This is a genomic window from Neoroseomonas eburnea, assembly GCF_018129005.1.
In the GTDB taxonomy this organism is placed as follows: domain Bacteria; phylum Pseudomonadota; class Alphaproteobacteria; order Acetobacterales; family Acetobacteraceae; genus Neoroseomonas; species Neoroseomonas eburnea.
Window position 1 is genome coordinate 1 of sequence record NZ_JAAEDL010000001.1, and the last position, 56,131, is coordinate 56,131.

At 70.7% G+C, this 56,131-nt stretch carries 54 protein-coding genes and 1 pseudogene (1 of these 55 cut by a window edge); 37 read left to right on the forward strand and 18 right to left on the reverse strand.

Annotated features, from left to right (window positions below):
• Positions 1–13 precede the first annotated feature (13 nt).
• Both GXW74_RS00005 and GXW74_RS00010 read right to left on the reverse strand, forming a co-directional pair.
• Positions 14–253, reverse strand: a complete 240-nt coding sequence (locus GXW74_RS00005; protein ID WP_211844225.1) for a hypothetical protein — start codon at positions 251–253, stop codon at positions 14–16.
• Positions 254–272: 19 nt separating this feature from the next.
• On the reverse strand, positions 273–1,061 hold the full coding sequence (locus tag GXW74_RS00010; RefSeq protein ID WP_211844226.1) for an SDR family NAD(P)-dependent oxidoreductase: 789 nt from the start codon (positions 1,059–1,061) through the stop codon (positions 273–275).
• A 155-nt stretch (positions 1,062–1,216) separates the two neighbouring features.
• Here GXW74_RS00010 and GXW74_RS00015 point away from each other — a divergent pair, with 155 nt between their 5' ends.
• From GXW74_RS00015 to GXW74_RS00025, 3 genes are read left to right on the forward strand one after another with little or no spacing between them, the layout of a single operon-like run.
• Complete coding sequence (locus GXW74_RS00015) at positions 1,217–3,304, forward strand: 3-hydroxyacyl-CoA dehydrogenase NAD-binding domain-containing protein (protein ID WP_338148093.1); 2,088 nt, start codon at positions 1,217–1,219, stop codon at positions 3,302–3,304.
• 24 nt (positions 3,305–3,328) lie between these two features.
• Positions 3,329–4,537 (forward strand): acyl-CoA dehydrogenase family protein, encoded by a 1,209-nt coding sequence (locus GXW74_RS00020; RefSeq protein WP_211844228.1) that lies wholly within the window; start codon positions 3,329–3,331, stop codon positions 4,535–4,537.
• A gap of 5 nt (positions 4,538–4,542) precedes the next feature.
• The gene (locus GXW74_RS00025) at positions 4,543–5,694 is read left to right on the forward strand and encodes an acyl-CoA dehydrogenase family protein (RefSeq protein WP_211844229.1); all 1,152 of its coding nucleotides are present in this window, start codon (positions 4,543–4,545) and stop codon (positions 5,692–5,694) included.
• A gap of 140 nt (positions 5,695–5,834) precedes the next feature.
• Here the strand turns inward: GXW74_RS00025 and GXW74_RS00030 are convergent, their stop codons facing one another.
• Together GXW74_RS00030 and trxC are read right to left on the reverse strand one after the other, a co-directional pair.
• Positions 5,835–8,171, reverse strand: coding sequence for a xanthine dehydrogenase family protein molybdopterin-binding subunit (locus GXW74_RS00030; RefSeq protein ID WP_211844230.1), 2,337 nt, complete (start codon positions 8,169–8,171; stop codon positions 5,835–5,837).
• 74 nt (positions 8,172–8,245) lie between these two features.
• The gene (gene trxC / locus GXW74_RS00035) at positions 8,246–8,683 is read right to left on the reverse strand and encodes a thioredoxin TrxC (protein ID WP_211844231.1); all 438 of its coding nucleotides are present in this window, start codon (positions 8,681–8,683) and stop codon (positions 8,246–8,248) included.
• A 133-nt stretch (positions 8,684–8,816) separates the two neighbouring features.
• Between trxC and GXW74_RS00040 the strand changes: the two genes are divergently transcribed.
• A complete protein-coding gene (locus GXW74_RS00040; RefSeq protein WP_211844232.1) occupies positions 8,817–9,713 on the forward strand; it encodes a ribokinase in 897 nt (298 codons plus the stop codon).
• A gap of 9 nt (positions 9,714–9,722) precedes the next feature.
• Here the strand turns inward: GXW74_RS00040 and GXW74_RS27785 are convergent, their stop codons facing one another.
• From GXW74_RS27785 to GXW74_RS00060, 4 genes are all read right to left on the reverse strand, one after another.
• Positions 9,723–10,193 carry a YMGG-like glycine zipper-containing protein gene (locus GXW74_RS27785; RefSeq protein ID WP_246522697.1) on the reverse strand — a complete coding sequence of 157 codons (471 nt, stop codon included), beginning with the start codon at positions 10,191–10,193 and terminating at the stop codon, positions 9,723–9,725.
• Between the two features lie 94 nt (positions 10,194–10,287).
• Positions 10,288–10,731 (reverse strand): hypothetical protein, encoded by a 444-nt coding sequence (locus GXW74_RS00050; RefSeq protein WP_211844233.1) that lies wholly within the window; start codon positions 10,729–10,731, stop codon positions 10,288–10,290.
• A 280-nt stretch (positions 10,732–11,011) separates the two neighbouring features.
• Positions 11,012–12,760: a thiamine pyrophosphate-binding protein gene (locus GXW74_RS00055; RefSeq protein ID WP_338148095.1), complete on the reverse strand. Its 1,749-nt coding sequence runs from the start codon at positions 12,758–12,760 to the stop codon at positions 11,012–11,014.
• Positions 12,757–13,584 (reverse strand): hypothetical protein, encoded by an 828-nt coding sequence (locus tag GXW74_RS00060; RefSeq protein WP_211844235.1) that lies wholly within the window; start codon positions 13,582–13,584, stop codon positions 12,757–12,759. The genes GXW74_RS00055 and GXW74_RS00060 overlap by 4 nt, the downstream gene beginning before the upstream one ends.
• 68 nt (positions 13,585–13,652) lie before the next feature.
• Here GXW74_RS00060 and GXW74_RS00065 point away from each other — a divergent pair, with 68 nt between their 5' ends.
• From GXW74_RS00065 to GXW74_RS00075, 3 genes are all read left to right on the forward strand, one after another.
• A complete protein-coding gene (locus GXW74_RS00065; RefSeq protein WP_246522698.1) occupies positions 13,653–14,786 on the forward strand; it encodes a thiamine pyrophosphate-dependent dehydrogenase E1 component subunit alpha in 1,134 nt (377 codons plus the stop codon).
• Positions 14,783–15,754 carry an alpha-ketoacid dehydrogenase subunit beta gene (locus GXW74_RS00070; protein ID WP_211844236.1) on the forward strand — a complete coding sequence of 324 codons (972 nt, stop codon included), beginning with the start codon at positions 14,783–14,785 and terminating at the stop codon, positions 15,752–15,754. The genes GXW74_RS00065 and GXW74_RS00070 overlap by 4 nt, the downstream gene beginning before the upstream one ends.
• 142 nt (positions 15,755–15,896) lie before the next feature.
• Entirely contained in the window at positions 15,897–16,559 is a 663-nt protein-coding gene (locus GXW74_RS00075; RefSeq protein WP_211844237.1) for a peroxiredoxin, read from the forward strand.
• A gap of 306 nt (positions 16,560–16,865) precedes the next feature.
• Here GXW74_RS00075 and GXW74_RS00080 read toward each other — a convergent pair whose 3' ends face one another.
• From GXW74_RS00080 to dctP, 3 genes are read right to left on the reverse strand one after another with little or no spacing between them, the layout of a single operon-like run.
• Complete coding sequence (locus GXW74_RS00080) at positions 16,866–18,152, reverse strand: TRAP transporter large permease (RefSeq protein WP_211844238.1); 1,287 nt, start codon at positions 18,150–18,152, stop codon at positions 16,866–16,868.
• Positions 18,153–18,156: 4 nt separating this feature from the next.
• Complete coding sequence (locus GXW74_RS00085) at positions 18,157–18,666, reverse strand: TRAP transporter small permease (RefSeq protein WP_338148096.1); 510 nt, start codon at positions 18,664–18,666, stop codon at positions 18,157–18,159.
• Positions 18,667–18,668: 2 nt separating this feature from the next.
• Entirely contained in the window at positions 18,669–19,724 is a 1,056-nt protein-coding gene (dctP, locus tag GXW74_RS00090; RefSeq protein ID WP_246522699.1) for a TRAP transporter substrate-binding protein DctP, read from the reverse strand.
• Positions 19,725–19,878: 154 nt separating this feature from the next.
• On the opposite strand from dctP, the gene GXW74_RS00095 reads away from it, so the two are divergent.
• Positions 19,879–21,441 (forward strand): acyl-CoA synthetase, encoded by a 1,563-nt coding sequence (locus GXW74_RS00095; protein ID WP_211844239.1) that lies wholly within the window; start codon positions 19,879–19,881, stop codon positions 21,439–21,441.
• Positions 21,442–21,583: 142 nt separating this feature from the next.
• Here GXW74_RS00095 and GXW74_RS00100 read toward each other — a convergent pair whose 3' ends face one another.
• Positions 21,584–22,342, reverse strand: coding sequence for an SDR family oxidoreductase (locus GXW74_RS00100; protein WP_211844240.1), 759 nt, complete (start codon positions 22,340–22,342; stop codon positions 21,584–21,586).
• 69 nt (positions 22,343–22,411) lie between these two features.
• Positions 22,412–23,155, reverse strand: coding sequence for an SDR family NAD(P)-dependent oxidoreductase (locus tag GXW74_RS00105; RefSeq protein WP_211844241.1), 744 nt, complete (start codon positions 23,153–23,155; stop codon positions 22,412–22,414).
• A 152-nt stretch (positions 23,156–23,307) separates the two neighbouring features.
• Here GXW74_RS00105 and GXW74_RS00110 point away from each other — a divergent pair, with 152 nt between their 5' ends.
• The 7 genes from GXW74_RS00110 (at position 23,308) to GXW74_RS00140 (ending at position 31,273) form a co-directional block, all read left to right on the forward strand.
• Positions 23,308–24,312 carry a TRAP transporter substrate-binding protein gene (locus GXW74_RS00110; protein ID WP_211844242.1) on the forward strand — a complete coding sequence of 335 codons (1,005 nt, stop codon included), beginning with the start codon at positions 23,308–23,310 and terminating at the stop codon, positions 24,310–24,312.
• A 64-nt stretch (positions 24,313–24,376) separates the two neighbouring features.
• Positions 24,377–24,886, forward strand: a complete 510-nt coding sequence (locus GXW74_RS00115) for a TRAP transporter small permease (RefSeq protein ID WP_211844243.1) — start codon at positions 24,377–24,379, stop codon at positions 24,884–24,886.
• Complete coding sequence (locus tag GXW74_RS00120) at positions 24,886–26,205, forward strand: TRAP transporter large permease (protein WP_211844244.1); 1,320 nt, start codon at positions 24,886–24,888, stop codon at positions 26,203–26,205. Before GXW74_RS00115 ends, GXW74_RS00120 begins: the two co-directional genes overlap by 1 nt.
• A gap of 152 nt (positions 26,206–26,357) precedes the next feature.
• Positions 26,358–27,704, forward strand: a complete 1,347-nt coding sequence (locus tag GXW74_RS00125) for a glycosyltransferase family 4 protein (protein ID WP_211844245.1) — start codon at positions 26,358–26,360, stop codon at positions 27,702–27,704.
• Positions 27,705–27,752: 48 nt separating this feature from the next.
• Positions 27,753–29,963: a glycosyltransferase family 4 protein gene (locus GXW74_RS00130; protein WP_211844246.1), complete on the forward strand. Its 2,211-nt coding sequence runs from the start codon at positions 27,753–27,755 to the stop codon at positions 29,961–29,963.
• A gap of 156 nt (positions 29,964–30,119) precedes the next feature.
• Positions 30,120–30,827, forward strand: a complete 708-nt coding sequence (locus GXW74_RS00135) for an RraA family protein (protein WP_211844247.1) — start codon at positions 30,120–30,122, stop codon at positions 30,825–30,827.
• Between the two features lie 5 nt (positions 30,828–30,832).
• The gene (locus GXW74_RS00140) at positions 30,833–31,273 is read left to right on the forward strand and encodes a thioesterase family protein (protein ID WP_211844248.1); all 441 of its coding nucleotides are present in this window, start codon (positions 30,833–30,835) and stop codon (positions 31,271–31,273) included.
• A gap of 136 nt (positions 31,274–31,409) precedes the next feature.
• Here the strand turns inward: GXW74_RS00140 and GXW74_RS00145 are convergent, their stop codons facing one another.
• From GXW74_RS00145 to GXW74_RS00155, 3 genes are all read right to left on the reverse strand, one after another.
• Entirely contained in the window at positions 31,410–31,895 is a 486-nt protein-coding gene (locus GXW74_RS00145) for a GlcG/HbpS family heme-binding protein (protein WP_211844249.1), read from the reverse strand.
• 143 nt (positions 31,896–32,038) lie between these two features.
• Positions 32,039–33,658, reverse strand: coding sequence for an amidohydrolase (locus GXW74_RS00150; RefSeq protein WP_211844250.1), 1,620 nt, complete (start codon positions 33,656–33,658; stop codon positions 32,039–32,041).
• Positions 33,655–34,983, reverse strand: coding sequence for an NAD(P)/FAD-dependent oxidoreductase (locus GXW74_RS00155; RefSeq protein WP_211844251.1), 1,329 nt, complete (start codon positions 34,981–34,983; stop codon positions 33,655–33,657). Before GXW74_RS00155 ends, GXW74_RS00150 begins: the two co-directional genes overlap by 4 nt.
• Before the next feature lie 138 nt (positions 34,984–35,121).
• Between GXW74_RS00155 and GXW74_RS00160 the strand changes: the two genes are divergently transcribed.
• Genes GXW74_RS00160 through GXW74_RS00190 form a run of 7 tightly spaced genes read left to right on the forward strand, consistent with a single transcriptional unit; the run spans position 35,122 to position 41,726 of the window.
• Entirely contained in the window at positions 35,122–36,234 is a 1,113-nt protein-coding gene (locus tag GXW74_RS00160) for an extracellular solute-binding protein (protein ID WP_211844252.1), read from the forward strand.
• 9 nt (positions 36,235–36,243) lie between these two features.
• Positions 36,244–37,182: a 2-hydroxyacid dehydrogenase gene (locus GXW74_RS00165; RefSeq protein ID WP_338148097.1), complete on the forward strand. Its 939-nt coding sequence runs from the start codon at positions 36,244–36,246 to the stop codon at positions 37,180–37,182.
• The gene (locus GXW74_RS00170) at positions 37,182–37,952 is read left to right on the forward strand and encodes a class II aldolase/adducin family protein (RefSeq protein ID WP_211844253.1); all 771 of its coding nucleotides are present in this window, start codon (positions 37,182–37,184) and stop codon (positions 37,950–37,952) included. Before GXW74_RS00165 ends, GXW74_RS00170 begins: the two co-directional genes overlap by 1 nt.
• Positions 37,949–39,052, forward strand: a complete 1,104-nt coding sequence (locus GXW74_RS00175) for an ABC transporter ATP-binding protein (RefSeq protein ID WP_211844254.1) — start codon at positions 37,949–37,951, stop codon at positions 39,050–39,052. Before GXW74_RS00170 ends, GXW74_RS00175 begins: the two co-directional genes overlap by 4 nt.
• A complete protein-coding gene (locus tag GXW74_RS00180) occupies positions 39,049–39,894 on the forward strand; it encodes an ABC transporter permease (RefSeq protein ID WP_211844255.1) in 846 nt (281 codons plus the stop codon). Before GXW74_RS00175 ends, GXW74_RS00180 begins: the two co-directional genes overlap by 4 nt.
• Before the next feature lie 4 nt (positions 39,895–39,898).
• On the forward strand, positions 39,899–40,687 hold the full coding sequence (locus tag GXW74_RS00185) for an ABC transporter permease (protein ID WP_211844256.1): 789 nt from the start codon (positions 39,899–39,901) through the stop codon (positions 40,685–40,687).
• Between the two features lie 28 nt (positions 40,688–40,715).
• Positions 40,716–41,726, forward strand: a complete 1,011-nt coding sequence (locus tag GXW74_RS00190; RefSeq protein ID WP_338148098.1) for a dimethylarginine dimethylaminohydrolase family protein — start codon at positions 40,716–40,718, stop codon at positions 41,724–41,726.
• Positions 41,727–41,881: 155 nt separating this feature from the next.
• On the opposite strand, the gene cnbZ is transcribed toward GXW74_RS00190, so the two are convergent.
• Positions 41,882–42,634, reverse strand: a complete 753-nt coding sequence (cnbZ, locus tag GXW74_RS00195; RefSeq protein WP_211844257.1) for a 2-amino-5-chloromuconate deaminase CnbZ — start codon at positions 42,632–42,634, stop codon at positions 41,882–41,884.
• The gene (locus GXW74_RS00200) at positions 42,634–44,226 is read right to left on the reverse strand and encodes an ABC transporter substrate-binding protein (RefSeq protein WP_246522700.1); all 1,593 of its coding nucleotides are present in this window, start codon (positions 44,224–44,226) and stop codon (positions 42,634–42,636) included. The genes cnbZ and GXW74_RS00200 overlap by 1 nt, the downstream gene beginning before the upstream one ends.
• Positions 44,227–44,347: 121 nt before the next feature.
• On the opposite strand from GXW74_RS00200, the gene GXW74_RS00205 reads away from it, so the two are divergent.
• The 15 genes and pseudogenes from GXW74_RS00205 to GXW74_RS00275 all read left to right on the forward strand — a co-directional run.
• Positions 44,348–45,004, forward strand: coding sequence for a DUF1028 domain-containing protein (locus GXW74_RS00205; protein ID WP_211844258.1), 657 nt, complete (start codon positions 44,348–44,350; stop codon positions 45,002–45,004).
• A 9-nt stretch (positions 45,005–45,013) separates the two neighbouring features.
• Complete coding sequence (locus GXW74_RS00210; RefSeq protein ID WP_211844259.1) at positions 45,014–46,144, forward strand: aminotransferase class V-fold PLP-dependent enzyme; 1,131 nt, start codon at positions 45,014–45,016, stop codon at positions 46,142–46,144.
• A gap of 13 nt (positions 46,145–46,157) precedes the next feature.
• On the forward strand, positions 46,158–47,291 hold the full coding sequence (locus tag GXW74_RS00215) for a zinc-dependent alcohol dehydrogenase family protein (RefSeq protein ID WP_211844260.1): 1,134 nt from the start codon (positions 46,158–46,160) through the stop codon (positions 47,289–47,291).
• 95 nt (positions 47,292–47,386) lie between these two features.
• Complete coding sequence (locus GXW74_RS00220; protein ID WP_211844261.1) at positions 47,387–48,220, forward strand: urease accessory protein UreD; 834 nt, start codon at positions 47,387–47,389, stop codon at positions 48,218–48,220.
• Positions 48,221–48,289: 69 nt separating this feature from the next.
• A pseudogene (locus GXW74_RS00225) lies at positions 48,290–48,589 on the forward strand (urease subunit gamma); the annotation flags it as partial.
• A 194-nt stretch (positions 48,590–48,783) separates the two neighbouring features.
• The gene (locus GXW74_RS00230; protein ID WP_211844262.1) at positions 48,784–49,089 is read left to right on the forward strand and encodes an urease subunit beta; all 306 of its coding nucleotides are present in this window, start codon (positions 48,784–48,786) and stop codon (positions 49,087–49,089) included.
• A gap of 2 nt (positions 49,090–49,091) precedes the next feature.
• Entirely contained in the window at positions 49,092–50,807 is a 1,716-nt protein-coding gene (ureC, locus tag GXW74_RS00235; protein WP_211844263.1) for an urease subunit alpha, read from the forward strand.
• A 10-nt stretch (positions 50,808–50,817) separates the two neighbouring features.
• Positions 50,818–51,165, forward strand: coding sequence for a hypothetical protein (locus GXW74_RS00240; protein ID WP_211844264.1), 348 nt, complete (start codon positions 50,818–50,820; stop codon positions 51,163–51,165).
• On the forward strand, positions 51,162–51,704 hold the full coding sequence (locus tag GXW74_RS00245; protein WP_211844265.1) for an urease accessory protein UreE: 543 nt from the start codon (positions 51,162–51,164) through the stop codon (positions 51,702–51,704). The genes GXW74_RS00240 and GXW74_RS00245 overlap by 4 nt, the downstream gene beginning before the upstream one ends.
• Complete coding sequence (locus tag GXW74_RS00250; protein ID WP_211844266.1) at positions 51,598–52,374, forward strand: urease accessory protein UreF; 777 nt, start codon at positions 51,598–51,600, stop codon at positions 52,372–52,374. The genes GXW74_RS00245 and GXW74_RS00250 overlap by 107 nt, the downstream gene beginning before the upstream one ends.
• Positions 52,371–53,042: an urease accessory protein UreG gene (gene ureG, locus GXW74_RS00255; protein WP_211844267.1), complete on the forward strand. Its 672-nt coding sequence runs from the start codon at positions 52,371–52,373 to the stop codon at positions 53,040–53,042. The genes GXW74_RS00250 and ureG overlap by 4 nt, the downstream gene beginning before the upstream one ends.
• Positions 53,039–53,968 carry a 3-hydroxyacyl-CoA dehydrogenase family protein gene (locus GXW74_RS00260; protein ID WP_211844268.1) on the forward strand — a complete coding sequence of 310 codons (930 nt, stop codon included), beginning with the start codon at positions 53,039–53,041 and terminating at the stop codon, positions 53,966–53,968. Before ureG ends, GXW74_RS00260 begins: the two co-directional genes overlap by 4 nt.
• A gap of 65 nt (positions 53,969–54,033) precedes the next feature.
• Entirely contained in the window at positions 54,034–54,738 is a 705-nt protein-coding gene (gene pcaH / locus GXW74_RS00265; protein WP_211844269.1) for a protocatechuate 3,4-dioxygenase subunit beta, read from the forward strand.
• A gap of 1 nt (position 54,739) precedes the next feature.
• Positions 54,740–55,279, forward strand: coding sequence for a protocatechuate 3,4-dioxygenase subunit alpha (pcaG, locus tag GXW74_RS00270; protein WP_246522701.1), 540 nt, complete (start codon positions 54,740–54,742; stop codon positions 55,277–55,279).
• Between the two features lie 171 nt (positions 55,280–55,450).
• On the forward strand, positions 55,451–56,131 hold the beginning of the coding sequence (locus tag GXW74_RS00275; protein ID WP_338148099.1) for an FAD-dependent oxidoreductase. 1,155 nt of this gene lie beyond the right edge of the window; only the first 681 of its 1,836 coding nucleotides appear in the window; the start codon lies at positions 55,451–55,453; its stop codon lies off the right edge, out of view.

Here is a 56,131-nt window from a genome sequence, read left to right on the forward strand (position 1 = left end):
CGGCACCGACCGCTCAGCCGCCCGCTGCCCCGCCCGTGGCGGTCCTGCCGCCGCCACCGCCGCCGGCCCCGCCGCCGGTCACGGCGGACCCCGAGCCGCCGGCAGCGTCACGCCCATCCCAGGCGGCGCAGTCGCCGCGCCCGCCGGTCACGCCGCCGCGCCAGCCTGCGCCGCCGCGGGAAGGCCCCGGGATCAGCGTGAAGCCGCCGATCCAGCGCGGCACGCCGGCGCCGGGATGGGACCCGAGCGGCAAGCCGCCCGGCTTCCGCTGATCACTCCTCGTCGTCGGAGCGCGAGGGCGGGCCAGCCAGCACGCCGCCATCGATCACGATGGTCTGCCCGGTCATGAAGGACCCGGCCGCGGAGGCGAGGAAGACCGCCGCGCCGGCGATCTCGTCGGGCTCGCCGATGCGCTTCAGCGGCGTGTCCTTGGTGCGCTTCTTGTAGATGCCCGGGTCCTCCCACAGCGCGCGGGCGAAGTCGGTGCGGATCAGGCCCGGGGCGATGGCGTTGGCGCGCACGTTCTTCGGGCCCCATTCGACCGCGAGGTTGCGCACGAGCTGCATGTCGGCCGCCTTGGAGATCGCGTAGGCGCCGAGCACCGGCGAACCGCGGAAGCCGCCGATCGAGGAGACGATGACGATGGAACCGCCGCCGCGCTCGGCCATGCCCGGCGCGGTCATGTGCGCGAGCCACAGGTTCGACTTGATGTTGGACGCCATGATCTTGTCGAAGATCTCGTCGGGCATGGTCATCGCCGGCCCGAAATGCGGGTTGATCGCGGCGTTGCAGACCATGATGTCGACCTGGCCCCAGGCGGCGACGGCGGCATCGATCAGCGCCTGGCATTCGCTCTTGCGGCCGATGTTGCAGGCGACGGCCATGGCGGTGCCGCCCTTGGCCGTGATGGCGTCCACCACTTCCTGGCAGGCCTCGACCTTGCGGGAGGAGACGACGACCTTGGCGCCGTGCTCGGCCAGGCGCTCGCAGATGGCGCGGCCGATGCCGCGGCTGCCGCCGGTGACGACGGCGACCTTGCCGGTGAGGTCGAAGAGGGACATGCGTTTCGCTCCCGTGACTGAGGATGCTGCAAGCGCAGCATGCGCGGCGCGGTTGGGCAACAGGGCGCGGCCCGCTTGCCGTCCGGGCGGTTCTGCCGGACACTTGCGCCAAGAGGGGCCGAAGTGGCCCGCATGCTTGCGAGGGAGTGACGCCCGTGTCCGGCTCTGCCGAATTCGTCCAGCACGTCCAGAATGGGGACGTGCATGTGCTGCGCCTTGCCAATCCGCCGGTGAACACGCTGCGGACGGAGATCCGGGCCGGGCTTCTCGCCGGCGTGAACGCGGCGAAGGCGGCGGGCGCCAAGGCAGTGGTGCTGATCGGCAGCGGCCGGATGTTCTGCGCCGGTGCCGAGATGACCGAGTTCGGCAAGCCGCGGCAGCCTCCCTCGCTGACCGAGGTGTTCGACGCCATCGAGGGCTATCCGGGCATCGTGGTGGCGGCGATCCATGGCTCCGCCCTCGGTGGCGGGCTGGAGCTCGCGCTTGCCTGCCATGCGCGCCTTGCCCTGGCGAATGCTCAGCTCGGCCTGCCCGAGGTGAAGCGCGGCTTCGTGCCCGGCGCCGGCGGCACGCAGCGCCTGCCGCGCATGATCGGTCCCGAGGAAGCGGCGAAGATCATCGTCTCCGGCGATCCCATCCCGGCGACCAAGGCGCAGAAGCTCGGCTTCGTCGATGCGATCATCGACGGCGACCTCGAAGAAGGTGCCGTCGCCTGGGCGCGCGCGAACATCGGCAAGACCTTCACCCTTGCGCGCAACCGCACGGACAGGATCGGCGGGCAGGACCCCGCGGCCTATGATGCGGTGGTCGCCGGGCTGCTGAAGCGCAGCCGCGGGCAGGAAAGCCCGAAGGGCTGCGCGGAGGCGGTGCGCGCCTCCTTCACCATGCCCTTCGAGAAGGGGCTGGAGAAGGAGCGCGAGCTGTTCCAGGCGCTGGTCTCCGGCGAGCAGTCCAAGGCGCTGCGCCACATCTTCTTCGGCGAGCGCGAGGTGCTGCGCATCCCCGGCCAGCCGGCCGATGCGAAGCCCCTGCCGGTCGAGCGCCTGGTGGTGATCGGCGGCGGCACCATGGGCGGCGGCATCGCCATGAGCGCGGCCAACCACGGCGTGCCCGTGACCATCGTCGAGATGACCGAGGAGGCGCTGCAGAAGGGCCTCGCGCGCTGCGACGCGAACTGGCAGCGCACCGTCTCGACCGGACGCCTGTCGCAGGCGGACTACGAGAAGCGCCGCGCGCTGCTGACCGGCAGCACGGATTTCGAGGGCACCGTCGCGAAGGCCGACCTGGTGATCGAGGCGGTCTTCGAGAACATGGAGGTGAAGAAGCAGGTCTTCGCGCGCCTCGACAAGGCGGCGCGGCCGGGGATCGTGCTCGCCACCAACACCTCGACGCTGGATGTGGACCAGATCGCGGGCGCGACCAGCCGGCCGGAACTCGTGGTCGGCATGCACTTCTTCTCGCCGGCGAACGTGATGCGCCTGCTTGAGAATGTGCGTGGGTCGAAGTCCTCCTGGGTGGCGATCGCGACGGCGACGGAATTCGGCAAGCGCATCGGCAAGCTGCCGGTCCTCGTCGGCAATTGCGACGGTTTCGTCGGCAACCGCATGACCGGCAAGCGCGGCCCGCAGGTGGAGAAGCTGCTGCTGGAAGGCTGCCTGCCGCAGGACATCGACCGCGTGATGGAAGGCTACGGCATGGCGATGGGGCCGCTGGCGGTGGGTGATCTCGCCGGGCTCGACATCGGTGCGGCGGTGCGCAAGGCGCGCGGCACTGTCGCTCCGGTGGCGGATGCGATCGTCGCCCTCGGGCGGTTCGGCCAGAAGACCGGCAAGGGCTGGTACATGTACGATGAGAAGCGCACCCGCATGCCGGACCCGGAGGTGGAGCGCATCATCCTCGAGGTCGCGGAGAAGATGCAGGTACGGCGCCGGAAGATCGAGGACCAGGAGATCCTCGAACGGCTGATGCTGCCGATGGTCAACGAGGGCGCGCGCATCCTCGAGGAAGGCGTCGCCTATCGCCCGGTGGATATCGACGTGATCTTCGCCAACGGCTTTGGCTGGCCGGCCTGGCGCGGCGGGCCGATGTTCTGGGCCGACACGCAGGGACTGAAGAACGTCCGCGACAAGCTGGCGCACTACGCCGCGGCGACGGGCGATGCGAACCTGAAGCCCGCGGCGCTGATCGAGAAACTGGCCGCCGAAGGCGGGTCCTTCGCCGGCATGGGCAGCAAGGCGGCCTGACGGAATCCAACGGGAGCAACGAGCATGGACCTCCGCTTCACCGACGAGGAACGCGCCTTCCGCGAGGAAGTGCGCGCCTGGATCGACGCGAACCTGCCCGCGGACACGCGGGAGCGCATGGCCTCCGGCCGCACGCCGACCAAGGCGATGCAGGTCGACTGGCAGCGGCGCCTGTACGACAAGGGCTGGGCGGTGCCGCATTGGCCCGTCGAGTGGGGCGGCCAGCCCTGGAGCGCGATCAAGCGCTTCATCCTGAGCGAGGAGATCCAGTCGACGCCCGCGCCCTCGCCGCTCGGCTTCAACTGCAACATGCTCGGGCCGGTGCTCGTCGCCTTCGGGACGGAGGAGCAGAAGAAGCATTTCCTGCCGAAGCTCGCCAGCCTCGACCTGTGGTTCTGCCAGGGCTTCTCGGAACCCGGCGCGGGGTCGGACCTCGCCAGCCTGAAATGCGCGGCGAAGAGGGACGGCGACCACTACATCGTCAACGGCCAGAAGACCTGGACGACGCTGGCGCAGCACGCCGACTGGATCTTCCTGCTGGTGCGGACCGACCCGGGTGCGGCGAAGCAGCAGGAGGGCATCTCCTTCCTGCTGGTGGACATGAAGACGCCGGGCATCACCGTGCGGCCGATCATCACCATCGACGGCGCGCATGAGGTGAACGAGGTCTTCTTCGACGATGTGAAGGTGCCCGTCGCCAACCTGGTCGGCACCGAGAATCGCGGCTGGGACTGCGCGAAGTTCCTGCTGTCCAACGAGCGCACCGGCCAGGCGCGCGTCGGGGCCTCGAAGGAGCGCATCCGCCGGCTGAAGCTGATCGCCAAGGAAGCCCCGGGTGGCGCGCGGCCGGTGATGGAAGACCCGCGCTTCCGGTCCCGCCTGACGGATGTGGAAGTCCAGCTCAAGGCGCTGGAGATGACGACGCTGCGCGTGCTGGCGGATGAGAACCGGCAGCTCAGCCGCGGCAAGCCGAACCCGGCATCGTCGGTGCTGAAGATCCGCGGGACGGAGCTGCAGCAGGCGATTTCCGAACTCTATGTCATGGCGGCGGGGCCGTATGGCCTCGCGGCGCCGAACGATCCCGAAGCGGATGGGCGGAACGAGCCGGACATCGCGCAGGATTGGCAGACGCTCGCCCAGGCGACCTACTTCAACTGGCGCAAGCAGAGCATCTACGGCGGATCCACCGAGATCCAGAAGAACATCATGGCCAAAGCATTCCTGGGGCTCTGAGACACATGGATTTCGATCTTTCCGAAGACCAGCGCCTGCTGCAGGACAGCCTGTCCAAGCTGCTGAAGGACAAGTACGGCTTCGAGCAGCGCAAGGGCTACATGGCCTCCGAGACCGGCTGGTCGCGCGAGGTCTGGGCCGCCTATGCCGAACTCGGCCTGCTCGGCATGCCCTTCGCCGAGGAGGATGGCGGCCTCGGCTACGGCGCCGTCGAGACCATGATCGTGACCGAGCAGATGGGACGCTCCCTGACGCTCGAACCCTTCATGTCCACGGTGGTGATGGGCGGCGGCTTCCTGCGCCATGGCGCGACGGCCGAGCAGCGCGCGGCGATGGTGCCGGAGATCGCGGCCGGCACCCTGCTGCTCGCCTTCGCGCATACCGAACCGCAGTCGCGCTTCGACCTGCACGACGTCGCGACGACGGCGAAGAAGGACGGTGCAGGCTGGGTGATCGATGGGCGCAAGGGTGTCGTCGTGCATGGCGACACGGCGGACCGGCTCATCGTCACGGCGCGCATCTCAGGCGCGCGTCGGGATCGCGATGGCATCGGCGTGTTCCTGGTGCCGGCGGATGCGCAGGGCGTGACGCGGCGGGGCTTCGGCACCGCGGACGGGCAGCGCGCGGCCGACATCACCTTCGACGGTGTGAAGGTCGGGGCCGAGGCGCTGCTGACCGGATCCGGCGGCGGCATCGCGCTGGTCGAGCGCGTGGCGGACGAGACCATCGCGGCGATGGCGGCCGAGGCCGTCGGCTGCATGGAAGCGGCGAAGGACCTGACGGTCGACTACCTGAAGACGCGCAAGCAGTTCGGGCGGCCGATCGGGTCCTTCCAGGCGCTGCAGCACCGCGCGGCGGAGATGATGGTCTGCCTCGAACAGGCGCGCTCGATGGCGATGCTCGCCGCGATGATGGCGAGCGAACCGGATGCCGCGGAGCGCCGCCGCCAGATGCGGGCCGTGAAGGTGGAGGTGGGCCGCAACGCCCGCTTCGTCGGCCAGCAGACGGTGCAGATGCATGGCGGCATCGCCATGACGATGGAGTATGCGGGCGGGCACTACCTGAAGCGGCTGACCGTCATCGAGAACATGTTCGGCGACATGGACCACCATCTCGCCGCGCTGAGCGAGGAAGGCGGCGTCTTCCTCGCGGCGTAGTCAAGGCCGGGGGAGAAGAACCTCCCCCGAACCCCCTCCCTTCTTTGTCACTTGGAGACTGACCTCCGAAGAAAGGTTCCCAAGTGCCAAAGAAGGTTGAGGGGGGCCCGGGGGGAGAAGTTCGCTTCTCCCCCCGTTCTTCACTTCATTCGCTGCACGGCTTCCCACACGCGTTCCGGCGTCGCCGGCATGTCGATGTGCATCCCGCCCAGCGCGTCCGACACTGCGTTCATCACCGCCGGCAGCGATCCGGCGCAGCCGGCCTCGCCGCACCCCTTGGCGCCGAGCGGGTTGGTCCTGCACGGGCTGGGCTGGCTCTCGAACCCGAAGGAGGGCAGGTCGTCCGCCCGCGGCAGCCCGTAATCCATGTAGGACCCGGTCAGGAGCTGCCCGTCCTCGGAATAGGCCACACGCTCGATCAGCGCCTGGCCGATGCCCTGCACGATGCCGCCATGCGCCTGGCCTTCGACCAGCAGCGGATTCACGATGACGCCGAAATCGTTCACTGACACATAGCGGTCAATCTTCACCGTGCCGATCTCCGGGTCGATCTCGACCTCGCAGATGTGGCAGCCGTTCGGGTAGGCCATCGGCGCCTGGTCGAAGACCGTGCGGCTGTCGAGCGCGTTCGGCACGTCCTGCGGCAGCGGGCCGATCTCCCGCAGCTTCGCGGCGAGCTCCATGATGCCGATGCCGCGGTCGGTGCCCATGATGGTGAAGCGGCCGGCGGCGAACTCGATGTCCTCGGCGGCTGCTTCCAGCACGTAGCCGGCGGCCTTGCGGCCCTTCTCGATGACCAGCTCGGCGGCTTCGAGGATGGCGGCGCCGGAGGCCATCAGCGACTTCGACCCGCCGGTGCCGCCGCCGGCGATCAGCCGGTCGGAATCACCCTGCACCAGCCTGATACTGTCGAAGGGCACGCCGAGCTTCTGGTGCAACACCTGGGCGAAGGGAGTCCAGTGACCCTGGCCGTAGTCGAGCGTGCCGGTGACGATGGTAACGGTGCCGTCCGGCTCGAAGACCAGCTCGCCCTGTTCCTTCATCGGCGGCGCGGTGCATTCGAGGAAATTGCCGACGCCACGCCCGCGCAGCATGCCGCGCGCCTCGCTTGCTGCCTTGCGCGCCGCGTAGCCGTCCCAGTCGGCGGCTTCCAGCGCCTTGTCGAGCAGCGCCGTGAAATCTCCCGAGTCGTAGACCGAGCCGTTGGTGGAGGTGAAGGGGAACTGCTCCGGCCTGATGTGGTTCAGCCTGCGCAGGGCGATCGGGTCCTTGCCCATCTCGCGCGCTGCCGTCTCGATCAGGCGCTCCATGAAGTAGTTGCCTTCCGGGCGGCCGGCGCCGCGGTAGGCGGAGATGGGCGTGGTGTTGGTCACCACGCAGCGCGTGTCCACCTGGAGCAGTGGCGTCTGGTAGTTCGTCTGGATGTTGCGGACGAAGTTGCCGGTGCCCATCAGCGGCGCGACGGTGGCGAGGTAGCCGCCCATGTTGCCGAAGGCGGTCAGGCGCACCGCGAGGAACCTGCCCTCGGCGTCCAGCGCCAGTTCCGCATCCACCTCGTGGTCGCGGCCGTGGCAGTCGGACAGGAAGGACCCGGTGCGCTCATCCGTCCACTTCACCGGCCGGCCGAGCACCTTCGCCGCGTGCAGCACGCAGGCATATTCCGGATAGGCGCTGGCCTTCATGCCGAAGGACCCGCCGACATTGCCGGTCAGGATGCGGACCTTCTCGACCGGAACCTTGAGGATGTCGTTCGCCATCTGGTTGCGCAGGCCGAAGACGCCCTGGCTGCCGACGCGCAGCACGTAGCGACCCTTGGCGGTATCCCATTCGCCGATCGCGGAACGCGGCTCCATGGCGCAGACGACGATGCGGCTGTTGCGGATGGACAGCCTGGTGACATGGGCGGCGCCGGCGAAGGCTTCCGCCACCTTGTCGGCGTCACCGAAATGGAAGTCGAGCACCACGTTCCCGGGAATGTGGTCGTAGAGCTGCGGCGCGCCGGGCGCGGCGGCGGCGGAGGCATCGGTCACCGCGTCGAGCGCGTCGATGTCCATCTCCACCGCCTCGGCGGCGTCCTTGGCCTGCGCCTTGGTCTCGGCGACCACGAAGGCGACCGGGTCGCCGACGAAGCGCACCTTGTCGGCGGCGAGCGGCCCGCGCTCGATGTTGATCAGCGGGCTGCCGTCGCGGTTCTTGAGCGGCAGCAGGCAACGCATCGGCCCGTATTCGGCCATGTCGGCCGCGGTGAAGACGCCGAGCACGCCCGGCATGGCCTTCGCCGCCTCGGTGCCGATGGCGTTGATGACGCCGTGCGCATAGGGGCTGCGCACCATGACGCACCAGACCTGGCCTTCGACGGCCAGGTCGTCCGTGTAGCGGCCCTGGCCGCGGAGAAGCGTGGGATCCTCCTGCCGCGGCACGGGCTGGCCGATCCCGAATTTGAGCATGGTGGGATCAGCCAGGATCGTATCGGGCATAGGGGCCTCGGGGCGCTGTGTCGGGATGCCCTACAGGTTAGGTCGAGTTTGCTGCAGCGCAACCCGGGGCCGCATCACGTGGCGGATTGGCGCGCCCAGGCGACGATCTGCTTCGCCGGCATGGCGCCGGCGCGCCGCGCCACTTCCCGCCCGCCGCGGAACAGGGCCAGGGTCGGGATGCTGCGGATCGCGAGTTCCTGCGCCAGCGCCGGCGCTTCCTCGGTCGACACCTTCACCAGGCGGACCATGGGTTCGAGAGTCGTGGCCGCGGCCTCGAATTCCGGCGCCATGGCGCGACACGGGCCGCACCAGGAGGCCCAGAAATCCACCAGCAGGGGCAGGGAGGAAGCCTGGAGGTGCCGCCGGAAGCGGGCCTCGTCCAAGGCGAGGGGGCGGCCTTCGAACAGCGGACGGCGGCAGGCACCGCAGACCGGGCGGTCGCCGAGCCGCGCCGCGGGCACGCGGTTCACCGCATCGCAATGGGGGCAGACGACCTGAAGAGGGTCGGACATGGCGCAACTCCGGATCGGATCGATAAGATCTTCGCCGGCCGCCGCCGGGCCTGCCTTGCGGCTGCGCAAGCGGCGGCTTGACCCGCGGGGCGGCCCCGCCCCAGCGTCCGCGGCCACCAGCGGGGGGAGTGCCATGGGCCGGGTTCTCGTCATCGGTTCCTACAATCGGGACACGGTGCTGCGCGTGGCGCGCTTTCCGCAACCTGGCGAAACCTTGGCGGCGTCGGGCATCGACCGCTTCCACGGCGGCAAGGGCAGCAACCAGGCGGTCGCCGCCGCGCGCGCCGGGGCCCAGGTCGCCATGGTCGCCGCCCTGGGGCAGGACGCTGCCGGCGATGCGGCAATGGAGCTCTGGGTTGCCGAGGGCGTCGATGCCGGGGCTGTCGCCCGCCTGGTCGGCCTGCCGACCGGGGAGGCGCTGATCCTCGTCGACGCCGAGGGCGAGAACGAGATCGTCGTCGTCGCCGGCGCCAATGCCATGCTCGATCCGGCGACGGCAGCCAGGGCGGCGGGCGGCGGGCCGATGCTGGTGGTGGCGCAACTCGAGACACCCCTGCCTGCGACCGAGGCTGCCTTTCGCGCGGCCCGCGCCGCCGGGGCGGTGACGCTGCTCAATGCCGCCCCGGCCCGGCCGCTGCCGGACTCGCTGCTGGCCGCGACCGACATCCTGGTGGTGAACGAGACGGAGGCCGCAATTCTGCTCGGCGGTGACGGCCCACGGGCCGAAGCGGCCGCCGCGCTGGCCTGGCGCAGCGGGCGGGGCGTGGTCCTGACGGCCGGCGCTGCCGGCGCCTACTGGGCGCCGCGCGGCGCGGGGCCGCTGCACCTGCCGGCTCCGGCGGTGACGGTGGTGGACAGCACCGGCGCCGGCGACGCCTTCATCGGGGCCTTCGCCGCCGCCCTTGCCGGCGGCCTGCCGGAGGCGGCGGCGCTGCGCCGCGGCGTGGTCGCCGGCGCCCTGGCCTGCGGCCGGCCGGGCGCGGTGCCGTCCCTGCCGCGACTCGAGGAGATCCTCGCGGCCGGCGGCTGATCCCTCGCGTCAGTAGCCGTAATATCCGTGGGGGTCGGGCTGCGCGTAATAGGGCTGCGGCTGCCAATAGGACCCCGGCGGCGGCTGGTAGGCCTGCGGCGGCGGGGGCGGCGGCTGGTAGTAGGGTGCGCTCACGTAGCCCGGCCCCGGCGAGGGGTAGTAGGTGGTCGCGCCAACCGGCGCCGGCGTGGCCATGTAGCTGGACTGCTGCTGCGGATAGCCCTGCCCGTAGCCGCCCTGGTAGGGCGCGGGCTGCTGGGGGGTGGTCGCGGCGCCGATCGCGGCTCCGCCGAGCCCGCCCGCCAGCGCGCCGATCGCCGCACCGCGGCCGCCGCCGGCCATGCCGCCGATCGCCGCGCCGGTGCCGGCGCCGATCAGCCCGCCGCCGACCGCGCGCTGGGTCGGATCGTAGGGGTTGGTGCAGGCTGCGGCGACCAGCGCCAGCAGCCCCAACGGGACAAGTCCTGGAATTCTCTTCATGGCTGCATCCTTGGCGAGCGCCGTGCCCTTGCGCCTGCAATCTGCGGTGGCGACATGGCGGGGATATGGCGACGCGGCGTGCCTCATGGCGCGTTCAGCGCCGCGGCCTCTCGAAGCCCCAGCGAGGCTCCGGCGGCGCGGAGGGCGGCCGGCCGACATAGCTGCCGGGCGGCTGCGGCGGCTCGTAGTAGCCGCCGCGTGCCGGGGGAACCGAAACCTCGGGGCGAGGACGGATCGGTCGCGGCGGCCGGTCCCAGTGTGGCGGCGGGGCCCAGTAGCCCAGGGGTGGCACGTAGGCGGGGCCCCAGCCATAGGTGAGGCTGCCCTGGGGTGCTGGTGCGGGCGGCGTGGCCGGGCGGGCGACGGGGGGCGCGGCGGGGGGCGCGCGTTCGGGCTCCGCCGAGGACGGACCGTAGATGACGTTCGGCTCGGGCGCTCCGTAGATCACGCGGGGCAGTGGCAGCGGCGCGTTGGGCTCCTGCGCTCCGGCCCCGGCCGCGAGGAGAAGCATCGGCAGCAAGGGGGACGCGCGTCGCATGGCAAAGGGTCCGTGGCGGTTCAGAACCGTCAGGGCGGAGGATAGCGCGGATCCGCACGATTCCGCAGCTTTGCCTACGCCGCTGTCCTACGGGCTATCGAGCACCCTCGCCATCGGCCCGGCGACCCTCCCGTGCGCGCCCCGCGCATCCGCTCCGCCGGACAGTCCAGGCCCGGAGAGCCGGAGCCGACGGGAGGGAGGTCCAGGGGGCCCGGCCCCCTGGCGGGGGTCTCGGGGGCGGCGCCCCCGAGCGGAGCGCGAGGCGGAGCCTCGCTGTCGCCTAGACCGGCCGGTCGCCCTTCTCGACGCGCAGGGTGCGGTTGTCGACGCCCGGCAACATGCGCGACGGGTCGCGGGTGACGATGACGTCGAGGATGGTCGGCGTGTCGGTGTTCGCCAACCCTTCGCGGATCGCCGCGCCCAGCCTGCCGGGGTCTTCCACGCGGATGCCGCGGCAGCCGAAGGCGCGGGCGGCGGCGGCGTAGTCGGTCTCGGCGAGTTCCGAGGACTGGTACTTTCCGGGCCCGTAGACGGCGTGCTGCAACGCCTTCACGTAGCCCGAGGCGCCATTGTTGAAGACGCAGAGGATGAAGTTGGCGCCGACGCGGCGCGCGGTCTCGATCTCGCCGATCGTCATGTTGAAGCCGCCGTCGCCGGTCAGGCCCACCACGCGCCGCCCAGGCCCGGCGGCAAGCTGCGCGCCGAGCGCCCCCGGCGCACCGTAGCCGATGGAGGCGAAGCCGCGATCGGCGATGAAGTGCCGCCCGGCCTTCCTGGTGTCGAACAGCAGTCCGCCCCAGTGGCCGGCGAAGCCGCCATCGGCGACGAGGATGTCCTCCTCCCCCATGGCCGCGTTCAGCTCGTTGATCAGGCGGCCGACATTGATCGGCGTCTCGTTCGATTCCAGCCGGTCGGCGGCGCCGACGCGCCAGGCGGCCATGCGCGGCGCGACGGCGCCGGCGAACTCCGCGCGGCCGTCGGGCAGCGGGCCGGAGGGCAGCGCCGCGAGCAGGTCTTCCAGCGCCAGCCGCGCATCGGCCGCCAGCGCGACATCGGCGCGGGTGGTGCGGCCGATCTCCTCCGGCACGATCTCGATGTGCACCACCGGCACGCCGGCCGGCATCAGCGAGAAGCGCTTCGTCGCGATCTCGCCGAGCTTGCAGCCGACGACGATGAGCAGGTCGGCTTCCGCGACGAAGTCGTTGGCGATGCGGCTGTAGCGCCCGAAGACACCGAGCGAGAGCGGGTGCGTGCAGGCGATCGCGCCCTTGCCCGACATGGTGTGCGCGACCGGGATGCGCCCGGCCTCGGCAAGCGCGAGCAGCGCGTCGTAGGCGGCGCTGACATGGATGCCGCCGCCGACCAGCAGCAGCGGGCGCTTCGCCCTGGCGAGCAGCGCGGCCGCACGGTTCAGCTCGTGCGGGTCGGGCCGCGTGCGGCGCGCCTGGGCCTGCAGCGTGCCGGGATCGGCCCAGATCTCGTCAGCGCCGAATTCGTGTTCGCCGTGGCAGACATCCTCCGGCACGTCGAGCACCACCGGGCCGGGGCGGCCGGAGGTGGCGACGGCGAAGGCGCGGCGCACCATCTCCGGGATGCGCTTCGTGCTCTCGACGCGGATGAGTTCCTTGCAGGCGGGGCGCAGGATCTCCACCTGCCGCGCCTCCTGCGTCATGTTCTTCCAGGCGTGGTCGCGATTGGCGTCGCCGGTGATGGCCACCAGCGGAATGCCGGCGTTGAGGCTTTCCACCAGGCCGGTCACGAGGTTCGTCGCCCCCGGCCCGAGCGTCGCGTCGACCACCCCGGGGCGGTTCGTCACCCGTGCCCAGGCGTCGGCGGCGAAGGTGCCGCAGCGTTCGTCGTTGATGAGGTAGTGCTTCAGGCCGAGCGCGCGCACCGCCTCGTAGAAGGGCAGCAACTGGAAGCCACCCATGCCGAACATCGGGCCCACATGATGGGCCTGGAGCATGCGCGCCAGCGCCTCCCCGCCCGTGATGGTCAGCGTCGCATTGGAGGGCGGGGCGTCGGTCACGCGCGGTGGTCCTTCTCGATCGCTTCGGCAAGCAGTGTGACGGCGTCGCGCACCCGCATGCCGGGCTTCAACCCAAGCGAGGCCGCGCATGCATTGACGCAGGAGATGATGCCGGTTTCGACGGCGGAGCGGCCATCGCCGATGCGCGCCGTCCAGGCGGAGTAGGTCGCGGCCGCGATGCCGCGCGCATCGAGCGCCGGCAGGCGCGTGAATCCCGCACCGTCGATGCCGCCATCGGCATCGTTGTAGAGCGCGGCGAAGACGGCGGCGCGGGCGGCGCTTTCGGGGCGACCGCCGAGCAGCCCGCCATGGCTGCCGGTGACGACGACCGTGCCGTCATCATCCGCCGTCATCAGCGAATTGGAGTCCATCGCGCAGGCGCGCGCGCGGTGCAGCCCGGGCAGGTCCACGGGAAAGCGGGACTCGACGCTGTCCGGGGCATCCATCACCGGCACCGGTGCGGCGGCGAGGCGGCGGGCGGCTTCCCGGCACCACATGCCGGGCTCGACGCCGAGTGCCGCGGCGGCGCGGTTCACATGGCTGACGACGCCGCGGCCGAGCAGATCGAAGCCGTCCCCGATGCGCGCGCTGCGGTGGGAACAGCAGGCGGCGGGAATGCCGAGCGGATCGAGATAGGCGAGCCCCGCGATGCCGGCGCCGTCGAGGCCGAGCCCCGCATCGTTCAGCACCACCCCGGCGGTGCGGGCCTTCGCCGCCAGGTAGGCGGCGTAGATCCCGCCATGGGAGCCGCCGACGATGACGCGCCCTTGCGCCTCCGGCCCCAGCCGGGTGACGCTGTCCACGACAATGAGCCGCTCCAGCATGGCGCTTGTCCTCCCTGCCCGGGAGTAGAGCGCGTTGCTTGCCGCGGCAAAAGGGGGAGGGGGTTCGCATGGTGGGGTCCGATGACCGGAGTGCGCAGGCGGCTGCGCCGCCGGGCGGCGGAGATCCGAGCCGGTCCCCGCATCGTCAGGGCTCCGCCTCCAACGAGACGGCACGGCGGCTCGCGATGCTGCGCGACATGGCGCGCATCCGCGCCTTCGAGCACGAGGCGGTTGCCGCGATGCGCAGCGGCCAGGCGCCGGGCGTGGTGCATCCCTCCATCGGGCAGGAGGGCGTGGCGGTCGGCGTCTGCGCCAACCTGCGCCGCGCGGACCGCATCACCAGCACTCATCGCGGCCACGGCCACGCCATCGCCAAGGGCGCGGACGCACGGGCGATGATGCTGGAACTGCATGGCCGCGCCGGCGGGTCGTGCGGCGGCAAGGGCGGGTCGATGCACATCGCCGATTTCGCGGTCGGCATGCTCGGCGCGAACGGCGTGGTCGGCGCCGGCATCCCGATCGCCTGCGGCGCGGCACAGGCCATCCGGCTGCGGCGCGCCGTCCGGTCGGCGGAAGCCGCAGCCCGCTTGGCCGGCGGGCAGCGGAACCGCGAACCGGCAGGCGCGGAGGAAGACGACGCGATCGTCGCCTGCTTCTTCGGCGATGGCGCGGTCAACCGCGGTCCCTTCCTGGAAGGGATGAACTGGGCGGCATTGTACCGCCTGCCGGTGCTCTTCGTCTGCGAGGACAATGGCTTCGCCGCCTTCACCCGCAACAGCGCGGTGACGGCGGGCGGCGGGCCGGCTGTCCGCGCCGAGGCCTGCGGCGTGCCGGCGATCGCCGTGGACGGGGAGGACGCGCTGGCGGTGGACGCGGTGGCGGCGGAACTCGTCGCGCGCATCCGCGGCGGCGCGGGGCCGCAGTTCCTGCACGCCAGGTGCTACCGTTGGGAGGGCCACACCGGCACCGACGCCGCCGCCTATCGCCCGGCGGAGGAAGCCGCCGCGGCGCGCGACCGCGACTGCATCCGGCGGCTCGCCGCGGCGCTGGCGACGGCGGGCGTCGCGGCGGAGGAGATCGCCGCCATCGAGGCCGAGGCAGCCGAGGAGATGGCCAGCCACCGTGCGGCCGCCATGGCCGCCCCCTGGCCCGACCCTGGCGCCGCCTTCAGCGACGTGCAGGATGCGGGGGCGCCGGCATGACCCGCATGAGCTTCGCCGAGGCCGCGCGCACCGCACTCGCCGAGGAGATGCGCCGCGACCCGTTGGTCTGGGCGCTGGGCGAGGACCTCGCGCAAGGCGGCATCTTCGGCCAGTACAAGGGCCTCGCGGAGGAGTTCGGCCCCGACCGCATCGTCTCCACCCCGATCAGCGAGAGCGCCATCATGGGCGCGGGCCTCGGCGCCGCGCTGTGCGGCACGCGTCCGGTGATCGAGATGCGCATCGCCGACTTCACCCTCTGCGCGATGGACGAGCTGGTCAGCCAGATCGCCAAGGTGCGCTACATGTTCGGCGGGCAGGGGCGCGCCGCGCTCGTGGTGCGCATGCCGCAGGGCATGTGGCGCAATTCGGCGGCGCAGCACAGCCAATGCCTGGAGGCCTGGCTGACGCATATCCCGGGCCTGGTCGTTGCCGCGCCCGGCACGCCGGCGGATGCCGCGGGGCTGTTGAAGGCCGCGATCCGCAGCGACGATCCGGTGGTGCTGATGGAGCCGAAGAACCTGTGGACCGCGGAAGGCGAGGTGCCCGAGGCGGTCGAGCCCGTCGCCCTCGGCGTCGCCCGCCAGGTGGCGCAGGGCGACGCTGCGACCGTCGTCACCTGGTCCGCCTGCGTGCCCGTGGTGGAGCAGGGCGCGCGCGACAGCGGCGTCGCCTGCGACGTCTTCGACCTGCGCAGCCTCTGGCCGTGGGACGAGGCGGCGGTGATCGCCTCGGCGCGCCGCACGGGCCGCTTGCTGGTGGTGCATGAGGCGGTGACCGTCTCCGGCTTCGGGGCGGAGGTGGTCGCGCGGGTGGTGGAAGCACTCGGGCCGGGCGGCCTGCGCGCGGTGGAACGGCTCGGTGCCCCGCGTGCGCCGGTGCCATTCAGCCCGCCGCTCGAGGACGCGATGCGCATGACGCCGGCGCGCGTCGTGCAGGCGATCCGGCGCGTCGCGTCGGCGAGGCATTGAAGAGTAAGCTTGCACGCACCGCGCGCGGGAGAGAAGGACGATCTCCCGCGCGCGTGCGCTGCGAAACAGGAACATTTCACTTGAGCGATGCGCTGCTGCGTGGTGCCTTCCGCGCCCACACGCGCAGCAGAGGGAGTGCGCCATGAGCATTGCCATTGGCCAGACGGCCCCGGATTTCGAAGCCGACACGACACAGGGACGCATCCGCTTCCACGAGTGGATCGGCGATTCCTGGGCCATCCTGTTCAGCCATCCTAAGGACTTCACGCCGGTCTGCACGACCGAGCTCGGCACCATGGCCGGGCTGAAGCCGGAGTTCGACAAGCGCAACACCAAGATCATCGGCCTCAGCGTCGATCCGGTGGGCGAGCACAGCCGCTGGGCCGACGACATCCGCGAGGTGACGGGCCATGCCGTGACCTATCCGATGATCGGCGACCCGACGCTGCATGTCTCCAAGCTCTACGGCATGCTGCCGGCGGATGCAGGGACCACATCGGAAGGGCGCACGGCCGCCAACAACCAGACCGTGCGCGTCGTCGTTATCATCGGGCCGGACAAGCAGGTGAAGTCCTACCTGGCCTATCCGATGACGGCCGGCCGCAACTTCGACGAGATCCTGCGGCTGCTCGACAGCCTGCAACTCACGGCGAAGCACAAGGTCGCGACGCCGGCCAACTGGAAGCACGGCGAGGATGTGATCATCGCCGGCTCGGTCTCGAACGAGGACGCGAAGAAGCTGTGGCCGCAGGGCTGGCGTGAGCCGAAGCCCTATATCCGCATCGTGCCGCAGCCGCAGGGCTGATCCTGGCGGCATGGGTCCATGGCCCGTGCCGAAGCCGTGAATGCGGCCCGCCGGTGGGCCGGCGACGCCGGGCAAGCCGCAGGTTTGCACTCGGCGCCCGAGGGCAGGAAATGGTGGATACCGGCGGCCGCTGGTTTGAATCCGCCGGGCCTTGCTGCCGACCTGTCGGCGGCGAGGCGCGGCGGTGTCGCGCGAAGGGTTGCTGTGGCGGCGGCGCGCGAAACAAGGCACGCATGGCGAGTCGGCCGAAAGGCTGGCCGGTTTGAGGCACCGGAAGGGGCGGATGCGATGCCCGCCTCTTCCCCACTACCCGAGCCCCATCGCCCGCGGCAGCCAGAGCGCGATATCCGGAAACACCACCACCAGCGCCAGCGCGACGAACATCGCGAGGATCATCCAGACCACCCAGGGGATGGTGGATTCCATGCTCACGCCGGCGATCCGGCAGGAGACCATGAGGTTCACCGCCATCGGCGGGGTGAACTGGCCGATCGCGATCTTCATGGTCAGGATCACGCCGAACCAGGTCAGGTCCCAGTGGAAGGTATTGGCGATCGGGATCAGCACCGGCAGCAGGATCAGGAAGGTGGAGACACCGTCGAGGAACATGCCGATGACGATCAGCACCAGCATGAGCAGCCCGATGGTGCCGTATTCGCCGAGGCCGAGCCCGACCACCCAGGTCGCGATCGGCTGCACGATGCCGAGCGTCGAGGTGGACCATGCGAAGACGCTCGCCAGCGCCACGACGATGAGGATGACGGCCGAGAGCTCGCCCGCCTCCACCAGCATCTCGTAAAGGTCGCGCAGGGTGAGGCTGCGGTAGACCACGAAGCCGACGAACAGGCCGTAGGCGACGGCCAGCACCGCCGCCTCGGTCGGCGTGACGAAGCCGGAGCGCATGGCGCCGAGGATGACGACCGGCGCCATCAGGCCCCAGATCGCCTCCTTGAAGGTGGTCCAGACGCGCAGGCGCTCCTCGGTGCGCGCCTTGCCGCCGAAATCCTTGACCATCGAGATGATCACGATCGGGACGATGATGGCGAAGCCGGCCAGGATCCCGGGGAACATGCCGGCCATGAAGATGGCTGGCACCGAGACGCCGGGCACCAGCACCGCGTAGATGATGAAGGCGATGGAGGGCGGGATGAGGATGTCCGTCGCCGCCGCCGCGCCGACCGTGCTGGCGATGAAGGATCGCGGGTAGCCATCCTTCACCATGCTGCGCGTGACCACCTGGCCGACCGCGGCCGAGGTGGCAGGCCCCGAGCCGGAGATGCCGCCGATCACCATGGCGACCAGCACGGCGACCGAGGCGAGCGCGCCGCGCCCCGCGCCGACCAGGGCGGTCGCGAAGCGCACGAGCCGCAGCGCCACGCCCGTCCGGTCGAAGACGCTGCCGACCAGCACGAACATCGGGATGGCCATGAGCGGGTATTTCGCGATGCCGGCATAGACATTGGTCGGCATGGCAAAGATGGACTGATCCGCCAGCACGATGGCGGTCGCGCCCGCCAGGCCCAGGGCGACGGCGATCGGCACGCCGCCGAGCAGCATGATGGTGAACAGCGCGAAGAGGGTGACGCCGATCATCGGATCAGCCCTCCGCCCCGCGCAGAACGCGCATCAGCCGCCCGGCGGCACGACCGATGACGACAAGCGAGAGCAGCGGCAGCCACCCGGTATAGAGCCAGTTCGGGTGGCCGAGGCCGTTCGACAGCACCTCGAAGCGGTATTCGTCGTAGGCGAGGCGGGCGCCGTACCAGGCCAGCAGGGCGAAGCAGGCGATCGTCAGGACCATCGCGGCCGCCTCGGCCCAGCGCCGGTAGGCCGGTGGCCCTTCGTCGATCAGCACGCCGATGCGGATATGCCGGCCCGTCGCCGTGGCCAGTGCGGTCCCGAGCAAGGCCACGACGACCATCAGCGCGACCGAGTATTCCTCGGTGAAGGCGAGGGAGACGTTGGTCAGGTAGCGCGTGACGACGTTGGCGGCGGTGATCAGCGCCATCGCGGCCATGGCGGCGGCAATGAGGACTTCCTCGATACGCAGCGGGACCCGCGTATGCGGGCCGGTCCGCTCGGCGGTCGGGTCGGGCTCGGCGCTCACACTCAGGCCGTCGCGGCGCGGATGGCGGCCTCGGCCTTGCGGACCAGCTCGGCGCCGACGGTCTGCGACCACTTCTCGTAGACCGGACGCGTGGCGCGGGCGAATTCCGCCTTTTCCTGCGCGGTGAGGACGGTGACCTCCACCCCGCGGCGCCGCAGTTCCTGCATCGAGGAATCGTCGCCGCCGTCGAGGCCGAGGCCGCGCCGCGTCAGCGCGATCTGGTTGCGGCCGGCTTCCTCGGCGCATTCGCGCACGAGCTGCTTGTCGGCGTCGGTGAAGCTGTTCCAGACGCTGCGGGAGAGGCAGAAGATCAGCGGGTCGTTGACGTAGTTCCACACCGTCAGGTGCTTCTGCGCCAGCGTGTCCATGCGGAAGGCGAGGAAGAGATTGATCGGGTTCTCCTGCCCGTCCACCGCGCCGGTGGACAGCGCCGGCTGCAGGTCGGCGAAGGACATCTGCACCGGATTGGCGCCGAGGGTGTTGTAGATGTCGCTGAAGATCGCCCCCGCCGCGAAGCGGATCTTCATGCCGCGCAGGTCGGCCGGCGTGCGGATGGCGCGCTTGGAGTTGGAGATCTCGCGGAAGCCGTTCTCGCCCCAGGCGAGGGGCACCACTTCCCGCCGCTCCATCACGCCGAAGATGTCGCGGCCGACCTCGCCGCCGATCAGCGCGTCGAGCGCCTTGTGGTTCGGCATCAGGAACGGGAGCTGGAACAGCCCGACCTCCCGCACCTGCGGGGCGATGTTGATGGTGCTGAACACCGAGAAGTCGATCACGCCCTGGCGCATCGCCACCAGCTCGCGCGTCTGGTCGCCGCCGACGAGCTGGCTGCCGGGATAGACCTTCACGTTGATGCGGCCGCCGGAACGCTGGGTGACCAGCTCGGCCCACTGGAAGGCGCCTTCGGCGAAGGGAATGGGCCGGTTGCCGACCACCGAGAGCTTGTATTCCGGCCGGTACTGCGCCTGCGCGCGGGCGAGGCCGGGCAGGGCGAGCCCCGCCCCGGCGGCGCCCAGAAGCAGGCTGCGGCGCGATGCGCCGGTCATGGTCTCGGTCATCTGGCGTTGCTCCCTCGATGATTCTTCGGCTGCGACGGTGTTCGGCGCTTGGCTGCAAGACTTGCCCGGCCGGGGCGGCGACCGCAAGCGGCGACCCGTTCTTGCGACCCGCGCCGCGGCGCGGCAGACCAAGGGGGATGGGAGGAAGAACGGCATGATACCCACCTCGAACCTTGCCAGCCTGCTCTTGCAGACGGCGCGGCGGCTGCCGGACCACCCGGCCCTGGTCTGGCGCGACCGGCGCTGGAACTGGGGCGAGTTGGCGGCCCGCGTGACGGCCGCGGCGGCGGCGCTGCGGGCGCGCGGCGTGGCGAAGGGCGACCGGGTGCTGGTCCATGCCCGCAATGGCAACGCCATCTTCGAGTCCGGCTGGGCCTGCTGGCTGATCGGCGCCGTCTGGGTGCCGACGAATTTCCGCCTGAGTCCGCCGGAGGTGGCCTTCCTCGCCGCCAACGCCGGCTGCCGTGCGCAAGTCTTCGACACCGGCTTCCCGGAGCACCGTGCCGCCGCACAGGCCGGCAATCCGCACTGCATGCTGGACGTCGCGATCGGGGAGGGGGAGGGCCTCACCTGGGATGATCTGGTGGCCGAGGGCAGCGGCGCGCCTGTCACTCTCACCGAGGCGGTCGATCGCGACCATCCGGCCTGGCTGTTCTACACCTCGGGCACGACCGGCCGGCCGAAGGGCGGCACGCTGACGCATGGCCAGCTCGCCTTCGTCGTGACGAACCACATCGCGGACCTGATGCCCGGGCTGACGCATCGCGACGCGTCGCTGGTGGTGGCCCCTCTATCCCACGGCGCGGGCATCCACGCGATGGCGCAGGTGGCGCGCGGCGCGGTGTCCGTGCTGCTGCCGGGCGAGCGCCTCGACGTGCCGGAGGCCTGGCGCCTGGTGGAGAAGCATCGCGTCAGCAACATGTTCACCGTGCCGACGATCCTGAACGAGCTGTGCCGCGATGCCAGCGTCGATGCGCACGACCATTCCTCGCTGCGCCACGTGATCTACGCCGGCGCGCCGATGTACCGGGAGGACCAGAAGCACGCGCTGCGCAAGCTGGGGTCCTGCCTGGTGCAGTATTTCGGCCTCGGCGAGGTGACGGGCAACATCACTGTCCTGCCGCCGGAGTGGCACAGCCTGGAGGATGATCCGGCTTTCCCGATCGGTTCCTGCGGCTATGCGCGCACCGGGATCGAGATCGCGATCCTCGATGGCGGGAACCGGCCGCTGCCGGCGAACGAGACCGGCGAGATCTGCGTGCGCGGCCCCGCGGTCATGGCGGGCTACTTCGGCAACGAGGAAGCGACGGCGAAGGCCTTCGCCGGCGGCTGGTTCCACACCGGAGACCTCGGCCATCTCGATGCGCGCGGCTTCCTCACCATCACCGGGCGGCAATCGGACATGTACATCTCCGGCGGGTCCAACGTGTATCCGCGGGAGGTGGAGGAAGCCCTGCTGACACATCCGGCCGTGGCGGAAGCCTGCGTCGTCGGCGTGCCGCATGAGAAATGGGGAGAGACGGGCGTCGCGGTGCTGGTGGCGCAACCGGACGCGACGATCGACCCCGCCGCGGTGATGGCGCATCTCGACGGACGGCTCGGGCGGTACAAATGGCCGTCGCGCATCGTGGTGTGGGATGCGCTGCCGCGGTCAGGCTACGGCAAGGTGCCGAAGAACGAGGTGAAGCGGCTGCTGGCGGAGCGGGGGGAAGATTGAAAAGGTCGGGGGAGAAGAGAACTTCTCCCCCGAACCCCCTCAACCTTCTTCGGCACCTTGGCGCTGACCTCGGCTGTCAGTCCCCAAACGACAAGGAAGGGAGGGGGATCGGGGGAGGTTCTCCTCCCCCGACCTTCCTCCGTCAGCCGCGCCCTTCGAACGGCATCTTCGTCGCCTTGATCGTCAGCGTGAAGATGTTCGACTCCAGCGGCAGGTTCGCCATGTGCAGGATCGCCTGGCCGACATGGTTCACGTCCATGGTCGGCTCCACCGCGACGCTGCCGTCGGCCTGCTTCACGCCCTTCGACATGCGCGCCGTCATCGGCGTCGCGGCGTTGCCGATGTCGATCTGCCCGGCGCAGATGTCGTACTTGCGCCCGTCGAGCATCAGCGACTTGGTGAGCCCCGTGATGGAGTGCTTCGTCGCCGTATAGGGCGCGCTGTCCGGCCGCGGCGTATGCGCGCTGATCGAGCCGTTGTTGATGATGCGCCCGCCCTGCGGCGACTGGTCCTTCATGATGCGGAACGCGGCCTGGGCGCAGAGGAAGGACCCGGTCAGGTTCACCGCCACCACGCGCGACCAGTCGGCGTAGGTCAGGTCCTCGAAGGGCGTGCCGGGCACGTTCTGGCCGGCATTGTTGAACAGCAGGTCGAGCCGCCCGAAGCGCTGCTTCACCGTGCCGAACAGCGCATCGACCGAAGCCGGGTCGGCGACATCCGTGGCAACGGGAATGGCGCGCGGCGCATCGCCGCCGGCGAGTGCGGCGGTCTCCTGCAGCGCCTCGGTCCGCCGCCCGGCGAGGAAGACGGTCCAGCCGCCCCCCAGCAGGGCGAGCGCGGCGGCGCGGCCGACGCCCGTACCGGCCCCCGTGACGACGGCGATCTTGCTGGACGTGCTCATCTGCGTTTCCTCATCGGCAGCTTCGGGTCGGCGGCAATGTGCGCGGGCGGCGCGGGGCTGGCAACGCCGTCAGTAGACGGCACGGCCGCCGGAGATGTCGAAGACGCCGCCGGTCGAGAAGGAGCATTCCTCCGAGGCCAGCCAGCAGGCCATCGCCGCGATCTCCTCCACCTTCACGAAGCGGTCCATCGGGATCTTCCCCCGCATCCAGGCGACCTGCTCGGCCGTCATCTGCTTGAACAGGTCGGTCTCGGCCGCCGCCGGGGTGATGCAGTTGGCGAGCACGCCGGTCTTCGCCAATTCCTTGCCGAGCGACTTGGTGAAGCCGATCAGCCCGGCCTTGGATGCGCTGTAGTGCGACGCATTCGGATTGCCTTCCTTGCCGGCGATGGAGGCGATGTTCACCACGCGCCCATAGCCCGCCGCGATCATCCCCGGCACGACGGCGCGGGTGACGAGATAGGGCGCGATCAGGTTCACCTCGACCACGCGCTTCCATTCGGCCACCGGCAATTCCCAGGACGGGGCATTGCCGCCGGTGATGCCGGCGTTGTTGACCAGGATGTCCACCCGGCCATGCGCGGCGAGCGTCGCCTGCAGCGCGGCGCCGATCGCGGCCTCATCCGTCAGGTCGAGCGCATGGGCGCTGGCGCGGCCGAGCGAGGCGGCGGCCTCGGCGCCGGTGGCCGCATCCATGTCCCACACCGCCACCGCCGCGCCCGAATCAACCGCGCGCCGGGCGATGGCGAGCCCTATGCCGCGTGCCGCACCGGTGACGATCGCCACGCGGCCCGAAAGATCCAGACGGTTCATGGCGTTCCCCCGCGATGCCGTGCGCAGTCTCGACCAGTGAGCGTGCGACGGGAAGGGGGGCAGTAACCGGACGGTTCCCATGGCGCGCCTTCCCCCCCTATAGTCCGGCCAGAGCCGGCACCAAGCCGGCCTGGCAAAGGGAGAGTGCGTTCATGAAGCGACGGGACCTGGCGCGCGGCCTCGCGGCCGGCACGGTCCTGCTGGCGGCCCCGCGTGTCGCGCGGGCGCAGCAGGCCATCACCCTGAACGGCGCCGTGCAGTTCAACGACGACCACGTCTTCACCCGCGCCCTGGTGCGGTTCGAGGAGCTGGTGAAGCAGTACTACACCGCCCAGCCGGTGAACTTCGTGCTGCACAAGAACTCCAGCCTTGGGCTCGAGAAGCAGTATTTCGAATACATGTCGGCCGGGCGCGGCGCGGTGGATTACGGCATCGTCTCCCCGGCGCACATGTCCACCTTCAGCCGCGCCGCACCCTTCGTCGACGCGCCCTTCCTGTTCCGCGACCTGGCGCACTGGAACCAGGTGCTGGACCAGGACCTGTTCGCGCCGGTGGCTCAGGAGATCGAGCGCCGCGCCCGCGTCGCGCTGATCGGCTATGCCGGCGGCGGCGTGCGCAACATCTTCGCCAACAAGCGCGTCACCAACATGGCGGAACTCCGCGGCCTCAAGGTCCGCGTACAGGGCGCGCCGATCTGGTCGCGGACCTTCCAGGCGGCAGGGATGGCGCCCACGGTCATCGCCTACAACGAGGTCTACAACGGCATCCAGAACAACGTCATCGAGGCCGGCGAGAACGAGGCCGCGGGCGTCGAGGCGATGCGCTTCTACGAGGTGGCGCCGAACCTCATCATGACGCAGCACGCCATCACCATCCGGCCGCTGTGCTTTTCGACCCAGACCCTGTCGCGCCTGCCCGCACCGCTGCAGGAGGCGATCCGCCGCGCCGGCAAGGAAGCCGGCACCTTCGGCCGCCAGGCCGAGAGCAGCGAGGATGGCCAGAAGCTCGACCAGCTCGAACGCGCCGGCCGCCTGCGCCGCGTCGAGTTCACCGAACGCGCCGAGCTGAAGCGCGCGGTCGATCCGGTGATGGCCGCCTATGCGCGCGAGGTCGATGCGGAGACCATCTTCACCCGCATCAACGCCATCGCCTCCTGATACGCAGCCGGCCGGGGGCGATGCGCGCCGCCCGGCCGGCCCTTCCCGACAACCGGAGCGACCCATGTCCCAGCCCGGCCTGCGCGGCCTGGTGCGGTGTGCCGCTGGCTTCTATGCCCGGCTGCTCTCCGCGCTGCTTGCGATCTCCGTCCTGATCCTCGTCTTCCCGGTCACGCTGCAGGTGGTCTCGCGCCAGACATCCTGGCTGCCGCACTATATCTGGACGGAGGAGATGGCGCGCTTCCTGCTCGTCTGGACCGTCATGATCGGCGCCATCGTCGGCCAGAAGGAAGGCATCCACTTCATCGTCGATCTCTGGCCCGAGTTGAAGGGCCGCAGGCGCGCCTTCATGGACATCGTCTCGGGCCTCTTCGTGCTGGTCTTCGGCGGGATCTTCCTTTGGTTCGGGATCGAGTTCGTCGACTTCGCCTGGTTCCGCATCAGCGAGCTCGCGGAACTGCCGCTCTGGCTGATCCACCTGCCCTGGCCGATCCTGGGCTTCTCCTGGCTGCTCTTCGCCGGCGAGAAGTTCGCCGACGACCTGCGCATGCTGGTCCACGGGGAGGCCGCCTGATGGGGGGCAATGCGCTCGCCGCCGGGGAGGCGGCCTGGATCCTGTTCGGGGTCTTCTTCGTCCTGCTCGCCCTGCGCGTGCCGGTCGCCGTCGCGCTCGGCCTCGCCTGCCTGCCGGTGCTGTGGATGGAGCCGCGGCTCGGGCCGATGGTGCTGATGCAGGAGACGTTCAACGCGTACAACTCCTTCATCCTGCTCGCGGTGCCGTTCTTCCTGCTGACGGCCAACCTGATGAACGTCGGTGGCATCACCGACCGGCTGATGACGCTGTCGCGCACCATGGTCGGGCACTTCCCGGGCGGGCTCGCGCAGATCAACGTCGTGCTGTCGATCTTCTTCGCGGGCATCTCCGGCTCCTCGACCGCCGATGCCGCGTCGCAGTCGAAGATCTTCATCGATGCCCAGCGGAAGGAGGGCTACGACGACGGCTTCTCCGTCGCCATCACCGCGGTCTCGGCGGTGCTCGCGGTCATCATCCCACCCTCGATCCTGATGATCGTCTGGGGCGGCGTGCTGACCGTCTCGATCGGCGCGCTGTTCCTCGCCGGCATCCTGCCGGGGCTGCTCATCGGCCTGGTGCAGATGGCGACCGTGCATGCCTATGCGAAGGCACGCGGCTACCCGACCTATCCGCGCGCCGGCTGGGGCGAGTTCCTGCGCGCGATGGCGATCTCGATCCCCGCGCTGATGACGCCGGCCATCATCATCGGCGGCAAGGTCTTCGGCTGGTTCACTGCGACGGAAAGCGCCTGCATCGCTGTGCTCTACGCCGGCGCGCTGTCGCTGCTCTACTACCGCGAGATGGGGATGAAGGAGCTGTGGGAGGCGCTCGGCGAAACCGGAAGGCTCGCCTCGGTGGCGCTGTTCTGCGTCGGCACCGCCTCCGCCTTCGGCTGGCTGCTCGCCTATTACGAGATCCCGAAGGCGATCCTCGCCGGCGTCTCCGCCTGGGGCATGGGAAAGATCGCGACGGGCTTCTTCATCGCCGGCGTCTTCCTGGTGGTGGGATGCTTCCTCGATGCCATCCCGGCGATCATCATCGTAGGCGCCATCCTGCAGCCGCTCGCCGTCGGCGTCGGCATGGACCCGGTGCATTTCGCCATGATCGGCATCGTCAGCCTGGCCTTCGGGCTGGTGACGCCGCCCTACGGGCTCTGCCTGATGATCGCCTGCCACGTGGCCGGAATGCGCATGGCCGATGCGCTCAAGGACACGATGATCATGCTGCTGCCGATGCTCGGCGTGCTGGTGCTGGTGATCATCTGGCCGGAGGTGGTATTGTTCCTGCCGCGTCTCGTCTCGCCCGAATTCCTCGATTGACGATGCGGCCCCCCTCGGGCCGGTCTTCATGCCGGGTTGCTTGACCTCGCCCGTGCCTCGCCGCAGCTTGTCGGCGAGCAGGGGCGGGGGTTGCGGGCGATTCCGCCGGCGGTGTCCCGCGCCTGCACCGCTTCCGTACGGATCACCCGCCCATGGCCGCCAGGCGCGCTCCGCGCATCTTCATCGACGGGTACAACCTCTCGCTCGAACAGGGGACGGGCGTGGCCACCTACGCCCGCAACCTTTCCTTTTGCCTGCGTGACATCGGCGGGGAGGTCGGCGTGCTCTACGGCACCAGGGGCTCGACCATCAGCACGAACGCGCTGATCCGCGAGATCGCCTTCTTCGACCCGCGCGTGGGGAAGCCCTCGAAGGTTTCGCAGGCGGCGCACTACGTGCGCCGCGCCTTCACGACGCCGCTCGGTGAGATCGCGACCCAGGTGCCGATCACCGGGCGCGTCGTGCGCGATGCCTTCAGGAGCCGCCTGCCGTATTTCGACCACGTCTGGAACGTGCAGAACCTGTTCGAGGCGCAGCGCCAGCACTTCAACCTCTACCGCAACCGGATGACCGTCCATTTCCGTCATCCGCCGGAGGTGATGCATTGGACCTACCCGCTCGCGCTCAAGGTGCGCGGGGCGCGCAACGCCTATACGCTGCACGACCTGGTGCCTCTTCGGCTGCCCTACACGACGCTCGACAACAAGCGGCAGTACTTCCGCCTGACCCGCCAGCTCGCGCGGCGGGCCGACCACATCATCACGGTCAGCGAGGCATCGCGGCGCGACATCGTAAGCCTGCTCGGCGTGCCGGAGGACCGCGTCACCAACACCTACCAGGCGGTCGACATCCCCGCACGCCTGACCGACAAGCCGATCGCCGACGTGAAGACCGAGATCGAGGGCACCTTCGGCCTGCGCTTCCAGCGCTACTTCCTGTTCTTCGGCGCGATCGAGCCCAAGAAGAACGTCGGCCGCATGATCGAGGCCTACCTAGCCTCGGGCGTGCAGGATCCGCTGGTGATCGTCGGCAAGAAGGCCTGGAAGTCGGATGAGGAGCTGCGCCTGCTCTTCGAGAACGAACATGTGCGCTACCTGCTCACGCAGAACGGCATGACCCAGACCCGCTATCGTGTGCAGCAGGTGGACTACGCCTCCTTCCCGCTGCTGGTGAGCCTGATCCGCGGCGCAAAGGCGGTGCTCTTCCCATCGCTCTACGAGGGCTTCGGACTGCCGGCGCTGGAGGCGATGCTGCTCGGCACGCCGGTGATGACCTCCAACACCTCCTCCATGCCGGAGGTGGTGGGCGATGCCGCGATCAAGGTCGATCCCTACGACGTGCGCGCCATGGTGGAGGCGATCCGGGCCCTCGACACCGATGCCGACCTGCGCGGGCGCCTGTGCCAGGCCGGGCCCGGCCAGGCCGCGCTGTTCTCGATGGAGCGCTACCAGATGCGCCTGCGCGAGGCCTATGGCAGGATGGGCGTGAACATGGGCTGACGCGCGCCGCGACTGCACGCGGCGGCCGGATCAGGGGTGAGGAGCAGCATGGACCGTGTGGAGCAGGACGCCGGCGCGGCGAGCCCGGGTGACTGGCTGCGACAGGCGAATTCGCTCCGCGACCAGCGCATGTGGGACGCCGCCATCCTGGCCTACCGGGCCTATCTCGACCTGCGGCCGGACGACTGGCGGGCGCATATCCAGCTTGGCCACAGCCTCAAGGAATCGGGAGACCCGTCGGACGCGCTGCTCGCCTACCGCGCCGCGGAGGCGCTGGCGCCCAACAGTGCCGACGTGCACCTGCAGATCGGCCACGCGCTGAAGCTGATGGGCGATGCCGCGCAGGCCTGGCGCGCCTATGCCCGGGCACTCGAGATCGACCCGGCGAGCGAGGAGGCGGCACGCGAGGCCTCCGCCCTGGCGCGCCTGGCCACGCCGCTGGCGCGGAGCGCACGCGCGCCGGGGCAGGCGGTGCAGATCGTCTTCGACACTTCCGACCTGGTCGCCTTCCTGGCCGACAACCGCACGCCGACCGGCATCCAGCGCGTGCAGCTCAACGTCACGGCGCGGGCCCTGCTCGATCCGATCGACGATGTGGCGACCGCGGCCGTCGCCTTCGACGCCGCCGGCGGCGCGTGGCGGGAGATCGGGCGCGACCTGTTCCTGCGGCTGTGGCGCCTGTCGCGCACCGGCGGCGATCCCAAGGCCCCCGACTGGGCCGCGGTGCTGGCCGAGCTGCACGAGGCCCTGGCGGACGGCCCCGACTTCGTCTTCGCGCCGGGTGCGGCCCTCGTGAACCTCGGCACCTCCTGGTGGATCAAGGACTACTTCCTGCATGTCCGGCACGTGGCGCGGCAATACGGCGTGCGCTACGTGCCGATGATCCACGACTGCATCCCGCTGATGGCGCCCGAGCACTGCTCCCCCGCGCTGGTCGAGGAATTCGCCCAGTGGTTCTCGGGCATGCTCGCGCTGGCGGATTCGGCGCTGACCAATTCCGAATGGTCGGCCGCGGATGCGCGTCGCATCGCGCAGGAGGTCCTGCCCGGCCTCGATCTGCCGATCGCCGTCGTGCCGCTCGATGCGGATCTGCGGAAGGAACTCGGCGCGCCGGCCGCGCCGGCCTGGACGGACCGCGCCGACCTGCCGCAGCCGGGCGAGCCCTTCGTGCTCTGCGTCGGCACCATCGAGAGCCGCAAGAACCACCTGATGCTGTTCCAGGCCTGGCTGACGCTGGTGCGCAAGCATGGCGCGGAGCGCGTGCCACGGCTGGTCTGCATCGGCAAGCCCGGCTGGCTGGCCGATGCGGCGATGACGCTCTGGCGCAACTCGCCGGTGCTGCAGGACCGCGTCTCGATCGCCCATGGCGTGCCGGACGTCACGCTCGCCGGCCTCTACGGCGCGGCGCTCTTCACCGTCGCCAACAGCCACTACGAGGGCTGGGGCCTGCCGGTCACGGAGAGCCTGTCCTTCGGCCGCGTGCCGCTGGTGTCGCGCAATACCTCGCTCTCCGAGGCGGGCGGGGAGGCGGCGGTCTATTTCGAGCCGCGCAACGAACCGGACCTCGTCGCGAGGCTCGAGCAACTGATCTTCGACGCCGAGGCACGCGCGCGCCACGAGCAGAGGATCCGCGAGACGACCAGGCTGCGGAGCTGGGGCGACATCGCCGACCAGGTGATGCGCGCCGCCGCCGCCCGACGCGACGCGCCGATGCAGGACAGCGGCGCGCGGCTGCCGGTCATGCCGGGCGTGACCTATCCGCTCTGCCTGGCCGGCGGCGGACGCGCAGAGCGCGGCAAGGCCGTGGCCGACATGGTGCGTGACGGGTTGAACTGGCTCGCGCTGGAGCGGTGGGGCGTCTGGACCCGCCCCGGGGTCGCGCGGATGCGGATCGCATTGCCGCCAGGTGCGGCGGATCGTCCGCTTCGTCTCTATCTCGGCTGCGTCGCGCCGGGGGAGGAAACCACGGTGCGGCTGCGCGCCTACGGCGCCGGCACGCCGCCGCCACGCTTCGTGGCGCTTACGGCGGAAGGCGCGGGAAGCCGCTTCACCTGCGTGCTCGACGTCGCGGCGCCGGCGCGCGAGGTGCTGGTCGAGATCGACGCCGGCGTCGGCGTGCAACTCGGCTCGCAGGCGAAGCCGGACCCGCGGCGGGCCGGAATCGGCCTCACCTCCTTCATGATCTGCGCGGAGGACGATCTCGTGGGCCGGCTCGACTTCCTGGAGCGTCACGCCTTCCGCGTCCTGCGGCCGGACTGACCCGGCCGCGGGCCGCGGGAGGGGGCGCCGGCTGCCTCCGGCGGCAGCCGCCGTTGAACACTGCGCCGTGCGCCGGCGCCGGGCGCGGCCACCATCCCGCCCTTTGACCGATCGCGCCGGCCGGTCGATGCTGGCGCCACCGGAGGACACGACACCATGCCGAACTATCCCTTTGCCGCCGCCGATCTGGAAGCTCTGCGCCAGTGGGACACGCCGACCATCTGCAACGCGCTGGAGCTCGTCGCGCCGCATCGCCGCGGCCATGGCTTCACCGTGCGGCCGATGACGGCGGTGGACCCGAAGCTGCCGCCGATCTGCGGCCTGGCCCGCACCGGCACGCAGCGCGCGGCCTTTCCCTCGGGGCGGACCAAGGAGGCGGATCGCGCCATGCGGATCGCCTGGTACGAGTATGTCGCCGACGCGGCGATGCCGACCGTCGTCTGCCTGCAGGATCTCGACGACACGCCGGGCGTCGGTGCCTTCTGGGGCGAGGTGAACAGCGCCGTGCATCAGGGCCTTGGCGCGCAGGGCGTGGTGACCAACGGCTCGGTGCGCGACCTCGACATGTTCGCGCCGGGGTTCCAGGGCATCGCCGGCGTGGTGAACCCGTCGCATGCCTATGTGCACATCGTCGCGCTGAACCTCGACGTCACCATCCACGGCATGCAGGTGAAGCATGACGAGGTGGTGCATGCGGACCGCCACGGCGCTGTCGTCATCCCGCACGACGTCGTCACCAAGATCCCGGCGGCGATCGAGCTCGGCGCGCGGCGGGAGAAGGTGATCCTCGACATGGTGAAGGCGCCGGGCTTCAACGTCGCGAAGCTCAGGGAAGCGCTCTCCAAGGCGGACGACATCCACTGAAGGCGATGCGCGCACCGCTTTGTCACGTGAAGCCCGGGTGGGTCGACCACTACGGGCATATGAACCTCGCCTACTACCTCGTGGCCTTCGACCTGGCGACGGACGCGCTGTGGCCGTCGCTGGGGCTGGGCAAGGCGTTCCAGGCGAAGGGCCTCGGCACATTCGCGGCCGAATCCTGGCAGGCCTATACGCGGGAAGTGACCGAGGGCGCGCCACTCGCCTTCGACAGTGAAGTGCTGGCGTATGACGCCAAGCGCCTGCTCTGCCGTCACGTGATGTTCCACGCGGCGGAAGGCTGGCAGGCGGCGGAGAACGAGGTGCTCTACCTCTGCGTCGACCTCGGCGCGCGGCGCGTGGGCGCCTGGCCCGAGGAGGTGCTGGAGCGCTTCGCGGCGCGGGCGAGCGGCGGGGCACCGAAGCGACTGTCGTTGAAGCGGGCGGGTTGAGAGGGGCGCCGCCCCTCGCAAATTCTCCGCGCCAGGGGTCCCATTGCCGAAAGGCCTAGGAATCCGATGCCTTGAGCCTCCGCGGGTGCAGGGGACCGTGTCCCCCGCCGGGGGAGTTTGAGGGGGCAGCACCCCCTCAATTCAGCCTTTCGCGGATTCGAGCGATCCCGGCTTCGGCGCATTGATCGTCCAGATGTCCTCCCGGCGATCCGCCAACGCCGATCGCGCCGACCACCTCATCTCCCGCGCGAATCGGCAGCCCCCCTCCGATGACAAGGAAGCCCTCAGTGTCCGGCAGCCGTGCGGCGCCGGGGTTGGTCCGCACCATCTCCAGGATCTGGCTCGTGCCGGTGCGCATGCTCGCGGCCGTGTAGGCCTTGGCCCGGGCCGAGGCGACCGTGTGCGGCCCGGCGCCATCGCCGCGCAGCAGGGCGCTCAGGACGCCGGCGCGGTCCACCACCGCGGCGGTGACGCGATGCCCGCGCGCCGCGCAGGCCTCGACCGCGGCCGCCGCGGCTTCGGCGGCGAGTGGCGCGCTGATCGTGCGCTCCACCACGAGACCCTGCGCGGCAAGGGGCAGGGGGGCAAGCAGGCAGGCGGCGATCAGGGCAATGGGGCGCATGGCGCATCCTCGGGAAGGCAAGGGCGGAACGGACCGGCGCCGCAGGTTCCCATGCGGGCGCAGGGGTCGGAAGGGGTCTATGGCGCAGTTCACGGCCGTCGCGAACCGGGGGAGGGGCGCGCCCGTCGCGGCTTCCGCCCACTTCAGGCGCGGAAGCGCTCCACCCCGCCCACCACCGTCGCGACCACGCCCGTGCCGCGGATCGCCGCCGGATCGCAGGTGAGAACGTCGGTGTCGAGCACCGCCAGGTCGGCGAGCTTGCCGGGTTCGAGGCTGCCTTTCTCACCTTCCTCCCGCTGCGCCCAGGCACCCAGGGTCGTGTAGGCGGCGAGCGCCTGTGCCGGCGTCACCGCCTCCGACGCGTCGAGATCCGCGCCGGTCTGGCTGCGGCGCGTCACCATGGCGCCGATGGCGGTGAAGGGATTCACCCGGCACACCGCGAAGTCGGAATGGCCGGGCGCGGGGATGCCGGCGGCGATCAGGCTGCGGTGCGGCCACATGTGGCGCATCGCCGCCTGGCCGCGATTGGCGACATAGGCCTCGCCGAGCTCGTCCATGAAGCCGGTCGCCGAGGAATCGACGAAGCCGCCGCGCTTCAGCCGTTCGAGGATGGGCGGCGTGACGTAGCAGCAGTGTTCCACCCGCATGCGATGATCCGCCACCGGATGCGCGGCGAGCGCCGCCTCCATGACATCGAGCGCGAAGTCGATGCCGCGGTCGCCGACGCCCTCGATCATCACCTGCAGCCCGGCCTTGTGCGCGGCGGTGGCGCGCGCCGTCAGGTCGTCCCGGTCGTAGAGCAGCATGCCGGTGTTCGGCACCGGCTCGCCCGGGACCGGCGTGCCGAGATAGGGGTCCCAATAGGCGGCGGTGCGGCCGGAGGTCGAACAATCCGGACACCATTCCACGCCGATCAGCCGCAGCCACTCGTCGCCGAAGCCGGAGCGGATGCCGGCGCCGATCAGGTGCGGGATCAGCGGTTCGTCGCGCCCGCTGGCGATGATGCCCATGCGCATCCGCCAGCGGCCTTCGCGGCGCATCGTCTGGTAGGCGCGGATGGCGTGGGTCGGCGTCAGGGAATTCGCCACCGAGGTGATGCCGTGGCGCAGGCATTCGTCCTGCACCATCTCCATGCCCTCGGCGATGTCCGATTCGCTGTCGGCGCCATGCACGGCATTGAGGAAGACATGCGCCGCCGTCTCCCGCACCAGGCCGGTGAAGGCGCCGGTTGCGGGGTCGCGGTCGAAGGCGCCGAAGGGCGGGTCCGGCGCCTCCTGCCCGATGCCGCAGGCGGCGAAGGCGGCGCGATTCGCGAGGCCGAGATGCCCGTCCGTGCGCAGGATGAAGACCGGCCGGCCGCCGGAAGCGGCATCCAGCTCGTCGAGCGTCGGGTAGCCGCCGGAGGCACGCTCGTTCAGCCGGTAGAAGGCGCCCCAGCGGCCGCGCGGCAGGCCGGCGCAGACGCGGGCGATGGTCGCCAGCACCTCCTCCCGCGTCGTGACGCGGTCGGGCGAGAGCAGCGTCCAGCTCCGCAGCCGCACCGCATAGGCGTCCGGATGGGCGTGGCTGTCGACGATGCCGGGGATGACGCGGCGGCCTTCCGCGTCCAGCACGCGCGTGCGGGGACCGATATGGTCGCGCATGGCCTCGCTGCTGCCGAGCGCCACGATGCGCCCGCCGAAGGCGGCAAGTGCCTGCGCTTCCGTGCCCGCCGCATCCATCGTGGCGATGCGGCCGTTGAGCAGGACGAAATCGGCGTTCATGCCGCCACCCGGTCGATATGGTCGCGCAGCCGGTACCAGCCGCCGACGATCGGCAGGAACCAGTTCGGGTTGCCCTTGTAGAACGGCACCGTCGGGAAGCTGAGGCCATCCAGCGCGAAGGACGCGTTCTGCGCCCCGGCGATCTTCAGCGCCGCGTTGTGGCCGAGCCAGGTCGCCATGGCGACGCCCGACCCCTGGCAGCCCGCCGCGTAGTGGATGCCGTCCTGCACGCCGATATGCGGCAGGAAGTCGAAGGTGAAGGCGACGTTGCCCGTCCAGGCGTGGGTGACCCGCACGTCCTTCAACTCGGGGAAGACGCCGGTCATGAAGCGATGCAGCACCGGTGCGGCGGCGGCAGGCTCGGTCGGGCCGAAGCTCGCGCGGCCGCCCCAGAGGATGCGGTTGCCGTAGGGGGAGGGGCGGAAATAGTTCAACACCCGCTTGGTGTCGCTGATCATGCGCCGGCCGGGAAAGAGCCGGTCGATGACCTCCTGCGGCAATTCCTCCGTCGCGATGATGTAGGAGCCGACCGGGATCATCCGCCGCGCGAGCCAGGGCATGGCGGAATTGCCATGGCCATCGCGCGAGTAGCCGTTGGTGGCCACCAGCACCGCATCGGCACGCATCTGCCCGCGATCGGTCGTCAGGCGGAAGCCGGTGCCGTCCTCACGGATGCCGGCCACGCGCACGCCGTCCACCAGGCGGGCGCCGGCACGCTCCACCGCCTGCGAGAGGCCGCGCGCATACTTGCCGGGATGCAGGCTGCCCGAGGCTTCGGCGATCATGCCGCCATGGTAGTGGTCGCTGCCGAGCGCCTCGCGCTGGCGCTCGCGCGGGACCATGCGCGTCGGCAGCCCGGTCACCTCGGCGATGAAAGCGGCCTTGGCGGCGAGCGCGTCGTAGTGCCTGCGCGTCCAGGCCGGCACGAAGCGGCCGCAGCGCAGGTAGTCGCAGTCGATCCCCTCCCGCGCGATGGTTTCCTCGATGAAGGGGAATGAAGCGGCGGCGGCATCGGCGATGGCGCGCGCCTTCTCCTTGCCATGCGCCTGTTCGAGCGCGCCGGAGGCGACCTTCAGCCCGCCGGAGACCATGCCGCCGTTGCGGGAGGAAGCGCCCCAGCCGATCCGCTCCGCATCCAGCACGGCGACGTCGTGGCCGAGCCGGCGCAGCGTGAGCGCCGCCGACATTCCCGCATAGCCGCCGCCGACCACGGCCACGCCGGCATGGTCGGGCAGCACGCTGTCGCGTGTCGGCGGTTCCGCCGCTTCCCACCACCAGGGTGACGTCCTGAAGCCCGGTGCGAGCACCGCATTCGCAAGAGACATTGCCGGATGAGCCCACTCATGGTGAGAATTGCGCGGGAGACTTCACGCCAGCACTCAGGCAACCGCAAGTGGCATGACGCGGCTACGTTGCGCAGGCGGCTGCATGCCCGCCGCGCATGGGCCCGTCGAGGAGACAAGATGATGCAGACCTTCCAGCAGGATTGCGTGGAGCTGGCCTTTCGCCGGTATCGCCGCGGGGAAGTCGATCGGCGGACGCTGCTGGCCGGGCTTGGTGCGCTCGGCGTGCTGCCGCTGGCCGGCGGCAAGGCCGCCGCGCAGGAGGCGCGCCGCCTGGTGATGGTGAACTGGGGCGGCATCGCCAACCAGGGCTTCGGCCGCTTCTACGGCGACCCCTTCGTCGCCGACAATCCGGGCTGGACCGTGGTGCAGGACAGCACGGGCCCCTCCGCCGGGCGCATCCGCTCGATGGTCGAAAGCGGCCGCGTCACCTGGGACCTGTGCGATTCCTCGGCCGCCTCCTCGGTGCTGCTCGGGCGGCAGAACCTGGTGGCCAAGATCGACTATTCGATCGTCGGCCGCGACAACGTCATCGCGCCGGGCTTCGTGCTGGAATACGGGGCCGCGCCGTATTCCTTCAGTTCCGTCCTCGCCTATGACAGCGCGAAATTCCCCGATGGGGGGCCGACCTCCTGGGCGGATTTCTGGGACACGCGCAAATTCCCCGGCACCCGCCTGCTGCGCCGCGACGCGACGGCCATGCTCGACGCGGCGCAGATGGCGCTCGGCAAGGACCCGGCCAATCTCTATCCGCTCGACGTGCGCGCCGCCCTGCGCAAGGTGCAGGAACTCCGGCGCAACGCGGTGTTCTGGAGCAGCGGCAGCGAGAGCGAGCAGTTCCTGCGCACCGGCGAGGCGGTGATGGGCATCGTCTGGCACACCCGCGCCACCGTGCTCGACAAGGAGACGAACGGCCGCATCAAGTTCATCTGGAACCAGGGCCTGCTGCAGCCGGGCATCATGGTGATCCCGCGCGGCAATCCGGGCGGCGAGATGGCGCAACGGCTGCTCGCCTCCATGCTGGCCAAGCCCGAACCGCAGGTCGGCCTGCTCGGCCTGCTCGGCAACGGCCCGACCAATCCGCGCGCGGCGGCGATGGTCCCGCAGGACCTGCGCCGCTTCAACCCGACCGATCCGGACAATGCCCGCCTGCAGGTCGTGATGGACGGCAACTGGTGGGGCGACAACTACCAGCGGGTGAATGCCGACTACATCGACACCATCACCGGCTGATCCGGCATCGTGATCCTGGTCGTGAAGTCGGGGGGCGAGAAGGCCCTCCCGGAATGGAAGGCGTGCTTCGCCGAGTTCGCCCCCGGTCTCGAGGTCCGCTGGTGGGACGATCCGGCGGTGGATCCCGCGCAGGTGGACTACGCCCTGGTGTGGGAGCCGGAGCCCGGGCGGCTCGCGCGCATGCCGAAGCTGCGCGCGATCTTCGGCTCCGGCGCCGGGGTGGATTCGATCGTCGCCGATCCGCACCTGCCGAAGGGCCTTCCGCTGGTCCGCTGCGTGCCGGAGGAGGCGACGCAGCGCATGGCGGAATTCGTCTGCTGGTCGGTGCTCGCCCTGAACAAGGGCGCGCGCCGGCTGGCTCTCGCCCAGGCACGCGCCGCCTGGGATTATTTCGAGCCGCCCTATGCTGCGGCCGAGCGCACTGTCGGCATCATGGGCCTCGGCGCGATGGGGATGCGCTCGGCGGAGGTGCTGCGCGCCGTCGGCATCCCGGTGGTCGGCTGGTCGCGCACGCGCAAATCCGTGGCCGGCGTCGAGTGCTTCGCCGGCGCCGACGAATTGCCGGCCTTCCTCGCCCGCAGCGAGGTGCTGGTGTGCCTGCTGCCGGCGACGCCGGAGACGCGCGGCCTGATCGCCGCGCCGCTGCTCGCGCGCCTGCCGCGCGGCGCGGGCCTGGTGCAGGTCGGGCGCGGCGTGCAGCAGGTGCTGCCCGACATCCTCGCCGCGCTGGATGACGGGCAACTGTCCGGCGCCGTGCTCGACGTCTTCGAGCAGGAGCCGCTGCCGGCCGACAGCCCCGCCTGGGCGCATCCCAAGGTCATCGTCACGCCGCATGTCGCGAGCCTGCCGAGCCGCCGCGAACGCGCCCGCTACGTCGCCGGCTGCATCGCGCGCTTCGAGCGCGGCGAACCCCTGCCCAATCTCTACGATCCCGAGAGAGGCTACTGATGCCGCTGCCGCCGCCCCCGGTGAAGCCGGACCCGAGCCGCATCCCGACCGAGCAGGAGGTGCGCGAGGATCTCGCCGCCGCCTATCGCCTGATCGCCCTGTTCGGCATGACGGACCTGGTCTTCACCCATCTCTCGGCGCGCCTGCCCGGCGAGGGCCACCGCTTCCTGGTCAACCCCTACGGCCTGCTGTTCGAGGAGATCACCGCCAGCAGCCTGGTGGTGGTCGATGCGGAGGGCGAGCCGATGCAGGAGACCTCCTGGCCGGTGAACCCGGCCGGCTTCGTCATCCATTCAGCCGTGCATCGCGAACGCGACGACGCGATGTGCGTCATGCACACCCATACCCTCGCCGGCATGGCGGTGGCGGCGCAGTCCGGCGGGCTGCTGCCGCTCAACCAGATGAGCATGGAGTTCGACGGCCGCGTCGCGCTGCACGACTATGAGGGAATCGCGGCGGACGACAACCTGTCGGAGCGCGAGCGCCTGGTCCGCGACCTCGGCGACCGGCCCTGCATGATCCTGCGCCACCACGGGTTGCTGACCGTCGGTGCCACGGTCGCCGAGGCCTTCTACTGGATGTACTACCTGGAACAGGCCTGCCGCATCCAACTGGCGGCGCAATCCTCCGGCGCGCCGCTTGCGGTGCCGCCGGAAGCCGTGGTGCGCCGGGCGCGCGACCAGTTCGGCGACAGCCCGATCAAGGGCTGGCTGCCCTGGCAGGCGCTGAAACGGAAGCTCGACCGCGAGCAGCCGGACTACCGTTCGTGAGCGACACCAAGGGACACGCGCTCGCGCTGCGCGGGCTGAGCAAGCGCTACGGCGACTTCGTCGCGGTGAACGACGTGTCGCTCGAAGTGGGCAAGGGCGAGTTCCTCACCCTGCTCGGGCCGAGCGGTTCGGGCAAGACGACGATCCTGATGGCGATCGCCGGCTTCGTCGCGCCGTCCGACGGCGCCATCCTGCTCGACGGGCGGGACATCACGCCGCTGCCGCCGGAAAAGCGCGACTTCGGCATGGTCTTCCAGGGCTATGCGCTGTTCCCGCACATGACGGTGGCGGAGAACGTCGCCTTCCCGCTGCGCGTGCGCGGCATGTCGAAGGCGGATCGCGACGCCAAGGTGCGCGGGGCGCTGGATCTGGTGCAGCTCGCCGCCTTCGCGGACCGGCTGCCGAAGCAGCTCTCGGGCGGGCAGCAGCAGCGGGTGGCGCTCGCCCGCGCGCTGGTCTTCGATCCTGCGCTGCTGCTGCTGGATGAGCCGCTCTCGGCGCTCGACAAGAAGCTGCGCGCCGAGCTGCAGGAGGAGCTGAAGGCGCTGCATCAGCGCGTCGGGCGCACCTTCGTCAACGTGACGCATGACCAGGAGGAGGCGCTCTCCCTCTCCGACCGCATCGCCATCCTCAACCACGGACGGCTGGTGCAGGCGGGTGCTCCGGGGGAACTCTACGAGCGGCCGCGCACCCGCTTCGTCGCCGACTTCCTCGGCAAGTCGAACTTCCTCGAAGGCACGGTGCGCGGCGCGGCGCCGGGCGGCTTCGCGCTGGAGGCCGGGGCGGCGCGCCTGGCGGTCCGCCTGCCGGACGGTGCCGCGCCGCTGGCCGAGGGCAGCCGCAGCCTGCTCTCGCTGCGTCCCGAGAAGATCGCCCTGCTGGCCGAAGGCGACGCGGCGGAGAACGTGGCGGAGGGTCGCATCCTTGCCTTCGCCTATCTCGGCGCCGGCTTCTCGCTGCGCGTCGCGACGGAGCACCTGGGCGAGATCCGCGCCACCCTGCCCGCCTGGAAATCCCCGATCGCGCCGACCGAGGGGCTGCCCGTGCGGCTTGGCTGGTCGGCCGATGCCGCCGCGCCGGTCGAGGAGGACGCGGCATGAGCGCCGCCGGGCGGCCGGGTGCCGGCTGGTGGCTGCTGATCCTGCCGGCCTTCCTGCTGCTGGTGGTCTTCTACCTCGCGCCGATCGTGCAGGTACTGGCCATCAGCGTGACCGAGCCCGAGTTCGGCCTGGAGAACTATGAGCGGCTGCTCACCTCGTCGGCGGTGCAGCGGGTGATCTTCACCACCCTGCGCATCTGCATCATCACCACGGCGCTGGCATTGCTGCTCGGCTATGCCATTGCCTATGCCATCACCCTGGCAAGCCCACGCGCGCGCGGCTGGTGGATCCTGGCGGTGCTGGTGCCGCTCTGGATCTCCGTGCTCGTGCGCGCCTTCGCCTGGGTGACGCTGCTGCGCCGCCAGGGCCTGGTGAACAACACGCTGATGGAAGCGGGGCTGATCGGCGAGCCGCTGCCCCTGGTGTGGAACGAGTTCGGCATCGTCGTCGGCATGGTGCACTACATGGTGCCCTTCGCGGTGCTGCCGATGTTGTCGAGCATGCGGGAGATCGACCCGCGCCTGCTCGCTGCCGCACGCGGCCTCGGTGCGTCGCGCGGGGAGGTGTTCCGCCGCGTCTTCCTGCCGCTGTCGCTGCCGGGGGTGATCGCCTCCGGCGTGCTGGTCTTCATCTTCTCGCTCGGCTTCTACATCACGCCGGCGATCCTTGGCGGCGGCAAGACGCTGATGGTCGCGGAGTGGATCAGCCTGCAGATCCTCGACCTGATCCGCTGGGGGCTCGGCACGATGATGGCGACGGTGCTGGTGGTTGCCATCCTGGTCACGCTCGCGGTCTTCTCCCGCATCGTCGACCTGCGGCGCATCTTCGGGGCGGGGGCCTGATCCGATGGATGGCGCCTATCGTCCCGGACCGTTTGGCCGTGGCCTCGCCTGGGCCACCGCGCTCTACCTGGTGCTGCCGATCCTGATCGTCGTGCCGGTGGCACTGACCGATCAGCGCTATCTGTCGCTGCCGGAGGACGGGCTGTCGCTGCGGCATTTCGAGACGGTGCTGGCCTCGCCGGAATGGCTCGGCTCGATCTGGCAGTCCTTCACCATCGCGGTCGCAGCCACGATGCTGTCCGTCACGGCGGGGACGCTCTGCGCCATCGGCTGCTGGCGCATCTCCCGCCGCGCGACCGAGTTCGTGCGCGTGCTGATGCTGCTGCCGCTGATCATCCCGTCGATCGTCTACGCCATCGGGCTGTATCGCTACTTCGGTCCGCTCGGGTTGCTGGACCGCTTCCTCGGCGTGGTGCTCGCGCATGGGGTGACGGGGATCCCCTATGTGGTCATCACCGTCTCCACCGCGCTCGCCGCCTTCGACCCGCGCCTGGAGCAGGCGGCGCGCGGCATGGGGGCCTCGCTGTCGCAGACCCTGCGCTGGGTGATCCTGCCGCGCATCGCGCCGGGGATCTTCTCGGGCGCGATCTTCGCCTTCATCCACTCCTGGGATGAACTGGTGATGGTGCTGTTCATCGCCTCCCGCGACGTCTTCACGCTGCCGCGCCGGATCTGGGACGGCATCAACGAGAACCTCGATCCCGCCATGGCGGCTGTTGCCGTGCTGCTGATCCTCTTCACCCTGCTGCTGCTGATGGCCGACCGCGCCCTGCGCCGGCGCAGCGAAGGCTGACTGCAACCAACAACGGGAGGAACGCGCCGTGTCCCGCGCGATGTCCGAGTTCGACCATCGCTACAACATGCTGATCGAGCGCTTCGCCTCGGAGCCTGAGCCCGCCTTCCACAGCACGAGCGAACAGGAGTTCGGCTGGGGCCGTCGCTGGGGCTGCAATTCCGACATCGGCCGCCTGCGCGTCGTGCTGATGCATCGTCCCGGCGAGGAGCTGAAGGTCCTCGACGGCCTGCCGCTGATCCCCGAACTCGGTGCCTTTGGCGACCCGAAGACGGGTGCCTATTGGCGTGGCGAATTCATCCCCCCGCTCGCCGAGCAGCAGGCCCAGCACGACGCCCTGGCTGCCGCCCTGCGGGAGGAAGGCGCCGAGGTGGTGATGCTGAACCGTGTCGCGCCGGGCCGGCACAAATCCGTCTACACGCGCGATTCCTGCATTGCGCTCGATGGCGGCGCCGTCGTCACCCGCATGGGCCCGCGCATCCGGCGGGGCGAGGAACGGCCGGTGACGGAAACCCTCGCCGGGATCGGCATGCCCATCCTGCGCACCATCCACGGCACCGGGCTGATGGAGGGCGGGTCCTTCGCCTATGTCCGGCCGGACGTCGCGGTGATCGGCGTCTCCTCCCGCGTCAACGAGGAAGGGGCGCGGCAGATGGAGGAGGTGCTCGCCGTCCAGGGCACCCGCCTGATCCGCGTGCAGATCCCGGGCTACAGGCTGCATATCGACGGTGCCTTCGTGATGATCGACCACGACGTCGCGCTGGTGAACCCGGTGATCCTGCCCTTCGTCTTCATGGAGGAGCTGAAGCGCCTCGGCATCCGCATGATCCCGCTGAACAACGAGGATCCGTCCTGGGCGATCAACTGCCTGGCCGTCGCTCCGGGCCGCGTGCTGATGAGCGACCAGGTCGGCCCGCGCACGCAGGAGGCGCTGGACAAGGCCGGCATCAGCGTGCGGCTGGTGGCCTACGACAAGGTGTATCTCGGCGGGGGTGGCATCCATTGCTCGACGTCGCCGCTGGTGCGGGATCCGATCTGATGCCTTGAGAGGGGCGCTGCCCCTCTCAAACTCACCCCGCCAAAGGCCGAAAGGCCTTTGGAAACCACAACTTCGATCTCCGCGGGTCCAGGGGACCGCAGTCCCCTGGTGGGGGTGCTCGAGGGGGCAAAGCCCCCTCGATCCGGGCACCGAGGCTAGGCCGGCAGCACTCGCTCCACCGCAATGCCGCGGCAATCCATCTCGTAGTCCAATCCTTCGACCGGCGGCCGGCAATCCTGCCAGGTCAGCCCATGCCTGGCGGCGCCGCGGATGACGATCTCCGCCGTCAGCGCCGGCGGCAGCGGATGCACGGTATAGGCCTGCACCCCACTGGTCTGCGCCCAGCCGAAGCCGAGCAGCCCCATCCGCCGCTCCATCTCTCCCAGCACCCAGTGCCCCTTGCGCAGCATCCCCTCGGGCGAGGTGTCGCCATGGGCGATGGTGTTCTCGCGATAGCTCCCCTTGCCCTCGGCGGACTCGCCGCTGCCGGCGACCGCGAAGGACGGCGCCGCATCCGGGTCCGGCACGGTGTAGCAGAAGGCGTGAAAGCTCGGCTCCACCGGCGGCGCGTGGCGCGGGCAGACATTGCTCCGTGCGACCGGGTTGCGCCCGTCGTGCAGCACCGCCCATTCGCCGAGCGTGCCGGCATAGCCGGTATTGAACTGCGCGAAGCCTTCCTCGGTGAAGGGCGCGGGGGAACGCAGTTCGCAGGCCGCGAAGGCGATGCGCGGCCGACCGATCGAATCCAGGAACGCCGCGATCCGCCGCCAGCCTTCGGCGAGCGGCACGGGATCGGCGAAGCGCGCGCGTTCCAGCCGGTAGCCGGGCAGGGCGGCAACGCCGGCGGAATACTGCATCACCGCGGGAATGAAGCGGTATCCCGCCGCCGGGATCGCGATCGTGTCCATCACTGGCGCTTCGTCACACCCCAGAAGACCGGGATGGTGGTCTGGCGCAGGCCCTCGATATTGGCGCGATAGGCCGCCAGCACGCGGAACTGCCCGCCATTGATGTAGGGCAGCACCTCATAGGCACGTGCGTGCACGCGCTCCAGGATCTCGCGCCGCTTCGCCGGATCGGCTTCCTCCCACCAGGAGGCGCGCAGCCGTTCGAGCTCCGCGTCGCAAGGCCAGCCGGCGGGCGCCGTCTCGCAGGGCGCGCCGAGATAGAGGTTCACCAGCGGGTTCTGCGCATCGAGCACATTGGCGATGGTGACGAAGAGGTTCCAGCCGCCCTGCTCGACCGGCTCGCGCCGGTTGCGCCGCTGGGTCACCGTCGCCCAGTCCATGGCGACAACGTCCATGTTCAGCCCGGCACGGCGCATGTTCTCCGCCATGGTCAGCGTCACGGCGTTGTTGATCGGCGAATCCGTCGCGTTGAGGAACACCACGCGCTGGCCGTTGTAGCCGGCCTCCCGCAGCAGGGCGCGGGCGCGGTCGAGGTTGATCTCCCGCAGCCCTTCCGCGCCGGCGGCGCTCTCCAGCGGCGTGCCGCAGAGGAAATAGGCCGGGCAATAGGGCACCTGCTCGGAGGGCGCGACGCCGATCGCCTGCAGGTTCTCGTGCTGGTTCACCAGGTACAGCAGCGCCCGCCGCGCGCGCGCGTCGTTGAACGGCGGGACGGCGTGGTTCGGCCGCAGCCACACCACCGAGCCCACCGGGTTCAGCGCGAAGGTGCGGATGTTGCGGTTGCGCTGCAACACCGGCAGCACGTCCGGCGTCGGCTGCTCGATGAAGTCGATCTCGCCCGATTGCAGCGCCGCGGCCGCCGTCGCCGGATCGGAGATGCCGAGCCATTCGACGCGCTCGACCTGCACGACCTTGCCGCCGGCGAGCCCGTCCGCCGGTTCCGGCCGCGGGCGGTAGGCGGGGTTGCGGACATAGACGGCACGCTCGCCCGGCAGGAAGTCCTGCGCGCGGAAGATGAAGGGTCCGGAGCCCGTCGCATCGGTGAAGGCGACATTGGCCGGCGTGTTCGCGATCCGCTCCGGCATGACGAACAGCGCGCTGGCGGTCGAGCGCGCCAGCGCCTCCGTCACCAGGCCGAAGGGGCGGGAGAGCCGCAGCGTGAAGCTGCGGTCGTCCACCACCTCCAGTGCGCCGGTCGCCGCCAGCAGCGCGCGGCCGGCGATGTCGCGCTGGCCCCAGCGGCGGATCGAGGCGACGGCATCGGCCGCGCGCACCGGCTGGCCGTCATGGAAGGCGAGGCCCTCGCGCAGGGTGAAGCGCCAGGTCATGCGGTCGGGCGAGACCTCGAACCGCTCGACCATCTGCGGCTGCGCCTCGCCCCGGCTGTCGAGGCCGAAGAGCTGATCGTAGACGAAGAAGCCGTGGTTGCGCACGAAGGCGGCGGTCGAGACCACCGGGTCGACGCTCGCCAGCGGATTGACGAGCACCACGCGCAGCGTCCCCGAGGGCGCCGGCTGCGCCGGGGCGGGACGGGGTGCCGCCAGCAGGGCGAGCACCGCCACTGCCAGCATGGTGAACCTGCGCCTGGCCATCTCTGCCTCCGTGATGCCGTCCCGCGCCATCATGCCAGCCCTGTGAGGCTTGTCCAACGGGCGCCCTGGACGCCGCGCACGCCCGGGCCTTGAATGCGACGCTTTCGCCAAAGGGGCCGGCATGACTTTCTCCCTGCTCGGGCGTTGCGCGCGGACCGGACAGTTCGGCGCGGCGGTGACGACATCCTCCATCGCGGTCGGCACCCGCGTGCCGTTCCTCGCCGCCGGGCTGGGCGGCGTGCTGACGCAGCACCGCACCGACCCGCGGCTCGGGCCGCGCGGGCTCGACCTGCTGCGCTCCGGCTGCTCGGCGGAGGAGGCGGTGGCGGCGCTGGTCGCCTCGACGCCTGACCACCGTTGGCGGCAGATCGCGGTGATGGACCGCGAAGGCCGCACCGCGCATTTCCATGGCGAGCGCGTGAAGCCCGCGCGCGGCGTCGCGCATGGCAAGGACGTGGTCGCCATCGGCAATATCCTCGCCAATGACCGCGTGCCGGCGGCGATGGCCGAGGCCTTCCTCGCCGCCGCAGACCAGCCGCTCGCCGAGCGCCTGGTGCGCGCCCTCGAAGCCGGCGAAGCGGCCGGCGGCGAGCATGGCGAGGTCACCTCCGCCAGCCTGCTCGTCGTGCACCGCGAGGTCTTCCCATACGTCGACCTGCGCGTGGACAAGGCGGTCGGCCCGATCCCGGCGCTGCGCGCGCTGTGGGAGGAGTACGCGCCGCTCGCCGACGGCTTCGTCGCGCGCGCCGTGGCCCCCGAAGACGCGCCGATCATCTGAGGCGGCGAGGTGACGCTGGCGCCGCTCTTCGACCCCGCGGAGTTCCGCATCCCGCCCGGTGTCGCGCATGTCTGCGCGGCGGGGGAGACGCCCTTCCTCCGCCGCCACGACGCCGCCTTCGCCGCCTATGCGGAGGACAAGTCGGCCGGCTCCCCGGGACGCACGCGGCAGGAGGCGCGGCTGGCCTCCGCGCGCGCCGGCGCGGCCCGGCTGTTCGGGGTGCAGCCGGGCGACATCGGCTTCGTCTCCAGCGTCGCGGAAGGCGTCTCCATGGTGGTGGAGAGCCTCGACTGGCGCCCCGGCGACGAGGTCGTGGTCGACCCGGATGAGTACCCCTCCGTCGTCGCGCCGCTGGCGCAGCGCGAGCGGCCAGCTATCACGCTGCGCTTCGCGCCGATGAGCGACCCGGCCGCCGTCGCCGCCGCGATCACCGAACGCACGCGGATGATCGCGGTCAGTGCCGTCTCCTTCCTCAGTGCCGCGCGCTACGACCTGAGCGCGCTGCGCGCGGCGGCGGACCGCGTCGGCGCGCTGCTGGTGGTGGACTTCACGCAAGGGGCCGGTTGGCTGCCGATCCGGGCGGAGGTCGCCGACTTCGCCTTCTCCGCCACCTACAAATGGGTGCTCGGCACCACCGGCACCGCCATCGCCTATTGGAACCGGGCGCGGCAACCCGATTGGGCGCCGAGCACGGCGGGCTGGCATTCCATCGCCTCGATGGCGCGGCCGGACTGGTCGCAGGCTCCGGCGCTGCTGCCCGATGCGGCGCGCTTCACGCGCGGCAATCCGGCGCATCTCGCGCTCTACGTGCTGGATGGCGCGCTCGGCTATCTGGAGCGCTTCGGCGCCCCGGCGATCGAACGCCACGTGCAGGCGCTGACGGTGGAGATGCTGGCGCGGCTCACCGCCGCCGGCATCCCGTCCACCACGCCGCCCGATCCGCGGCAGCACGGCGCGAGCGTCTGCGTGCAGAGCCCGCACGCCGCGGCGATCGTCGCCGGGATGGAGCGGCGCGGCGTCTTCGCCTGGAACGGGCGCGGCCGTGTCCGCGTCTCCTTCCACGGCTACAACGGCGGCGAGGACATGGCGCGCGCAACGGATGCGCTGATCGCCGAATGGCGTGCCGCCACCACGACCTAGGAGGAAACCAAGCATGCGCATGAAGGCCGCCGTCCTGTTCGAGCAGGGGCTTCCCCGACCCTATGCGACGTCCCGCCCCATGGTGGTGGAGGAGGTCGAGCTCGACCCGCCCGGTCCCGGCGAGATGCTGATCGAGGTGGCCGCGGCCGGCCTGTGCCATTCGGACCTTTCGACCATCGAAAACCAGCGTCCGCGCCCGCTGCCGATCGTGATCGGCCATGAGGGTGCCGGCATCGTGCGCGAGGTCGGCCCCGGCGTCACCGACGTGAAGGAAGGGGACCACGTCGTCACCGTCTTCGCGCCGTCCTGCGGCAATTGCCGCTACTGCGTGCGCGGCCGGCCCAATATCTGCCCGACCGGCAATGCCTTCCGCGCGGCGGGGCAATTGCCGACCGGCACGCGGCGCCTGAAGCGCCTGGATGGCACGCCGATCAACCACAACAGCGGGTTGTCGCTCTATGCGCAGTATGCCGTGGTGGCGCGGCGCTCGGCGGTGAAGATCGGCAAGGACATCCCGCTCGACGATGCGGCGATCTTCGGTTGCGCGGTGATGACCGGCGCCGGCGCGGTGCTCAACACCGCCGGGCTGCGGGCTGGCGAGGCGGTCGCCGTGGTCGGCCTCGGCGGAGTCGGCATGAATGCGCTGTTCGGCGCGGTCGCGGCGGGGGCAGAGCGCATCGTCGCCATCGACACCAATCCGCAGAAGCTCGAACTGGCGAAGCAATGGGGTGCGACCGACGTCTTCCTCGCCGGCAACGAGGATTGCGCGGCGGCAGTGCGGGATGCGACCGACGGCGGCCTCGACACGGTGATCGAGACGGCGGGCAGCGTGCCCGCGATGCAGCTCGCCATCGCCATCACCGCGCGCGGCGGGGAGACGATCAGCGCCGGGCTGCCGAACATCAACGCGCAGGTCTCCTACCTGCACGCCAGCATGGTCAGCGAGGAGCGCAGCATCCGCGGCTCCTACATGGGATCCTGCGTGCCGGAGCGCGACCTGCCGCGGCTGCTCGGCCTCTATCGCCGCGGCAAGCTGCCGGTGGACAAGCTCAAGACCAGCCACATCACCTTCGATCAGATCAACGAGGGCTTCGACCTGCTGTCCGACGGCGCGGTGCTGCGGCAGATGCTGCGGCCGAACGCCTGACCTCCGGCCTGCCGGCGGCATGGGCGCATCCTGCCCATGTCGCGGGCAGAGGTGCCGCGCTTGCAACATCGTGGCGGCGTGGCAGGGTGGCGCGGATGCCGCGCCGCGCCGCCGCCTTTCCGACCCATCAGCGTTCGCGTGGCGGTGCCGCGCTGCGCTTCGCCGTCGCGCGCGGAGAGACGCGGCTTGCCGACCTCCATCAGGCGGCGCCGATGCGCGTCCTTTTCCCCACGCCGGAGCCCGGGGAACCGCCGCTGGCCGCGCTGGTGAACACGGCGGGCGGCCTCGCCGGCGGGGATGAGGTGAGGGTGGACGTCGCCCTCGGGCCGGGCGCGCATGGTTGCGTCAGCACGCCGGCGGCCGAGAAGGTCTATCGGAGCCTCGGGCCGGAGACGCGCATCGCCGCCCGGCTGGAGGTCGGCGAAGGCGCCACGCTCGAATGGCTGCCGCAGGAGACGATCCTGTTCGACGGTGCGCGCCTCACGCGGCGGCTCGATGTCGAACTCGCCCCCGGCGCGACGCTGCTGCTGGCGGAGATGCTCGTCTTCGGCCGCCACGCGCGCGGGGAGGCGTTGCGGGAGGGCAGCCTGCTCGACACCTGGCGCCTCCGCCGCGGCGGGTCGCTGGCCTGGGCGGATGGGCTGGCATTGGGGGAGGGGATGCGCGAACGGCTCGATGCCCCCTTCGGCTTCGCCGGGGCGGAGGCCTGCGCGACGCTGCTGGTCACCTCCGATGCCCCGCTCCAGGCGGCCCGCGATGCGGCGCGCAAGGCCGGCGCCGCCGCCACCCTGCCGCGTCCCGGCCTGATGGTGCTGCGCTGGCTGGGCGGTTCGGCGGAGGTGCGGGACGGTATGGCCGGCGCCATCCGTCTGCTGCGGGCGCGTGTCCTGGGCGCCGCGCCGGTGCTGCCGCGGCTGTGGACGTGTTGAGCAGAGGGCGGCCATGATGGCGCGCGGCTTGCAGCGCCGCGCGCCGGGTCGGCGGAGGAGCGGAAGCGGATGAACCTGACGCCTCGGGAAAAGGACAAGCTGCTCGTGGCGATGGCGGCGATCGTCGCGCGCCGGCGGCTGGAGCGTGGCCTCAAGCTGAACTTCCCCGAGGCGGTGGCGCTGATCACCGATTTCGTCGTGGAAGGCGCGCGCGACGGGCGCAGCGTGGCCGAGCTGATGCGCGACGGCGCCAGGGTGCTGTCGCGCGACCAGGTGATGGACGGCATCGCCGAGATGATCCACGAGATCCAGGCCGAAGCGACCTTCCCCGACGGCACGAAGCTGGTCACGGTGCATCAGCCGATCCGTGACGCGGAACCCGTCGCGGCCCAGGCCAAGGCTGCGGCGAAGAAGCCCGCCCGGCGTGCCGCCGCGAAGCCCGCGGCGAAGAAGCCCGCGAAGCGCGCCGCGGCGAAGCCGAAGCCCAAGGCGAAGCCCGCACCCGGGGCAAAGCGGCTCGCCGCGAAGGCGAAGCCCGCGGGCAAGGCGAAGGGAGCGCGCCGATGATCCCCGGCGAGATCCTCCCCGCCGCCGGTGAGATCGAGCTCAACGCCGATCGCATCGCCGTCGAGATCGAGGTTGCGAACACCGGCGACCGCCCCGTGCAGGTCGGCAGCCACTACCACTTCGCGGAGACCAACCCGCAATTGCGCTTCGACCGCGCGGTCGCGCGCGGGAAGCGGCTCGACATCGCCGCCGGCACCGCCGTGCGCTTCGAGCCCGGCCAGACCCGCAAGGTGCGGCTGATCCCCTTCGCCGGCGCGCGCATCGTGCACGGCTTCCGCGGCGAGACGGAAGGAGCGGTGTAGAGATGGCGACCAGGATCTCCCGCGCCGCCTATGCCGGCATGTACGGGCCGACCGTCGGCGACCGCGTCCGCCTCGCCGACACCGACATCGTCATCGAGGTCGAGAAGGACTTCACCACCTATGGCGAGGAGGTGAAGTTCGGCGGCGGCAAGGTCATCCGCGACGGCATGGGCCAGTCGCAGGTGACGCGCGCCGGCGGCGCGATGGACACCGTCATCACCAATGCGCTGATCCTCGATGCGGTCACCGGCATCGTGAAGGCGGATGTAGGCCTGAAGGACGGCCGCATCGCCGCCATCGGCAAGGCCGGCAACCCGGATACCCAGCCGGGCGTGACCATCATCATCGGCCCGGGCACCGAGATCATCGCCGGGGAAGGACGCATCCTGACCGCCGGCGGCATCGATCCGCACATCCATTTCATCTGCCCGCAGCAGATCGAGGAGGCGCTGGCCTCCGGCGTGACTTCGATGTTCGGCGGCGGCACCGGCCCGGCGCACGGCACGCTCGCCACCACCTGCACGCCGGGGCCCTGGCACCTCGCGCGCATGCTCCAGGCGGCGGAAGCCTTTCCGATGAATCTCGGCTTCCTCGGCAAGGGGAATGCCGCGCTGCCGGCGGCGCTGGAGGAACAGATCCGCGCCGGCGCCTGCGGCCTGAAGCTGCACGAGGACTGGGGCACCACGCCCAAGGCGATCGACACCTGCCTCTCGGTCGCCGATGCGATGGACATCCAGGTCGCCATCCACACCGACACGCTGAACGAATCCGGCTTCGTCGAGGAGACGATCAAGGCGATCCGCGGCCGCACCATCCAGGCCTTCCACACCGAAGGCGCCGGTGGCGGTCACGCCCCCGACATCCTGCGGCTGACCGGCGAGCCAGGCGTGCTGCCCAGCAGCACCAACCCCACCATGCCCTACACGGTGAACACGGTGGACGAGCATCTCGACATGCTCATGGTCTGCCACCACCTCGACCCGCGCATCGCCGAGGACGTCGCCTTCGCCGAAAGCCGCATCCGCAAGGAGACGATCGCGGCCGAGGACATCCTGCACGACCTCGGCGCGATCTCGATGATGTCCTCCGACAGCCAGGCCATGGGCCGGGTCGGGGAGGTCATCATCCGAACCTGGCAGACCGCCCACAAGATGAAGGCCCAGCGCGGCCGCCTGCCGGAGGAGCGCGGCGACAACGACAACCGCCGCGCGCTGCGCTACGTCGCCAAGTACACGATCAACCCGGCGATCTCCCAGGGCGTCGCCGAGCATGTCGGCAGTGTCGAGGTCGGCAAGCTCGCCGACCTGGTGCTCTGGAGCCCCGCCTTCTTCGGCGTGAAGCCGGAGATGGTGCTGAAGGGCGGAGCCATCGCCATGTCGCTGATGGGGGACCCGAACGCCTCGATCCCGACGCCGCAGCCGGTGCACTACCGCCCGATGTTCGGCGCCTTCGGCGCGGCGAGGCGGGCGACCTCGCTCACCTTCGTCTCCCAGGCGGCGATGGAGGAGGACCTTGCCGGCCGCATCGGCCTGACGCGGCCACTCGCGGCGGTGCGCAACTGCCGCGGCGGCATCGGCAAGCGCAGCATGCTGCACAACGACGCGCTGCCGCGCATCGAGGTCGATGCCGAGACCTACGAGGTGCGCGCCGACGGCGTGCTGCTCATCTGCGAACCCGCCAGGGTGCTGCCCATGGCGCAGCGCTACTTCCTGTTCTGAGGAGCACGCCATGCCGCAGGTCAGGCTGCCGCTGTCGGGCGACGTCACCCAGGTCATCAACCCGTGGACCTGGATCCTCCAGGGCAACCGGCTCAACCTGCTCACGGTGAATGTCGGCTATTCCGTCGATCCGGACCTCGAACAGGAGATCCTGGAAGGCGTGGGGAGCTACGGCCGGCAGATCGGCCACATCACCGAGGCATTGGAGGTCATCATTCGTCGCTCCGGATTGATCGAGAATCCCGACCTCCCGCGGGAGGAGAAGGATGCGCTGCTGTTGCTCCTGCAACAGGCCGCGGCGGTGCGCGAGGTGAAGAGGGGCGTCCGCGCAGGTGCCGCGCGGCGCGCCGCGGCATGAGCGAGAACATCCCCCGCGCGACGCGCGTCGCGCGTGCCGGAAGCTGGCCCGAGGCCGAAGCGCGCGACGCCGTGCTGGTCGATTTCGACGACCGCTATCGCCGCCGCAGGCTCTATACGGGGGATGGCGGCCTCGCCTTCCTGCTCGACCTGCCGGAAGCGACGGTGCTGCGCGACGGCGACGGGCTGGCGCTCGCCACCGGCGGCTTCGTGCGCGTGAAGGCGGCGCCCGAGCCGCTGGTCGAGATCACCGCCGACAGCCACGAGCATTTCGCGCGCCTCGCCTGGCACCTCGGCAACCGGCACCTGCCGACGCAGATCGCCGGCGACCGGCTGCTGATCCGCGACGACCATGTCATCGTCCACATGCTGGAAGGCCTCGGCGCGACGCTGCGCAAGGTGGACGCGCCCTTCGACCCGGAAGGCGGCGCCTATGGCGAGCACAACCACAACCCCGGCCACCAGCATCACCACCACCACCACGATCACGGCGACCACGACCATCACCACGACCACGAGCACTGCGACCACCACCACTGAGGCGCTTTACCGCCTGCTGGCCTGGCTCTCGCCGGCCTATCCGGTCGGCGCCTACACCTACAGCCACGGTCTGGAGGCGGCGGTGGAGGACGGCGCGGTGCGCAACCGCGACGACCTCGTCGCCTATGTGACGGCGGCGCTGCGCGACGGGGCAGGGCGGGTGGATGGCGCGCTGCTCGCCGCCGCGCACCGCGCCATGGCGGCGGGCAGGCCGCGCGCGCTGGATGCGGCGGCGGAACTCGGCGCCGCCTGGCGCGGCACGGCGGAGACGGCTCTCGAAGCCGAGGCGCAGGGCACCGCCTTCCTGTCGGTGACGCTCGCCGCCTGGCCGGAGCCGCGCCTCGCCGCCTTCGCCGCGCGGCATCCGCGTCGCATCGTCCATGCCGTCGCCTTCGGCGCGGCGGCGGCGGCGCATGGGGTGGATCTTCGTGCCGCGGGTTTCGGCTATCTTTCGGCCTTCGCGGCGAACCTCGTCTCGGCGGGCGTGCGGCTGGTGCCGCTCGGCCAGACCGACGGGCAGATGGCGACCGCCGCGCTGCTGCCGGTCGTCGCCGCGGCGACGGAGGCCGCGCTCGCCGCCGATCTCGACCGCCTGGGCACTGCCAGCCCGGCGCTCGACCTCTTCTCCATCCGTCACGAGACGCAATACACGAGGCTCTTCCGCTCATGAGCGCATCCGGTTCAGGCCAGACCTCCGCGCGCGACGCGCACCGCGGTCATCGGACGGCCCACGGCCCCTTCCGCGTCGGCATCGGTGGCCCCGTCGGCTCCGGCAAGACGGCGCTGACCGAGCGCCTCTGCAAGTTCCTGCGTGACCGCCATGACATCGCGGTCATCACCAACGACATCTACACCAAGGAGGATGCCGAGTTCCTGACCCGCGCCGGCGCGCTCGACCCCGAGCGCATCACCGGCGTCGAGACCGGCGGCTGCCCGCACACGGCGATCCGGGAGGATGCCTCGATCAACCTCGCCGCCGTGCACGACATGGTGGAGAAGTTCCCGGGCCTTGAGATCCTGTTCATCGAGAGCGGCGGCGACAACCTGGCCGCGACCTTCAGCCCCGAGCTCGCCGACCTGACGATCTACGTCATCGACGTCTCGGCGGGCGACAAGATCCCGCGCAAGGGCGGGCCGGGCATCACGCGGTCGGACCTGCTGGTGATCAACAAGATCGACCTCGCGCCGCTGGTCGGCGCCGACCTGTCGGTGATGGACCGCGACGCGCGGAAGATGCGCGGCAGGCGGCCCTTCGTCTTCACCAACCTGAAGAACGACCAGGGCGTGGCGGAGATCGCGGAGTTCGTCCTCCGCAGCGGGGGGATCGCCACGCCATGAACGACACGACGCGCCGCCATGCCGTCATCCTTGGCATGGGGCTGATGGGCTGCGACATCGCGGCGATCTTCCTCGCCGGCGGCTGGCGGGTGACGGCGGTCGAGACGGCGAAGGCGCGCTGGCCGGAGGCAGAGGCGCGTGTGCGGTCCTCGATCGCGCAGTTGGACGGCGACCCGGCGGAAGCGGCGCGGCTGACGCTGGTCGAGACCACGGAGGCGCCCGACTACGCCTCGGCCGAGATCGTCGTGGAGGCAGTGCCCGAGCGCCTGGCGCTGAAGCAGGACGTCTTCGCCCGCCTCGACACGCTGGTGCCGCCGCACATCCCGGTCGTCTCCAATGCTTCCGGCTACCGCATCACCGACATCGCCGGCCACATCGCGACCCGCGCGCGCTGCGCCAACCTGCACTTCTTCCTGCCGGCGCATCTGGTGCCGGGCGTCGAGGTCGTGCGTGGCGAACACACCGACCCTGCCATCTGCGACGCGGTCGCCGCCATCATGGACGGGCTCGGCCGCAAGGTGATCCGTGTGGCGAAGGACGTGCCGGGCTTCCTCGCCAACCGCATCCAGCACGCGCTGATGCGGGAGGCCTTCGCCGTCATCGACCAGGGCCTCGCCACCGCCGAGGACGTCGACAACGCTGTCCGCTATTGCTTCGGCTTCCGCTACGTCGCCGCCGGGCCGATCACGCAGAAGGAACTCGCCGGGCTGGAGACGCAGCTCGAGGCGGGCCGCACCATCTATCCCTCCCTCTGCAACAGCCCCGATCCCAGCCCCACCCTGGCGCGCCTGGTCGCCGAGAACCGGCTTGGCCCCAAGACCGGCCGCGGCTTCCGCGACTGGCCGGCGGACGTGACGGCAAAGGAACGAGCGCGTTACGAAAAGGCGCTGCTCGCCGCCGTCCGCATCCTGCGCGAGGAGGATTGAACGCGGCGCTTGACGGGCGCCCCGGCTGCCATGGACCCTCCGCTCCAAACCGAGGAGGCAACGCCATGGCTGATCCGATCCCGTATCGGCCGCTCGCGGAAGGCAGCCAGCCGCCCTACGACCTGCCCGCCTACGGCAGCACCCATGCCCGCCATCCGAAGGCGGCGCCGCTGCGCATCCCGCAGACGCTGACCGAGGTCTCGGCGCCGCGCTTCGCGCCCACCTGGTATGCGCCGCATGAGGACCTCTCGACCGTCGACGGCAAGGCGGCGCTGGGGGAGCGCATCATCGTCGCCGGCCGCGTGCTGGACGAGAACGGCCGCCCGGTGCCGGACGCCATGGTGGAGATCTGGCAGGCCAATGCCGCCGGCCGCTACCACCACCCGCGCGACCAGCACGATGCGCCGCTCGACCCGAATTTCCTCGGCCGCGGCCGCGTCTTCACGGATGCGGAGGGCAACTACCGCTTCACCACCGTGAAGCCGGGCGCCTATCCCTGGCGCAACCACTGGAACGCCTGGCGGCCGATCCACATCCATTTCGGCCTGCACGGCGCCGGCTTCGCGCAGCGCCTGGTGACGCAGATGTATTTTCCCGGCGACCCGCTGCTGGACCTCGACCCGATCTACCAGGGCAGCGGGGATGCGGAGGCGCGCAGCCGCCTCGTCGCCGCCTTCGACCTGCAGGTCACGCAGCCCGAATGGGCGCTCGGCTACCGCTTCGACATCGTGCTGCGCGGCCGTGCCGCCACGCCCTTCGAGAATGCCTGATATGATGCACGCCACCGCCAGCCAGACCGCCGGCCCCTACTGGCACATGATCGACTTCCCCGAATGGGCCGACCTGCTGCGCGCGGACGGCCCCAATGCCGGCGCGGCGGGGGAGCGCATCGTGCTCGCCGGCCGCATCACCGACGGCACCGGTGCGGCCGTCTCCGATGCCATGGTGGAGCTCTGGCAGGCCGATCCGGAGGGTCGCTACGACGCAGGCTTCCACGGCTTCGGCCGCTGCGCCACCGATCTTCAGGGTGGCTTCCGCTTCACCACGCTGAAGCCGGGCGCCGTGCCGGGCCCCGGCAACAGCACCCAGGCACCGCACATCGTGATTTCGATCTTCGCCCGCGGCCTGATGCGCGCGCTGGTGACGCGTGCCTATTTCGCCGGCGACGTGCTGCTGGCGCAGGATCCGATCCTCGCCCTGGTGCCCGAGGCCCGTCGCGATACGCTGATCGCACGCCCGGCGGGCAATGGCGAATGGCGCCTCGACATACGGTTGCAGGGGGAAGGGGAAACCGTCTTCCTGGACGTCTGACCGCGTTGCGGCGCAGCACGAATCTGCACATTGCCGTTGCCCGCGCCATGGTGCAGCATTCCCTGAGCCGCGAAACAGCGGCGGGGAGTGGACGAACAGGAATGACGACGGCGCTTGCATGGCGACCGAACCCTGATCGCGTGGAGCGCCCGGTGGAATGATCCCGGGCGCGTGCCTCTCCTTTCGACACTCATCGTCATGGAGGCCGCCCGCGTGAAGCCGACGGACATTGCGTCCCCGGAGTATTTCCACAAGGTCGTAGATTGCCAGTGGGCCTGCCCGGCCCATACGCCGGTCCCGGAATACATCCGCATGATCGCGGCGGGGCGCTACGCCGACGCCTACATGGTCAACTGGCATTCCAACGTCTTCCCCGGTATCCTCGGCCGCACCTGCGACCGCCCGTGCGAGCCCGCCTGCCGCCGCGGCCGGGTGGAGGAGGAACCGGTCGCCATCTGCCGCCTCAAGCGCGTCGCCGCCGACAACAAGGGCGATGTGAGCGGGCGGATGCCCGTGATACCCGAGGCGCGGAACGGCAGGCGGATCGCCTGCGTCGGCGCCGGGCCGGCGAGCCTGACGGTCGCGCGCGACCTTGCGCCGCTGGGGTACGAGATCCACATCTTCGACGGCGAAGCGAAGGCCGGCGGCTTTATCCGCCAGCAGATCCCGCGCTTCCGCCTGCCGGAGGAAGTGATCGACGAGGAATGCGGCTACATCCTCGATCGCGGCGGCGTGGTCAGCCACATGAACCGCCGCGTGGACAGCCTGAAGGCGCTGCTGGCGGAAGGCTACGACGCGGTCTTCGTCGGCTCCGGAGCGCCGCGCGGGCGTGAGCTGGACGTGCCCGGCCGC

Coding starts and splice junctions, on each gene's coding strand:
- GXW74_RS00010 (WP_211844226.1), bottom strand. CDS start 1,061: ATGTCCCTCTTCGACCTCACCGGCAAGGTCGCCGTCGTCACCGGCGGC.
- GXW74_RS00020 (WP_211844228.1), top strand. CDS start 3,329: ATGGACCTCCGCTTCACCGACGAGGAACGCGCCTTCCGCGAGGAAGTG.
- GXW74_RS00025 (WP_211844229.1), top strand. CDS start 4,543: ATGGATTTCGATCTTTCCGAAGACCAGCGCCTGCTGCAGGACAGCCTG.
- GXW74_RS00030 (WP_211844230.1), bottom strand. CDS start 8,171: ATGCCCGATACGATCCTGGCTGATCCCACCATGCTCAAATTCGGGATC.
- trxC (WP_211844231.1), bottom strand. CDS start 8,683: ATGTCCGACCCTCTTCAGGTCGTCTGCCCCCATTGCGATGCGGTGAAC.
- GXW74_RS00040 (WP_211844232.1), top strand. CDS start 8,817: ATGGGCCGGGTTCTCGTCATCGGTTCCTACAATCGGGACACGGTGCTG.
- GXW74_RS27785 (WP_246522697.1), bottom strand. CDS start 10,193: ATGAAGAGAATTCCAGGACTTGTCCCGTTGGGGCTGCTGGCGCTGGTC.
- GXW74_RS00050 (WP_211844233.1), bottom strand. CDS start 10,731: ATGCGACGCGCGTCCCCCTTGCTGCCGATGCTTCTCCTCGCGGCCGGG.
- GXW74_RS00060 (WP_211844235.1), bottom strand. CDS start 13,584: ATGCTGGAGCGGCTCATTGTCGTGGACAGCGTCACCCGGCTGGGGCCG.
- GXW74_RS00065 (WP_246522698.1), top strand. CDS start 13,653: ATGGTGGGGTCCGATGACCGGAGTGCGCAGGCGGCTGCGCCGCCGGGC.
- GXW74_RS00070 (WP_211844236.1), top strand. CDS start 14,783: ATGACCCGCATGAGCTTCGCCGAGGCCGCGCGCACCGCACTCGCCGAG.
- GXW74_RS00075 (WP_211844237.1), top strand. CDS start 15,897: ATGAGCATTGCCATTGGCCAGACGGCCCCGGATTTCGAAGCCGACACG.
- GXW74_RS00080 (WP_211844238.1), bottom strand. CDS start 18,152: ATGATCGGCGTCACCCTCTTCGCGCTGTTCACCATCATGCTGCTCGGC.
- dctP (WP_246522699.1), bottom strand. CDS start 19,724: ATGACCGAGACCATGACCGGCGCATCGCGCCGCAGCCTGCTTCTGGGC.
- GXW74_RS00095 (WP_211844239.1), top strand. CDS start 19,879: ATGATACCCACCTCGAACCTTGCCAGCCTGCTCTTGCAGACGGCGCGG.
- GXW74_RS00100 (WP_211844240.1), bottom strand. CDS start 22,342: ATGAGCACGTCCAGCAAGATCGCCGTCGTCACGGGGGCCGGTACGGGC.
- GXW74_RS00105 (WP_211844241.1), bottom strand. CDS start 23,155: ATGAACCGTCTGGATCTTTCGGGCCGCGTGGCGATCGTCACCGGTGCG.
- GXW74_RS00110 (WP_211844242.1), top strand. CDS start 23,308: ATGAAGCGACGGGACCTGGCGCGCGGCCTCGCGGCCGGCACGGTCCTG.
- GXW74_RS00115 (WP_211844243.1), top strand. CDS start 24,377: ATGTCCCAGCCCGGCCTGCGCGGCCTGGTGCGGTGTGCCGCTGGCTTC.
- GXW74_RS00120 (WP_211844244.1), top strand. CDS start 24,886: ATGGGGGGCAATGCGCTCGCCGCCGGGGAGGCGGCCTGGATCCTGTTC.
- GXW74_RS00125 (WP_211844245.1), top strand. CDS start 26,358: ATGGCCGCCAGGCGCGCTCCGCGCATCTTCATCGACGGGTACAACCTC.
- GXW74_RS00130 (WP_211844246.1), top strand. CDS start 27,753: ATGGACCGTGTGGAGCAGGACGCCGGCGCGGCGAGCCCGGGTGACTGG.
- GXW74_RS00135 (WP_211844247.1), top strand. CDS start 30,120: ATGCCGAACTATCCCTTTGCCGCCGCCGATCTGGAAGCTCTGCGCCAG.
- GXW74_RS00140 (WP_211844248.1), top strand. CDS start 30,833: ATGCGCGCACCGCTTTGTCACGTGAAGCCCGGGTGGGTCGACCACTAC.
- GXW74_RS00145 (WP_211844249.1), bottom strand. CDS start 31,895: ATGCGCCCCATTGCCCTGATCGCCGCCTGCCTGCTTGCCCCCCTGCCC.
- GXW74_RS00150 (WP_211844250.1), bottom strand. CDS start 33,658: ATGAACGCCGATTTCGTCCTGCTCAACGGCCGCATCGCCACGATGGAT.
- GXW74_RS00155 (WP_211844251.1), bottom strand. CDS start 34,983: ATGTCTCTTGCGAATGCGGTGCTCGCACCGGGCTTCAGGACGTCACCC.
- GXW74_RS00160 (WP_211844252.1), top strand. CDS start 35,122: ATGATGCAGACCTTCCAGCAGGATTGCGTGGAGCTGGCCTTTCGCCGG.
- GXW74_RS00170 (WP_211844253.1), top strand. CDS start 37,182: ATGCCGCTGCCGCCGCCCCCGGTGAAGCCGGACCCGAGCCGCATCCCG.
- GXW74_RS00180 (WP_211844255.1), top strand. CDS start 39,049: ATGAGCGCCGCCGGGCGGCCGGGTGCCGGCTGGTGGCTGCTGATCCTG.
- GXW74_RS00185 (WP_211844256.1), top strand. CDS start 39,899: ATGGATGGCGCCTATCGTCCCGGACCGTTTGGCCGTGGCCTCGCCTGG.
- cnbZ (WP_211844257.1), bottom strand. CDS start 42,634: ATGGACACGATCGCGATCCCGGCGGCGGGATACCGCTTCATTCCCGCG.
- GXW74_RS00200 (WP_246522700.1), bottom strand. CDS start 44,226: ATGGCCAGGCGCAGGTTCACCATGCTGGCAGTGGCGGTGCTCGCCCTG.
- GXW74_RS00205 (WP_211844258.1), top strand. CDS start 44,348: ATGACTTTCTCCCTGCTCGGGCGTTGCGCGCGGACCGGACAGTTCGGC.
- GXW74_RS00215 (WP_211844260.1), top strand. CDS start 46,158: ATGCGCATGAAGGCCGCCGTCCTGTTCGAGCAGGGGCTTCCCCGACCC.
- GXW74_RS00220 (WP_211844261.1), top strand. CDS start 47,387: ATGCCGCGCCGCGCCGCCGCCTTTCCGACCCATCAGCGTTCGCGTGGC.
- GXW74_RS00230 (WP_211844262.1), top strand. CDS start 48,784: ATGATCCCCGGCGAGATCCTCCCCGCCGCCGGTGAGATCGAGCTCAAC.
- ureC (WP_211844263.1), top strand. CDS start 49,092: ATGGCGACCAGGATCTCCCGCGCCGCCTATGCCGGCATGTACGGGCCG.
- GXW74_RS00240 (WP_211844264.1), top strand. CDS start 50,818: ATGCCGCAGGTCAGGCTGCCGCTGTCGGGCGACGTCACCCAGGTCATC.
- GXW74_RS00245 (WP_211844265.1), top strand. CDS start 51,162: ATGAGCGAGAACATCCCCCGCGCGACGCGCGTCGCGCGTGCCGGAAGC.
- GXW74_RS00250 (WP_211844266.1), top strand. CDS start 51,598: ATGGCGAGCACAACCACAACCCCGGCCACCAGCATCACCACCACCACC.
- ureG (WP_211844267.1), top strand. CDS start 52,371: ATGAGCGCATCCGGTTCAGGCCAGACCTCCGCGCGCGACGCGCACCGC.
- GXW74_RS00260 (WP_211844268.1), top strand. CDS start 53,039: ATGAACGACACGACGCGCCGCCATGCCGTCATCCTTGGCATGGGGCTG.
- pcaH (WP_211844269.1), top strand. CDS start 54,034: ATGGCTGATCCGATCCCGTATCGGCCGCTCGCGGAAGGCAGCCAGCCG.
- pcaG (WP_246522701.1), top strand. CDS start 54,740: ATGATGCACGCCACCGCCAGCCAGACCGCCGGCCCCTACTGGCACATG.